The organism is Bradyrhizobium sp. UBA2491 (assembly GCF_002341725.1).
Taxonomy (GTDB): Bacteria; Pseudomonadota; Alphaproteobacteria; order Rhizobiales; family Xanthobacteraceae; genus Bradyrhizobium.
On sequence record NZ_DDOP01000067.1, the window covers coordinates 1 to 46,115 of the forward strand.

Below are 46,115 nucleotides of genomic sequence, written 5' to 3' on the forward strand. Positions count from 1 at the left end.
CCTTCGCTACGGCAATCTTCACTTACCGAACCCTTCCTTGGCAAAAACCCACCTGCGGCCGGGCACGCTCATCGCCGTTCATTTCCGAACGACACGATGCCTCCGGAACCGAATTGCGCACAGCGTTCGGCAAACCTGACGACCTCGGCACGGCTCTTGCGATCGCTGATCTGCATGAACGCCATCAGCAGCGCGATGCACTCGTCCGACTTCTGGTCGTCCCTTGCTTTCTGCAAATCCACCATCACTGCCCCGACATCGCGTCGCCGTTCGGACGCCCGCACGTCGCCAGAACGGCAGTTCCTGTCGTCCTGCCGTTTCGATTTTTTGAATTGCCGCTATCCGCCGAGATATGCCGAGCGGACATGCTCGTCATCGATCAGCTCTTTGCCGCTGCCCGACAGCACGACGGCCCCGGTCTCGAGAAGGTAGGCATAGTCGCACATCTCGAGAGCGGAGTACGCATTCTGCTCGACCATCAGGACGGTCGTGCCCGACTTGCGGATATTGTCGATGATCGTGAACACTTGCTCGACAATGTTGGGCGCCAGTCCGAGCGAAGGTTCGTCGAACATGATCAGCTTGGGCCGGGACATGATGGCGCGCCCGATCGCCAGCATCTGCTGCTCGCCGCCCGATAGCGTGCCGGCGATCTGGCCGCGGCGCTCCGCCAGCCGCGGAAACATGCCGAATATCCGCTCCCGGTCTGCCTCGATCTCGCGCTGGTCGGTGCGGAGATACGCGCCCATGTCGAGATTCTCATCAACGGTCATGTCGAAGAACACCCGCCGCCCCTCCGGACAATGCGCAATACCGAGGCTGAGGATCTGCCGGGCCGAGCACTTCGTGATATCCTTGCCCTCGAGCGTGATGCGGCCCGACGCCGACGGCAATATTCCCGAGATCGCGCGCAGCGTCGTACTCTTGCCCGCGCCGTTCGCGCCGATCAGCGCCACGAGCTGCCCGCGCTCGATCTCGAGCGTGACACCCTTGACCGCTTCGACCTTGCCGTAGCGGCATACGAGATTCTCAATGCGCAGCATGCCGGCTCGCCTTTTCGCCAAGATAGGCCCGTATCACCTCGGGGTTGCCGCGAATCTCCGCAGGCGGTCCCGAGGCGATGATACGGCCGTAGTTCAACACGACAATCCGGTCGGAGACGCCCATCACCATGGGAACATCGTGTTCGACCAGAAGGATGGACATGCCACGCTTGTGAAGCTTGTCGAGCAGCTCCATGAAACGCGCGGTCTCGGTGGCGTTCATGCCCGACACCGGCTCGTCGAGCAGAAGCATCGACGGATCCGATGCCAGCGCCAGTGCGACGCCGAGCAGCCGCTGGTCGCCGTATGACAGCGAACCCGCGAGCTCGTCCGCCCGACGTGCAATGCCGACCATCTCGAGCAATTCCTGCGCGAGATGGCGCAGCTCGGCTTCCGATTGCTTCTCCCGGGGCAGCGCCAGCAACACATCGAGCAGGCTCGATCGCCCGCGCCGATGCAGACCGATCATGACATTGTCGAACACCGTCACGCTCTGGAACACGCTGGTCCGCTGAAAGGTCCGCGCCAGTCCGAGCGACGTCACCTGATGCGGTTTCAGATTGCTGAGCGAGTTGCCGCGGTAGCGGACCTCGCCCTTGGTCGGCCGCAGGAATCCGGTGATGACGTTGAAGGCGGTCGTCTTGCCCGCGCCGTTAGGCCCGATGAGACTGACGACTTCCCCCTTGTTGACGGTGAAGCTCATGTCGGCGATTGCCACCAGCCCACCGAAGTGCACGGCGATGTGCTCAACGGATAGAACGGGCTCCGGCGTCGCGAGATCGATAGCGGTCATGGCGTGTCGCGCACCTTGGCTTGATAGGAATCTGCGCTGCTCGGCTCCTTGCGGGGGGTCAGGAACCATTTCTCGATCGCCGGAACGATTCCGGTGGGCAGCACAAAGACGATGATGATCATCAGCAGACCATAGAGGATCCACTGAATCTCGGGCGCGGCAAACGACCGGACAGCGACCGGCAGGAAGCCGAAGATGAGGCCGCCCACGATCGGGCCGGCCAGCGTGCCCTTGCCGCCCGAGATCACCATGATCACGATCGTGACGGTGTAGATGAACGCGAACACGTCCGGATCGATGATCTTCAGGTAATGCGCGTAGAGGCTCCCCGCCGCGCCGGCGATGCCCGCGGAGAACACCGCGGCCAGCACCAGATAACGCGTGACGTCGATGCCGACCGAGACCGCGAGCGATTCGTTCTCCTTGAGCGCGACCATCGCGCGCCCGACCCGCGAATAGACCAGGCGCCGGATCACCACATAGGCGACGATGGCGACGCCGAGCACCAGATAGTAGTTCGACTGCTTGCTGTAGAAATCCAGCGAACCCAGCCCGGGCAATCCAAGCGTCATTGGTGGGATCGAGGTCAGCGCCAGCGGCCCCTGGGTCAGCTCGACCCAGTTCAACGCGATCAGCCTGACGACCTCGGCGAAGCTGACGGTCACGATGACGAAATAGGCACCTCTCACCTTGAACGACAATTTGCCGACGGCATAGCCGCAGATCGCCGCAACCAGCGTGCCGATCACGAAGCCGGACCAGGGCGGCCAGGGTTCGTGAACCACACGAAAGCCGCCGATCAGTTCGACATCGAAGCCGAGCGAGACCAGTGCGCTGGTGTAGGCGCCGATACCGAAGAAGGCGACATGTCCCAGGCTGAGCTGCCCGGTATAGCCGAGCAGCAGATTGAGGCTCATGGCGGCAATGATGAAGATGCCCGTCGTGATGAATGTATTGAGCAGATAGGGATCTTGCAGCCACAGCGGTACCGACGCGAACGCCAGCAGCGAGAGATAGGGGATCAGCCGCTTCATCCGACGCGCTCCACGCGGGCGAACAGCCCCGTCGGCCTGAACAGAAGCACGGCGATGATGATCAGGAATCCCATGGCGTCGCGGTAGCCGGACGAGATGTAACCGGCGCCGAGTTCCTCGGCCAGCGCGAGCAGGAAGCCGCCGATCGTGGCGCCCTGAATGCTCCCCAGCCCACCGAGAATGACGATCGCAAACGACTTCAGCGACGCCAGATTGCCCATCTGCGGCGAGATCACATAGACCGGCCCCAGCAACGCTCCGGCGGCCGCGGCAAGGCTCGAGCCGATCGCAAACGTCGCCATGTAGATGAACTGGATGTTGACGCCCATCAATGATGCGGCGTCGCGGTCCTGGAACGTCGCTCGCATGGCCTTGCCGAGCTTGGTGCGGTTGATCAAGAAATAAGCCACACCGATCAGCGCAAGCGCAGCGCAGAACACGAACAGGCGCAGCCAGGAGACGGAGAACGACCCGATCACGAGCGGCAGCTCCGGAAACGGCGTCGCGACCGACTTGGCAACGCCGCCCCAGACGAACTGCTCGCCGTTCTGCATCACGATCATGGCGCCGATCATGACCAGCATCGTGGTGTCGATGTCGGCACCGCGCATCGGCCGCAGCAACACGAACTCCAGGAGAGCGCCGAGCAGACAGCCCGCGACGATTGCCGCGATCAGCGCAACGAAGAAGTTCGCGCCGAGCATGATCGCCACGAAGTACAGAATATACGCTCCGAACGAATAGAGCTCGCCATGCGCGAAATTGACCACGCGCATGATGCCGAAGATCAGCGTCAGGCCGATCCCCAGCAAGGCGTAGGTACTTCCGAGGATGAGCGTGTTGATGAGGTGTTGAAGAAGCTCGGTCATGATCAATGGCTTCGGCCGAACGATTGCGCGGGCCGCCGTGTGGTTGGAGGAAAGCAAATGCCACGGGGGTCGCCCGACGGGCGGCACCCCGCGCGCGACGTGCGGGTCTTACGATCCCGACAGGACCACCTTATCGTTCTCGATCTTGATCAGATAGAGATTGGGCATGCTTTGTCCGCTCTCCTTGCCGGCCGGTCCCTGCTTGACGAATTTGATCGGACCGTTGAGGCCGGTGAAGTCGACCTTCCAGAGCGCCTCGGTGATGGCTTCCGGGTCAGCCTTGCCGGCACGCTTGATCGCATTGGCGATGGTGCGGATGCCGTCATAGCCGCGGAAGCTCTCGGTGGCGCCTGCGAAAGCGAAGCCGCGCTTCTTCCACTCGCCGAGGAAGTAGTTGGTCGCGACCGGATCCGGCGTCTTGTCCGGATACCAGGGCGCGAAGGTGGTCAGGTGCATCGAGCCGTTGGCGGCGGCACCCGCCTGCTCGATCAGCTGGTCGGGATTCTGCGAGCCGCCGGTCGTGACGATCTTCTTGGTGATGCCGAGCGCGGCGGCCTGCTTGAGCACCAGCGTCAGCTGCTCGACGGCCGTCGTGACCATGATCGTGTCGGAGTCGGTCGCCTTGATCTTGGAGAGCTGGGCGCTCATGTCCTGCGCGGCCTGATCCATGATCTCGACGAGGCCGATCTGGACGTTCTGCGCCTTCAGCGCCTTGCCGAAATCGTCGGCCGAACCACGACCCCAATCATTGTTGATGACGAGGAAGTCGGCCTTCTTGATGCCGAGCGTCGGCATGATCGGCTTGAACTCGGCCGCTTCGACCGACGACGGCGGCGAGATACGGAAGATATAGGGATTGCCCGACGTCGTGATCTTGCTGGACGACGACGTCTCGACCACCATCGGGATCTTGTATTCCATCAGCTTCGGCATCACCGCGAGCGTGAGGCTGGATCCCCACGCGCCCATCATGACCGGGACCTTGTCGCGCGTGATCAGCTTCTCCGCGACAGCCGCAGCCTCGGTCGGATTGCTCTTGTTGTCCTCGATGACGAGCTCGATCTTGCTACCGAGCAACCCGCCCTTCGCGTTGATCTCGTCAGCGGCGATCTTGGCGCCGTTGACGACATAGGTTCCGGATGCCGCGAAGGGTCCGGTGAGCGGCTCGTTGACGCCAATCTTGATGGTTTGGGCAGCAGCGCCAGCTGCCGTCAGGCTCGACATCATCCCAGCCAACGCGACGCTGAGAAGCAATCCGTGTGTTCGGCTCATCTTTCCTCTCCTGCTCGTTTTGAGCGTTCTTCGAAACCTGAAACAGGGATACAGCGCGCCACCTGTGGTCTTGCCGGCTCTTGTTCGGCGGCCGCTCAAACTGGATGATCCTATCATCCTATATTTAGTATATTAATATCAATCCTCGTTCACGCGTCAAGTCTTCCGGCTGCTGCATTTTGCGCCGCACTGCTGTCATTTCGCACAAAACAAACGGACCGCACCGATCTACGAAGCCATCGCACGGTCCGGCAATGGCATTAGCCGTCGTTGCGACCACTTGCCTCATTGTTGAATTCAGTCGTCAGTCGATCCCACTCGTTGAGACTGTCCTGAATGCGGGTCCAGAAAGACTGCGCACGACGTCGTTCAAAATCAGCGACAGCAACGCCTTGCTGCTCGACCCAGGTATAGTAGCCGAGATTGAAGATCGCGCGCCGCTTCGTCTCGGTCAGCTCGACGACGTGATCGGAGGCGACACCGAGCAAACATGCGCCAAATGTTTCGGCCGCGTTGATCTCATCGAAGCCTCTCGAATAGTGAGACTGCTCGAACTGCGTACGCTCGCTCTGATAGAGCGAGGCACTGTCCGTCGCCACCGTCACGATCACCTGGTCCGGGCCGTACGCCATCTGCTTGGCGAGCTTGATGGCCGCGACGATGTTGGCGAACCCGGAAATGCCGACGTGATCGAAACTGCGCACCAGCGCCGGCTCGAGACCGCGGCGCCGCTCGAGATAATTCCGGCCGGTCTTCGATCCGAACAGCAGGTTCAACCGGTCGGTGACGCGGTCCGAGACGCCGACTACGAAATCCAGATTCATGACGTTCTGGATCAAGGGAATGTGCTTGTCGCCGATCCCCTGGATATTATGCTCGCCATAGCCGTTGTTGAGCATGGTGGGACATTCGAGCGCCTCGACGGCCGCCGTCTTGGAGCCCCAGCGGGTCTTGAGAAAATCACCGGCCGCGATCGTGCCTGACGATCCCGTGGCGGAGACGAAGGCGGCGAGCTCATAATCCTGATCCGCCTTGAAGGCCTTGAAAGCCTCCTCCGCCGCCCGTCCCGTGCACGTATAATGGATGAGATAGTTCGAGAACGACGAGAACTGATTGAGGATGACATTGCTGTCGTCCGCTCTCAGCTCGGCGCATTTGTCGTAGATTTCCTTGACGTTGCTCTCGGTGCCCGGCGTCCTCACGATGTCGCTGGGATCGCTGACCCATTTCTCGAGCCATTCGAACCGTTCGCGGCTCATCCCCTCCGGCAACACGGCAACGCCGCGGCAGCCGAGGATACGGGAGACCGCGACCCCGCCGCGACAGTAGTTGCCGGTCGACGGCCAGACCGCCTTCTGCTCCGCCGGATCGAAGCGGCCGGTCACCAACTGCTCGATCAAGGCGGCATAGGCGGGCAGCACCTTGTGCGCGCCAATCATCGGAAATCGGTTGCCGAGCAGGACGATGATCGGTGCGTCGACGCCGGTGAACTCCTTGCGCAGGACGATGTGCCCCGGCACCCAGTCCCTGCTCCTACGGTTGGTCCCATTATACCAATGCATGCGGTAGAGATTGGCCGCGTTGGGCTCGTCGGGCCCGACCGACTCGATCTCTCCCCACAGGCGGGCGGAAGGCACGTCCGGATGCGCGAGCTGCGAGAAGGTCGGCAGCTTAAGCTTGAGCTTGCGGGCCTGCGACGCCGCCTTGCGCCATATTTGCTGATCAACGATCGAAGGCTCGATAAGGAACGTCATGGTCAGTTTCCGTCAAAGGCTGCGTGAGCCGCCTGCCGCGCATGCGGTGCCGGCGGCTTGCCGTTCGCAGACGGCATCGAATGAGCGTTGGCGACGGGCATCGCCGGCGTCGCCGTAGAGCGTCGTACGCTGCCGCGGGACGCGTCCGGAGGAGACGATAATCGATTCCATCTCCTGGGGTGTCATTTCCTGGCCATGCGCAGCGCCGGCAGAGCGGGAGATGCTCTCGTCCATGAGCGTGCCGCCGAGATCGTTCACGCCGGCCGCGAGGCACTGGCGGACACCCTCGGGTCCCATCTTCACCCACGAGGTCTGGATGTTGGTGATGAAGGGATTGAGCACCAGCCGGGCGACGGCATGCATCAGGATCGCCTCGCGGAAAGTCGGCCCCGGCCGGGCCCTGCCCTTCAGATAGACCGGCGCTTCCATATGGACGAAGGGAAGCGGAACGAATTCAGTGAACCCGCCCGTCTCTGCCTGCAGACGCCGCACGCGCAGCAGATGGCGCGCCCAATGCTCATATCGTTCGATATGACCGAACATGATCGTCGCGGTCGACTTGAACCCGACGAGGTGAGCGGTGCGCATCACGTCGAGCCATTGCTGGGTGCGGATCTTGTCCGCGCACAGCGTCTCCCGCACCTCGTCATCGAGGATCTCGGCGGCCGTCCCCGGCAATGTGCCGAGACCAGCGGCCTTGAGCCGTTGCAGAAACTCGGCAACGGGAATGCCGAGGGTCTGAGCACCCTGGTGGATTTCAAGCGGCGAGAACGCGTGCATGTGCATGTCCGGCACGGCGCCCTTAACGGCCCGGCAGACATCAAGATATTTCTGGCCGGTGTAGGACGGATGGATGCCGCCCTGCATGCAGACTTCGGACGCGCCGCGATCCCAGGCTTCGACGACGCGCTGCGCGACTTCGCTCATCTCGAGGTCGTACGGCTTGCCGCGGAGGTTCTCGCTCATCTTGCCCTTCGAGAAGGCGCAGAACTGGCATTTGAACGAGCAAATGTTGGTGTAGTTGATGTTCCGGCAGACGACATAGGAAACCACGTCGCCATTAACCGCGCGTCTGAGCTCGTCGGCACCGCGGCAGACTGTCCCGAAATCGTCCTCATGCGCGCGGAACAAGCGGACGATCTCGCCCTCGGTCAGTTCGCTGCCGCGCTGGGCGTGCGCGATGATCGCAGGAACGTCGGTCGCGACGGAGCTACGCGCAGGACGCTTGCGCCACTCCAGTTCACGGGCTGGAAGGCTGCCGACATGTCCAGGATGCCAGTCATCGGTGCGCGGCGCCCCATCGCCATCGATCCTGTCGAGAACCGATTTCAGCAATTTGCTGTCGAGCCAGCGCGAGGGATTCCGCGCGAACGCCGGATAGATCGGCAGGCGCTTGGCCAGCCGCTTGCCGGCGGACCGCGTCGCCGCTTCCAGCAGCCGCAGATGCGGCCATGGCGCCTCGGGGTTGACGTGATCTGGGGTGACGGGTGAGACCCCTCCCCAGTCATTGATCCCCGCGGCGACAACCCGCCCGAGCGCCGCCGGGCTTAGGTTGGGCGGAGCCTGGATGTTCATGCCCGGCTCGAAGAGCAGACGCGCTATCGCGATGGTCCAAAGATGGTCCTCGACCGACGGCGCCTCCGCGGTCGCCATCCGGGTGCCCGCCTTGGGCCTGAAGTTCTGGATGATGATTTCCTGGATGTGGCCGTGCGCATCGTTGAGATCGCGCAACGCGAGCAGCGCATCGACGCGCTCGGCACGCGTCTCGCCGATCCCGATCAGGATGCCCGACGTGAACGGGACTGCGAGCTTGCCTGCGGCTTCGATGGTTTCGAGCCGCACCGCCGGCACCTTGTCGGGCGAGCCGAAATGCGGGCCACCCTTCGCACAGAGCCGCTCCGACGCGGATTCGAGCATGATGCCCTGCGAGACCGAGACCTTGCGCAACATCGCAAGATCCTCCGCGGACATGATCCCGGGGTTGATGTGCGGAAGAAGGCCGGTGCGCTCGAAGACCGCCTTTGCGACTTCGGCCACATATGACAGCGTCGAGTCATGCCCGAGCCTCGCGAGCTCCTCGCGTGCGATCCTGTAGCGGAGCTCCGGCTTGTCACCGAGGGTGAAAAGCGCCTCGTGGCAGCCGGCCTCCTTGCCAGCTTGCGCGATCGCGACCGCCTCGTCGATGGACAGATACGGCTTGATGCCGGTGCGCGGGGCGTGCGCGAACGTGCAATAATGGCAAACGTCGCGGCACAGCTGCGTGAGCGGGATAAAGACTTTCGGCGAATAGGTCACGGCATCGCCATGGGCGGCGTCGCGGCGACTTGCAGCGGCCCTCAGCAGTTCGGTCGTGTCGGCGATATCGACGAGTTCGTAGGCCTGATCGCGCGACAGACGTTGATCGAGCCTCAAGTCGGGCAGCAAAGTCATCAGAACAGCCTCACGGGAGCAGGAGCGTCTTCGACACCGAAACGCTCGGCGATGTTGATCTGGTCCACGAAGGATCGGGTCATTCCGCGATCCTGCGACGCCAGCAGATAGGGTCCGAAATCGAGCGGGCAGTCGATGTCCTTGCCGATGCCGTCGGATTTCAGCACGCTGACACCGAGGTCGCGCGCGCGCGCGGTGCTGCGATGCCGGCGAAAGCTGTCCTCGCCGAACTGCGGTTGCAGCAGCCGGGGCGAGCGCATCGCGAGCGCATTGGTGCCGCCATCGTACAAGGCCGGCACCAGCACGATCGGCGTGTGGTTGAGCAATTCGACCACGTTCTCGAAATCCCGCGAGGCGGCGAAAGGAATGTCGGCCGGGACGATCATGACCCGGCGATCATAGATCTCGAACGCATCGAGACCGAACTGCACGGCCTTGTTCACGCCGGCCTCCGCCGGGTCGAAAATCGCCGCGGCACCAAACGACTTGGCGATAGCGAGCGCGTCCAGATCGGAGCTGACCACGGCGATCCCGTCGACGGTCCTTGCGGCGTTGAGGCTTTGCAGGACGTCGCGCAGCATCGCCTGCGCAAGCTCGGCGCGCTCCGGCGCGTAGAGGACGTCGCCCAGCCTGCTCTTCGCGCGACTGAACTTCTTCACGGGAACAAGTGCCCAGGTCTCGGAATGGCCCATCGGATGCTCAGCGATCGAACTGTTCGAGGAATTTGAGGCACGCTTCGGCCAAACGGATCCGTTCGTCCTTGGAGCGCATGATGGTGTCGGTGAGGTGCACCGGGATTTCGATCCGCGCGGCGTCGGACTGATCGACCTGGTCCATCACGAAGCCGTCGAGGAACGGGTAATGCCGGACGATCGAAGCGCAACTGGTCTCGACCCCGAGCTCGCTCATGATCTTGGCGGTCGGTCCCTTGATCGCGCGCCCGCCGACCAGCGGCGAAACGGCAACGATCGGCGCCTTGACTGTCTCCAGTGCCGGAAGCAGGCCTGGAACAGCCAGGATCGGATCGATGCTGAGATACGGATTGGACGGGCATAGGATGATCGCATCGGCGTTCCCGATCGACTGCAACACGGCGTTGGTGGCCGTGCCCCTGCCCGGATTGTCGAACTCTATGCGCTTGACGACCGGCTGCGCCTGCGCGCCGACAAAATAGCGCTGGAACGACATCCTCTCGTCGGCGGTGACGATCATGGTCGCGAACGGATCGTCGCTCATCGGAAGGATTGCCGCGGCGATGTTCAGCCGCTGGGCAAGTTCACGCGTGAAGTCGGTGAGACTGACGCCGGCGCGCAGCGCGCGCGAGCGAACGACGTGCAGCGCGAGATCGCGATCGCCGAGCCTGAACCAGGTTTCGCCACCGAGCCCACCAAGGGCGTCCATGAAGTTCCAGCTCTCGCCTGCCCGGCCCCAGCCGCGCTCTTCGTCGGCGAGTTCGCCAAGCGTGTAGACCACCGTATCCAGGTCAGGTGACACCGACAGGCCGAGATGCTCGAAGTCATCGCCGGTATTGACGACGACGCTGAGCTTGGCGCCGAGCAAGCGGCTGAGACCATAGGCGAGCTTGGCGCCACCAACGCCTCCGCACAGCGCAACGATCTTCTTGTCACCCTGGTTCATCGGAACATGTCCTGGCTCTTGGGTCGCGCGAGCACAGATGCGGACGACGCAGGCCCGGTTAGTTGCAGGCCCCGGACCACAACGACCGGCCGCGCCTCGGCGGCCTGCCCCATCAGCAGCGAAGCCGCGGCGGCTATTTCATCGGCCACGGCAATTTCGGTCATCCGCATCGCACGGCCGAACATGTCGGGGACACCGATCTGGCTCAGCAGTGACGGCACACCCGCCGCACCGATCGCAACGCCGACCACGCCGTTTCGCCACGGGCGGCCGAAACTGTCATTGATGACGACGCCAAGACCAAGGCCGTCGTCCGGGTCGAGCATGGCTTTGAGCTCACGCGCCGAGCCGTCCGGATCCTTCGGCAGGAGCAGAACCCGCTCCTCTCCGTCGTGGTGTTCGATATTGGACTGGTCGATGCCGGCGTTGGCCATGACGAAGCCGAGCCGATGCGCCGCGATCAGAACGTTCGGCCTGTGCTTGACGATCTCGTCGGATTCGCCGAGCACCACCTCGATGAATCGCGGATCCTTGCCGACCGTCTTCGCAAGCTCGAGCGCGGCCGCCGATGGCTCGATATCGGCGAGGCGGACATAGCGCCCTTCGGATTTCGAGACGATCTTCTGCGCGATGACGAGCACATCGCCTCGCTCGAGGCGCAACGCCATCCCGGTCAAAGCGGCTCGCACGATGACCGCGAGATTGTCCCCTGGACTGACATGCGGGATGCCGTCCAGGGCGATATATTCGACGCGGCCGCCGACAGCCATGGGATCAGGCGACCGATTTCGCGGTCAGGCCGGTGATGCGGATTCCCGCGCCGGGGACCTTGTAGCGACGGTTGATACCGATCAGCACCGACGTCAAGGCTTCGGCCGCCGCCGAATTGGCCAGAACGCCACCATCGATGCCCGCGCTTGCGACCTCATTCGCGAGGCTGATGACAATATCTCGCGCGGCCTTGTCGTCGCCGAACACCAGCACGTCGCAATCCGCTCGCCCGCCCTGATGCAGCTTGGTGGCGCCCACATTGTGGAAAGCCGAGACCACCCGCACGCCCGGACCAAGCAGCTGCTGAGCGATTTGCGCAGCCGAGCCCGCGGAAGGAAGCTGGACCACCGAGACCTTGGGCGGCACCAGCGGGACCGCGGCATCGACCACGATCTTGCCCTGCACCACGTCCTTGACCTCGGTCAGCGTCGCATCATGGCTTGCGAAGGGCACCGCGAGCACCACGATGTCGCCCGCCCTGGCGGCGCCGACATTGTCGTCACCGGCCACCTCGCCCGTCATCGCCTCGGCAACGCTCTTCGCTTTCTCGGCTGATCGCGAACCGAGAACGACCTTGTAGCCGGCCGCAAGCCAGCATTTGGCCAGGCCGGAGCCCAGGTCCCCCGTACCTCCGAGGATGGCGATGGTCGGTTTGTCGGTCATAACACAGGTGCCTTTCAGGATTAGTCCAGGATCATGTCGGTCAGAGGCACAAGCTTGACGCCCGCCTTCTCGAGACCTTCGCGGACGGCGCGCGCTGTCGCGACGCCGGTTGGCTCATCGCCATGCACGCAAAGCGTATGAACCTTGCATGTGATCTTCTTGCCGTTGCGCGAGGTAATGGTGTTGTTCAGCACCATATCGAGCACCTGCTGCGTCGCGACGGCAGCGTCCTTGATGACCGAACCTGGAATTTTCCGTGACGTCAGGTTGCCGTCATCATCGTACTGACGATCGCAGAAGCCCTCGATCGCGACCGGCAGATTGAGGCCGCGGCCGGCCTTCTCCATCTCCGAGCCCGCGAGCGCGACATAGATGATGCGCGGATCGACCGCCTTGATGGCGCGGCCGATGGCGAGTGCGTAGTCCTTGTCCTCTGCGGCCATGTTGTTCAGGGCGCCGTGCGGTTTGAGGTGGGTGACGCGCTCGCCTTCATAGGCCGCCATCGCCTGGAGAGCGCCAATCTGATAGGCGATCATGTATTCGAGATCGTCGGGACGCATGTCGATGCGGCGACGGCCGAAACCCCAGATGTCGTTGAAGCCGGGATGGGCTCCGATCGTGACGCCGAGCCGCTTGGCTTCCCGCACCACATTGCGCATCACGCGCGGATCACCGGCATGGAAGCCGCAGGCGATATTGGCTGAACCAATGACGTTCAGGATGCCCGCATCATCGCCGATGTCGTAGGCACCGAAGCCCTCGGCCATGTCGGCATTGAGATTGATCGAAATCGTCATCCGCTTCTCCTGTCCAAGCGTCCGCGAACCCTATCGTACTATTGTTAGTACGACAATCCCTTTTATGAGAGAAGATGCCTTGCGCCGCGACGGGGCGCTGGTTCGGATTCGATATTGAACTATCATCCCAATGATAGTATGTATCGCCGCGCGTGACAAGTTGCGCCGCTCGGACATATACGCCTGAACGGCTGCCCTAACCGCGCATTCCCTCACCGCAAAGGCTGGTCTGAATGTTCCTGTCGAACGCAAGCCCATCTCACAATCACCCCCTTGATCCGGCGGACGTCGCGACATTGGCACGCGAGCAAGCGAATGAAGTTGAGCGCTTTCTCACCTTCCGGGAGAATCACAAGCCGACACCGCTCCAATCGCTGTCGGCCCTGGCGCGGGAACTCGGCGTCGGTACTGTGCACATCAAGGATGAGTCCTACCGTCTGGGACTCGGCAGCTTCAAGGCACTCGGCGGATCCTACGCGGTCGTCAGGCTACTGCTGGAGATGGCCAGCAGCAAGCTCGGCCGCGCAGTCGACATCAGCGAGATCGGCACACCGGCGGTTCGCGACATCGCGCGGGGCCTGACCGTCGGATGCGCAACCGACGGAAATCATGGCCGCTCCGTTGCCGCAGGCGCCCAGATGGTCGGCGCGAAGGCCGTCATCTTTGTTCACAGCGGTGTCACGGACGAACGCGTCGCGGCCATCTCGCGGTTTGGCGCCGAGATCGTACGCGTCACCGGGACATATGACGACTCGGTCGCCGTGGCCGATCAGACGTGCCGCGACAATGGCTGGATCGTCGTCTCCGATACGTCGTGGCCGGGATACGAGCGCATCCCTGGCCTCGTGATGCAGGGCTACACCGCCATGCTGAATGAAATCCTCCGGGACATGCCGGATCGCCCGTCTCATGTGTTCATCCAGGCCGGCGTCGGGGGCCTTGCCGCGGCAGTCGCCGGGTATTTCGAGATCGTGTTCGGCAAGGACCGGCCGACCTTCGTGGTCGTCGAGCCCGAGCGGGCGGCCTGTCTTTACGAGAGCGCGGTGGCCGGGCACCCCACCAAGATCGCACATGGCGAGCCGACCATCATGGCGATGCTCGAATGTTACGAACCGTCGCTGGTGGCCTGGCGAATCCTGTCGCGCAAGGCCGATGGGTTCATGACTGTCGGCGAGGACGACGCGGCCGAAGCGATGCGCAGTCTCGCGCGCCCTCTGGATCGCGATCCGGCCATCGTCGCCGGCGAAAGCGGAGCGGCCGGGCTTGCCGGGCTCCGCGTGGCAACGAGGGACAAGGCCATCCGCGACAAGCTTGGGCTCGGCCCCGCCTCGCGCGTGCTCCTGATCAACACCGAAGGGGCAACCGATCAGGCGCGTTATACGGAGATCGTCGGATCGTCGCCGGCTACGGTTCTGCAATCGGCGGCCTGATCGCGTCTGACCTGCGACATCCAGATCATGGTGCGATCGTCTGGAATCGCATCATGATCTGATCTGCTTGTTCGAGACGATATTTCCGGAAGAGCGACTTCCTCCCTTCCGGTCCGGGCTCTAGGCCTTGGTGCGCTTCTTGCTCTTTTCCATGAGATCGACGCGAAGCGCGAAGCAGCTGCGGTGATAATGGATATTGGCGACATAGACCGCGATGTTATCGCTGTCCACGAGCACGAGCCGACAATCGGCGGTCGGTTCACCCAATCCGATCTTGAGCAGCTCCGCCGTCTCCGGATCCGCCACGCCGATCGTCACGATCTGATGCGCGTGGACGATTTCGATATCATCCATCTCCATGATCTTGGTGAGCGCGGCCGTATGGGTAAAGCGCTTGCGGTCCTTCACGAAGATATTGCGCGCCAGGTAGAGATTGACAACGGAGAACGGTTCGTCGTCGTTGTACTGCACGCTTCGCAGGAAGGCGTAGCCTTCGGCGGGCTTGCCTTCGTGTGCCGCGAGCTGCGGCGCCGCGACGTTCTCCTCGATATGGACGCGCTTGAGAACGTTGCTCTTCACCGAGTCGACCATCGACTCGAAGTCGTTGGCGAGATTCAGCCAATGACGGTTCTTGGGCCTGCCGGAGACGAAGGTCCCGCGTCCCTGCTGGGCGTCGAGGAGACCTTCACTGCGCAGCATCTCGATCGCCTGCCGGATCGTGACCCTCGCCACGCCGAACTCGCCTTCAAGCTCCTCGATGGTCGAGATCTTGTCGCCTTCCTGCCAGTGGCCGGTCTCGACACGTTGGCGCATGACGGATGCCACCTGGACATACAAGGGGACGCGGCTGCGATCGTAATTTGGGACTAGCTTATTCATGTCAGTAAGATAGTCCCTTTTCTCGCTCAAAGCGAGCTTTATCGGCGAATGCGCCTCACTTGCGCCTGAACAACCACCCGAAGGCACGTTTGACATAGTCCAGTGCCATTGTTCGCATCAACGCACCGGCATCGAATTCCTTAACGATGGTGGGCTCGTCACCCGTCCCGCCTTCCGCCCGATGCGAAAGCTTCGCTTCGAGATTCTGCACGAAGACCGCGATGATCCGACCGGCAACATCCTGAATTAATCCCGAACGGCTGAACTGAGCCAGGGCACCGGTCAGGGTGAAGCCGATGGTCAAGTCGACCTTGGTTTGGTCCGGAGCCTCGCCTTGCTTCACGGAGTAGCCGATCAATCCGCGGGTTGACGAGTTGCTTCGCTTGTCCTTGCCGGCACCAACGATCGTGCCGGAGCGCGTGGCATCGTCGCGTGTCACGTCTGCGACGCCCTGGAATTCGGCGGAGATCGGTCCAACCTTGATCTTGATTTGCCCATTCACATGGCCATCGACGGGCTCGCCGGCAAGAGATGCTCCCGGCAAACAGGAGGCAACGGCCCCGATATTGGCGAAGAAGTCCCACACCAGACCGACCGGATGCGCGACCGTGAAGCTCTCGGTGAAGCTGGTTTGCGGCTTCCAGTTCGTGTCCTTCAACGATGCGGCGGCGACAGGCGCTGCCTGAGCATTCCCGACCTGAGGAGCATCTACCAGCTTTGCCGGCGCAACGGCAGTGGCGGCGACGGCGGCGGCGTGACCGGACCCCGAGGGTCCGAGCCGGGTCCGGTTGCCGTTCGGAATGGCCGCGATCCCGCGCGCCCGCCGTTCCCTCACTACCTGCTGGATCGCGCGGACGATGCCAACATATCCGGTGCAGCGACAGAGATTGCCGCTCATCGCGATGCGGATGTCGTGCTCGGTCGGTGCATCCATGCGCAGCACGACGTCCCGCGCCGAGACGATCATGCCCGGCGTGCAGTAACCGCACTGCAGGCCGTGCTCCCTGGTGAAGGCGGCGCGCAGCTCGCGCGTGATCTCGTCTTCATCCAAGCCCTCGATCGTCGTGACCTCGGCCTGCTGGCAAGCGACGGCGAAAGTGATGCAAGAGCGCGTCGGCACGCCATCGACCAGCAACGTGCAGGCGCCGCAAACGCCGTGCTCGCATCCAAGATGGGTGCCGGTCAGGTTGAGCTTCTCGCGCAGGAAATCGGCGAGATGCGTTCGAGGCTGGATGTCCGCGCTGACGGACTTTCCGTTGACGTTGATACTCAGCATGTTCATTGCGGCCGCGCCTGCTCGAGCGCGCGACGAAGCGCTGCGATGTGGGTCTTCCTGTCGAGAGCGTCTTCCATACCGGCCTTTTCGAGTATCTCGCCTACCGCGCAATCGTTGAAGTGCTCGCCGGGACGCTCCGCACGTCCATCGCCAATGACGTTGGCGGCTTCAGTAATGACGATGGGCCGGCTCTCCGTCGCGCCGATCACGGCCCGGCTCACGCCACGATCCGGATCGGTGAGGAAGGATCCGATCGCGTGAGCGAACTCACCGGTCTTGCGGCAGCTCTTGAAATAGCCCCAGCGCGCCGATCTTCCGAGTTTGGGTATCCTTACGTGAACGAGCACCTCTCCCGGCCGTATGTCGGCTTCCAGAGCGCCGAGCATGTAGTCCTCGACGGCAAGCGTGCGTTCGCCGTTCGGACCGCGCAGGACGACTTTTGCGCCCAGCGCTGCCAGAATGGAGTGCCAGTCCGCCGACGGATCCGCATGGGTCAAGCTGCCGCCAATCGTGCCGCGATTGCGAACGGCTCGATAGGCAATTCCGTTCGCGACCGTCGGCAGCGCGCCCCGGGTGAAATCCGGAACGCGCTGGTCCTCGATATCGGCATGGGTGATGCAGGCGCCGATCCTGATCTCGTCGGATTTCTCCTCGACGCGGCGCAACTCCTCCACGCCGGTGAGGTCGACGATGAGATCGGGCTGCACCAGGCGCAGGTTCAGCATCGGACCCAACGACTGGCTGCCCGCCATCATCTTGACGGTCCGGCTATCGTCGGAGACCAGCTTGATGACCGCATCGACCCCATCGGGGCGCGCATAGTCGAAATTGACTGGCTTCACGCCGGCAATCCTTCCGCCAGTTCGGGACGCTTCGCCTTGCGCGATTCGGTTGCGGCCTGGATCGCTTCGAGCACACGGCGCGGCGTCATCGGTGTGTGCAGAAGCTGTGCCCCAAGCGGACGCAAGGCGTCGTTGACGGCGTTGCCGATCGCTCCGGGTGGCGCGATCGCTCCGCCTTCGCCAATGCCCTTGACGCCAAATTCCGTGTACGGCGCCAACGTCTCCATGTGACCGACTTTCGGCGCCGGCACCTCGGTCGGCCCGGGCAGCAGATAGTCGGCGAAGGTCGATGCAAGCGGTTGCCCCGAAGTGTCGAAATTCATCTCCTCGTACATCGCGGTGCCGATCCCCTGCGCAAGGCCACCGTAGATCTGGCCGTCCACCACCATCGGGTTGATGAGCTGGCCGCCATCCTCCACGATCACATAGTCGAGCAGCTCGATGTCGCCGAGCTCGGGATCGACCGCGACGACCGCAATGTGGGTCGCGTAGCTGAAGGTGCCGGAATCCCTCGCCGGCTTGTAGCCGATGGTCACTTCCAGCCCGCGCGGATCGACCGACGCTGGAAGGTCTTGCGGCCGGCGGTACCAGGTGTGGGCGATCGCGTCGATCGTCACGCTGTTCGACGGACCGATGACCGATCCGTTCTCGAGCCTGACATTGGCGACGTCGGTCTGCAGCAAATGAGCGCCGATGCCCTTCACGAGCTTGGCAAGCTCGCGCGAGGCGGTCGCGACGGCGCCACCGGACATCACGGCGCAGCGCGATCCCCAGCTGCCCGTCGAGTACGGCGTGTATTCGGTATCGCCGTGCACCAGCTTGATCCGCGCGATGTCGATGCCGAGGATTTCGTTCGCGACCTGCGGCAGCGTGGTCTCCATGCTCTGACCATGCGAATGCGCGCCGATACGAAGCTCGAGGCCACCGTCCGGCGTCATGCGCGCGGTCGCTTGCTCATGGCCCGGAACCATCGGAATGCCCCAGCCTGCATAGACCGAGGTACCGTGGGCGCCCTGCTCGCAGTAAACCGACAGACCGACGCCGATCAACCGGCCATCGGGCTCGCCCTTCTTCTGCCTAGCGCGAAGGCCGGCAAGGTCGATCTTGTCGAGCGCCTGCCGCAGCGATTCCGGATAGTCGCCGCTGTCGAAATGCTTCTTGGTGATGTTGTCGAACGGCATCTGCTCGGGGCGCACGAGATTCTTCAACCTCACCTCGTAAGGTTCGAGGCCACACTCATGCGCGATCGCATCCATCATCAGTTCGATCGCGTAGCAGACGCCGGTGCGCGCCACGCCACGATACGGCAGGATGGGGCATTTGTTGGTCGAGACCGACCAGGTGCGGCAACGATACGACGGAAAATCGTACGGTCCAGGCAGGATGCTGGCGATCTGCGCCGCTTCGAGGCAGGCCGAGAACGGATACGACGAATAGGCGCCGGAATCGACCGAGGCTTCGCACTCGACGCCGCGCAGCTTGCCGTCGCGATCGGCGTAGACAGTGATGTTGTAATGGTGCTCACGGCAATTTGCACCTGCGGTCAGATGCTCGCGGCGATCCTCGATCCAGCGCACCGGATAGCCGCAGCGCATCGCAAGCCAGCCGAGACAGACATCCTCCGTCAGCACGATCCCCTTGTAGCCGAACCCGCCGCCGACATCCGGCGAAACGATCCGGATCTTCAGCTGTTCGAGATTGAGGCATTCCGACAGACCGTTGCGCACGATATGCGGCTGCTGGTTTCCGGTGTACAGCACCAGCTGGTCCATCCGCTTGTGCCAAACGGCGACCGTTCCCCGGCCTTCCATGGGCGCCATGCTCTGGCGCGCGGTCGAGATTTCGCGCGTGATCTTGATCGGCGCGTCGTAGGCCGCTTCCATGTTGATGTCGACGAACGTCTCGAGAAAAACGTTGTCGCCCCACTCCTCGTGCACCAGGGCGGAATCGGGACGCCGCGCGAGCAGCATGTCGTGGACCGCTGGCAGCTCCTCGAAATCGACTTCGACCGCGGCAGCGATGTCCTCGGCTTCCGCGCGGGTATCGGCAACGCACATCGCGATCAGTTCGCCGACCTGGCGGACCTTTTCATAGGCAAGGATCGGTTGGTCCGACGGCTTGAATCCCGGCAGACCAGAGACGGCGCGGATCGGGCGCGTGTCGGCCGCCAGATCGGACGCAATGAACACGCTGTCGCGAAGATGCGGCGGGATGCGGATGTCCTTGATCCGCGCATGCGCAAGCGGGCTGCGAACGAACGCGACATCGCGCATGCCGGGCAGGCGAATATCGCCGACATACTCGCCTCGCCCGCGGAGAAAGCGATCGTCCTCCTTGCGGGGAATCGAAGCTCCTACGCCTTGCTTCGCCATTCCGTGCACCTCTTTGCCGTATGTGAACTTCTGTTCCTCCTCTCCGAGGAAGCAGAATTCATCTTATTGTTGATATGATAGCATCAATTGACGAAAGCGTCGAGTCTGACAGCGCTCTCCCGGGAGCAGCAAGTCGCACTTTCCAGGCGTTTGCAACATCCCAAAAAAGAAGGAGGCCCAACCAGGGCCTCCTTCGGAATTCTGCTCGCCCTGGCCGCTATTTCGGGGAGTTGCACCAGTCGTAGATGCTCAAGGCCATGACCTTGATCGCCGTGAGATAATCGTCGATCGAGACGTACTCGTCATTGGCATGCATCACGGCCGTCGAGCCGGGCCCGAAAATCACCGTCGGCGTGTCGGCGTATTTGTTGAGGAAGCGGGTGTCGGCGGCGCCTTGACGCCCCGAGATCGTCGGCGGCTTGCCGGTGATCTCGGTGTAGACGTTGCAGACCGTCTGGACGATCGGATGCTTGACCGGGATCTCGGAAGCTTCCGCATCGTAACCGACGAATTTGACCACCGGCGGGTGATCCTTCATCCAGGGATCGCTGGCCGCGAGCTCTGCGATCTTCTTGACTAGGCTCTGCTTGACCGCTTCGTGATCCTCGCTCGGAACGGTGCCGATCGAGCCCTTCAGGACGGCGCTGGCCGGGAATGCGCTCGGATAGTTTCCGGCCTGGAAGCTGCCGATGATGCAGGGAAGCGAGTCAATGGCGCTCGGATAGAGCGCATGCTTGACCGTCGCAACGCGTTCGTCTTCGAGTTCCTGCACCGCCTTGACGATCTTGTTGCCAAGCTCGATGGCGCTGATGCCGAGATAGCGTTGCTGGATGCCGGCCGGCTTGCCCTCGACGTCGATCTGGAACCAGATGCGACCAATGCACGCAGGCTGCACGAACAGGTCGCTGGTCTCACCCGAGATGCCGGCGTCGGCCTTGTAGCCGCGGATCACCGTGTCGAGCGTGCCGTGACCGCTGACCTCCTCGTCGATGACGATGTTGATCATGACATCGCCCTTGGGCGTGAGCCCGAGCTCCTTGAGATACTGCACCGCGAGGACATGGCTCGCGACGCCGCTCTTCATGTCGCAGGACCCGCGACCATAGATGCGCCCGTTCTTGATCGATGCGGACCAGGGATTGTCGCTCCAGCCTTCGCCATTGCCGACCGGAATCACGTCGGTGTGCCCGTTGAGCAACAGCGAGCGGCCGCCGCCCGTACCCTTCAGCGTGGCCACGATGTTGGGACGATTCTCGTAGCCGCGATCGACTGGGCGGTAGCCCGGATGCTTCTTGAGCTGCTCCCAGTCGGTCTCCCACATGTCGACCTCGAGGCCGATGTTGGTGAGATAGCCGTGCATGTGCTTCTGGATCGCGGCCTCATCGCCGGTCACGCTGGGGATCGCCACCATATCCTGAAGGAACTTGATGGCGTGATCCTTCGACGCATCGACCTTGTCGAGGATCTTCTTTCGTACGGGATCGGTCATCTCTTTTGCCTTTTCTTGCTTGTCGCCGGGACCGTTACTTGGCGCGCAGCCGCGGAATGATCTCGCGTGCGATCGTCTCGACCTGATCGGCCTGATACTTGTAGGGAACGAAGATGATCTTCTGCACGCCCATCGCGATGTGCTCACGCAGCTGCGCGACGCATTCGTCGACCGAACCCATGATGGCGCTCTCGCGGCTGCAATCGCTATGCGCCGGGAAGTCCCATTCCTTGTTGAGCCAATCCATCATGTCGGCCTCGACCGCCTGCCGCGACTTGCCGATCATGATCGGCAGCTGGGACGCGTTCAGGAGCTTGGACGGGTCCTTGCCGCCCTCCTTGGCGAAGTTGACGATCTTGTCCCAGGACTTCTTGAAGTCGGCCGGACGATAGAAATAGGTCAACCAGCCGTCACCGTTGACGGCGGCGCGCTTGAGCACCGGATCGGCATAGCCGCCGATCAGCAGCGGGATCTGCGGCTGCGCCGGCTTCGGATACATCACTGCCTTCGAGATGTTGTGGCGCATGTATTCGCCGCTGACCGACGCCTCCGTCCAGAGCCGCCGCATGATCTCGAGGTTCTCGTCCATGATCTTGCCGCGCTTCTCGAAGGGAATGCCGAGCGCGTCGAACTCCCGCTTGTACCAGCCCGACGCCATTCCCATGATCAGGCGACCGTCGGACAGTTGGTCCATGCTAGACAGTTGCTTGGCGAGCGCGACCGCGTTGCGCAGCGGCAGCACGAGGATGCCGGTGCCCATCTTGATCCGCTTGGTGCGCGCCGCAATGCCGGTGAGCGCCGTCAGCGAATCGATGATCGGAAAGTTCGGCTCGACGCCGAGCAGCATGTGGTCCCACACCCAGACCGAATCGTAGCCCAATTCCTCGACCCGCACGCCGTACTCGACGAGGGCACGCGCGTTCGGCATTTCGGGATAGGCGGTGAAGTTGCGGGCGGCGATACCAAACGTGTTGGCAAGGGTCATCGATATATCTCCGGAACTTGGGCTTAGGCCGTGAAAAGACGTTCGGGGTCGAGAATGCGCAGCGTCTCGAGTTCGTGATCGGTCGGGGGCGACGTGACGTGGAGCTTCTCGTCGAAGTCCAGCCTGAAGCCCGTATTGTCCTGAACCTCTTCGCGGCTGACGCCGGGGTTCAGCGCCAGAACCTTGATGCGACGCGTGCGGTCATCGAAGCCGAAGATCGCAAGCTCGGTGATGACGCGCCACATCCCGCCGCTCGGCAGGCCGGAGTCTCGCCGGCTGGTGCCGCCGCGGATGAAACCGGGGCTGGTGATGAAGTCGACATGTTCGACGAAACGACGCTTCTCGTGCTTCATCGCGACGATCATGTTGGTCAGGCTCGAGATGTCGTTGCCGCCGCCGGTGCCGGGCAGACGGGTCTTCGGGTTGGCCGGATCGCCGATGAAGGACGAATTCAGGTTGCCGAACTGGTCGATCTGCGCGCCGCCCATGAAGCCGACGTCGACATAGCCGCGCTGCAGCAGCAGCAGCACGTCGGCGCTGCCGAGCACCATGTTGGCGCGCTTGGTACAACGCTGGTCGTTGGTGGACGGTGGCAGCTTGCCGGGCTCGACGAACGCGCCGATGACGCCGCCTTCGAACAGGATGGTCAGCGCGGGACAGCGCGTGCGCTGCGCCAGGGTTGCCGCCAGCAGCGGCACGCCGATGCCGGCGAAGACAACCTGGCCGTCCGTCAGCTGGCGCGCGCTGAGGATCGCGAGAATCTCGCTCGCCGTGTAGCGTTGGGCTTCAGTCATTGTAGATGCTCCTGCCCTTCTGCGTCGCCTCGAGCAGTTCATCCATGCCGATCAGGGCGAGATATTCGTTCCAGGATTTCGGGCTGTAGAAATAACGGTCGAGATATTCCTGCATGCCTTTCACGGGATCTCCGTTGACCTGCGCCACGTAGGCTTCCATGTGGCGCATCATCGGCTCATAGACGCCGTAGCATTCGTGCGGCGCGGACCCGTAAGGGACCTCGACGACCGCATCGACGCAGAAGAACGGGATCTTGGTCTGGTCGGGAGCGCGACGAATCTGATCGTTCGAGACGATGCGCTCGGTGGTCAGGATCACGCTGTTCGCAGCGAGCGCGAGATCGATGTCCATGAACTGCAGACCGTCGATCTGGGCATTGCCGTAGGCGTCGCAACGCTGGACATGAATCAGCGCGACATCGGGATTGAGCGCCGGGACCAGCAAGACCTTCTCGCCGGTGAACGGACAGTCCATCTGCTTGGCTTCTGGACGCTGGTCCATGATGTTGGATCCGAGCATGGCGCGGGTCGGCAGGAACGGCACGCCCATGCCGCCGGCGCGAAACCGCATGCCGATCGCCATATGGCTCCATTCCTCGTAGGCTTTGTCGCCCTTCTCCACGTGATGGCGCATCACCTTGGAAAGACCCCAAAGGATGCCCTGGGCGAACCAGCTGGTGACGACGCGGTTGGCAATCCCCGATCCGAAAACGAGATCGCCGTCGGTCGACACGATGCATCGCGAGATCGAGAGGTCCTTGCGATGCTGCCGGATCAGTTCCCAAAGCAGCGCCATCGGCGTACGCGACATGGTCGAGCCGCCGACGCCGACTTTCATGCCGTCCTGGACGAATCGAGCGGCCTCTTCGAGGGAGACAACCTTTTCGCGCAAACTCCGGTCGCGCCGCGACATGTTCTCTCGGAGCCGGTCATACGGCTCCACCAGGGTATCCGGCAAAACAACCTCCTTGTCGGGGAAACCGGTAGCGGTCGAGGGCTCGGTCGCGAGCCTCACTAATTGAGCCTATCGTACTAATGTTAGGCTCATACGACAAGTGGAAATTTTGGTTTCCCGCCAACTGGAGCTGCCGCCCTAAAATCAAGGCCTGCGAGGAACGCGAGCCAAGTGGGGCCTTGAGCGCCCTGGCCCGAATGCCGATGCCTGCTCTGCAAAACTGGATGGGAGTCCTGCCTCGGGACACGACCCGGCCCGAGCCAGCGCAACGCGCTTGCATCGATCGGTATCGGCGCAGCACTCGTCATGGAAAAGCTGCTGCCATTATTTTTGGCTTCTCTGCTCAACCGATGACCGGCGCGCGCCGCATCAGGGGCGATTGCGAACGTCCTGCTGCGCGGAGTTTTGCTGATCGCTGATCAGTTCGCGGAGCGCGATCGGTACAGGCAAACCTTTGGCATGGATCATGCCTGCAAAGACCCATGCAGTTTGCATTTGAGCCTGCGCTTCCCCCTCAGGACGCCCTGCGGCACGTGGCCCGCGTTGCCGTGCGGCGGAGGCCATGCCGTGCACTCTGCCCAACCGAACAATCAAGTGACTAGGCGGCACATAATGGACCACTATCTGTCATCGACACCGCAGAACCTGCATTGGGGTTCACGGGACCGACCGCAGGATCCTGTGATCAGCATCGCTTCCGGCGACCGCGTCACGATCGAAACGCTACCTGCCGAACCGGACGAGATGCCTGGCGTACCCGCTGACGTCACCGCCGTCGCGACGCAAGGCAGTTCGCCCGCGGCTCCGCGATTGCTGACCGGTCCCGTCCATATTCGGGATGCCGAGCCTGGTGATGTGCTGGAAGTGCGGATTCTCGATATTCGGCTACGGGCGGATTGGGGCTGGAACATGCGGATTCCCGCCGCCAATTCATTGGATTTCTGCCGACAATATGTGGCGCTCGACCGGGCCCGCAACGTCGCGCGATTGCCATGGGGACGCGAACTCACGCTCTCGCCCTGCTTCGGCAATTTCAGCGTCGCTCCGCCAAGCGACTGGGATCGACGCCCGTTCAGCGGTCATCTCGACGACGAAGACCTCGGCATCGGCAGCGCTGCGTTCTTTCCCGTCTTCGTCAGAGGCGCCCTGTTCTCTGCGGGCCACGGCCACGCGCTGCTGGAAGACGGCGATGTCCATCTGAGCGCGATCGAAACGGCGCTCGCCGGCACCTTCGAGTTCCACGTCCATCGAAACTTACACCTGTCGGCGCCACGCTTCGAGGCAAGCCGAACCGTCGGAGGTTGCGGCTGCTCGACCCTCGCGCTGCGACATTAGAGATCGACGAAGACCGCCGCGTCTAGTTCTGCCGCAACACCCAATCGACGATGCCGGCAGCCTCGACAGGAACCTTCGTCTTCCATAGCGCGATGGGGGCTTCCGCGCCCTTCTTGAGCGCGGCGATCACCGCGGCCGGCGCAGGATCCGCGATCGTGACACCGTTTTCGCGCATCCGTGCATAGTTCTCCGTCGTCCGGGTCGCGAGCAGCTCGAATTGGCTGGCCTCGGTTTCCGCTGCGGCCTGTAGCACCTCATCCTGGACTTGCTTCGGCAGCGCCTCGAACGCCTCCGCGCTGACGAAGGCGATCGAAATCGGAATCGCGTAGTTGATCGGCGTAAAGTACGCGAGATCGTCCCATAGCTTCCTTCCTGCCCCGCCGTCGCCAGACGTCAGGATGGCATTGAGCTGATGGCTCTTCACTTTCGCAACGGCCTCATTGAACGACAGGTACTCCGCTGCGGCGCCGGCCGAGCGCAGCACCTGCGCCGAATTGTTGTCGTAGGTTCGCACCGCGAGTGTGCGCAGATCATCCGCACTTGCGATCGGACGGCTGCTCCAAAGCCCCGTGGAAGGCCAAATCGTGATGTAGAGCAGCCGCATGCCGCGCCGGGCAAGCGCCCGTTCGTAGAGCGGACGGGCGCGGGCATTTGCAGCCTTTGCCGCATCGACGGATTGCACGGCGAACGGAAGTGAGGCCAGGCCAAAAAGAGCGTCGGACGCCTCGAGCGGACCGGCGAATGCGTCGCCGCCGGTGATCCGATGGTCCTCGACCGCCTGGAACATCCTCGCCGATCCGATCTTGAGCTGATCGTCAAACGTGTTGGCAATCGTGACGCTTGCGTTTGTTCGGAGCGAAACCAACCGCGCAAAGGTCGTCAAACCCACGCCTGAGATATTGCGCTCGGGGTATTCGGTCGCAAATCGCCAGGCGACCTGCGCGGACGACGGGGCGGGGGCGAGCCATGTCGCAGTGAAGGCGACAAGGGCCAAAGTGAGGAACTTCCAGGTTAGCCAAGGCATGTACCGCCTTGCCCGTCCTGAACTCGCGGCATGCCGCGACGTCGCCGCGCCAAGCTGGTCTTTCATCTGCGAGACACCCCATGCGAAAATTGGACGGCAAGTCATTGCAGCGCTCCGGCCAACAATGTCGTTCGACACGGCAGGCCGAACCAGCAACAGAGTTTCATGCCCCGATTGCGACCGATAGATCAAGCCATGCTTGACTGCGCGTTGACGGCCATCATGTCCTTGTGCGGCGAAGGACGCGCTTCGCCCGGAGTGGCCAACGACCATCTCTCGCGCTTCCAGCAAGACAATTACAACGCGAACTGCCACAAAACTGCAATGGTATCGATGCTATCGTTCATACGCAGCTCACGCGACAGAAACTGCAATGAATGTCCGCAGTGCGTCATCTCCCATGTATCAGTCTTGCTTTCGACATCTTGTCGTGACGGCGGCGGCAATCCTCTGCTCCGCCGCGAATGCAGCTGAATTTACCATCGTCAACGCTTCCAACACGCCATTGCAGCACCTCTACGTGTCACCATGCGGAGCCGCGCATTGGGGACCGGACCAGTTCACCGAGGCGCTGCCGCCGTCACGGTTCTATACCGTCTCCAGCATCGCACCCGGCTGCTATGACATTCAATTCGTGGTTGCACCCTGGAACAATTGTGTGATTGCAGGGGCGTCCCTTCGCCGCCGCGAGGTCTGGAAGGTAACGCAGTGGACAGTGTTCGGGTCGCAGAGCGGAGACTGCTCGCATGTCGCGGGCTACGTTCCGGCACACCGGCATCCCTGGACCTGGCAACCATCATCAGCATCGTCGGACATGAAGAGAGATTGACGTGGCAAAGGTGCTGGTGACCGGCGGCGCCGGATTTCTTGGCTCACATTTGTGCGAGCGGCTCGTCGAACAGGGTCACGACGTGCTTTGCGTGGACAACTATTTCACCGGCAGCAGGGGCAACATCGCGCACCTGATCGGCAATCCCCGATTTGAGGTGATGCGTCACGACGTGACTTTCCCGCTCTATGTCGAAGTGGACCAGATCTACAATCTGGCCTGTCCTGCCTCCCCGATCCACTACCAGTTCGACCCGGTCCAGACCACCAAGACCAGCGTCCATGGCGCCATCAACATGCTTGGGCTCGCCAAGCGCGTGAAGGCAAAGATCCTCCAGGCCTCGACCTCCGAAGTCTACGGCGATCCCGAGATCCATCCGCAGGTCGAGTCCTACTGGGGTCACGTCAACCCGATCGGGCTGCGTTCCTGCTACGACGAAGGCAAGCGTTGCGCCGAGACCTTGTTCTTCGACTATTGGCGCCAGCACGGGCTGCGGATCAAGGTTGTGCGGATCTTCAACACTTACGGCCCGCGGATGCATCCCAATGACGGCCGTGTCGTGTCGAATTTCATTGTTCAGGCGCTAGCGGGCAATGACATCACGATCTACGGCGATGGCAGCCAGACCCGCAGCTTTTGCTATGTCGATGACCTCATCGAAGCCATGATCCGGACCATGAACACGCCGAACGACTTCACGGGGCCGATCAACATCGGCAATCCGCGCGAGTTCACCATCCGCCAACTGGCCGAACAGGTGATCGCGATGACCGGATCGCGCAGCAAGCTGGTGTTCGCCCCGCTACCGTCGGACGATCCGCGTCAAAGGCAGCCGAATATTTCATTGGCCCGCTCGGTTCTCGGTTGGGAACCGACCATTCATCTCAACCATGGCCTCGAGAAGACCATCGACTACTTCCGTGGTCAGCTGAGAGCGGCAGCGGAATAGCGTCGACGCGGGACTGGACCGCTCACGCCGTCTTGCGACGCCAGAAGGCGTGCACCGTCAAACTGACTTTCAATACCGCATCGCCGGCCGTGCGCTCGGCGGATCCGCCGGGCTGGACCAGCAGGGCGTCGACAAAGACATAAGGGACGCCGCTTTCAAGCCGATAGAGCAGCGACTGCAAGGCAGGAAGCGTCGCATTGAAAGAAATTTGGAGCCTGATCGCATCGGTCTTGTCGTCGCGATCGGCGGGAACTCCGGACGCGACCAGCACCGCGCGCTGGCTTGCGACCAGGTCGGACAAATAGGCCTGGAACTGCGCCGTGGCGAGCCCGCTGGTCGGCGCATCGAGGAACGCCGCCACGGGAGCGGCCCGGTTCTGCGCCTGCACGCGGCGGCTTGGTGCCGACTTCGATCGCGCCTCGAGGGCTGCGAGCTGGTCACGCTGCTCGGTCAGGTGCTGCAATGCGTCGGCGCGCGACCCGAGCGCTCCCACCACGGTGACCACGCAGACCATCAGCAGCGCGCAGAAGCCGCCGACCGCGAAGAGTTGATCCCGGTTGAAACTACTGACAACGCCGAGATTGAACTTCAGCTTCAGCACGTTCATTCCCCATCGATCCTAACGTGCGGCTCGACGCGCGCCTCGATATGGAACACGAAGCGTGCGCCATCGGCGTTGCGTGTCGTCGGCGCAAAGAAATGCACATCCTTGAAGTGCCCCGACTGCTCAAGCGGCGCGATCAGCGACGGTGCGTCGCCGGCCAGGCCGACGATGCGCAGCGTCGAGCCATCCATGTTTAATTCGGTGAGATAAGACGTCTCCGGCAGCGCGCGCGACAGCGCCTCGACGACCACCACCGCGACTGGCGACGTCTCCTTCAGGGCATGCGCCCGTTCGGGCGGTGCGAGCGCGGCGATCGACTCCCGTGACGAACTGCCTCTGATCTGACGCTGCAACGCCGCAAGGCGCGATCCGACCTCATCGCTTTCGCTGTCGGCAGATGCCGCAGTCATGAAAGCCCAGACATTCACGACCACGGTCAGGCAGACTGCCACCGCCATCAGGCCGCCGACGGCGCTCCGCACCCTGGAAAGGCTGGCGTCGGTCGTGTCGGCAAGCCGTGACCACAATGTGATCTCGGGAGCGGCGTCGGTCCCGCCATTTCCCGCGACGACACGATCGACACGTAACCCCAGCGCGCCGAGCTGTTTGCAGGCGTCGTCGAGCGCCGCGCGCGAGGTGAGGAGAACCCGCACGTTGAGAGTGCTCGCATCGCTGCTCACGACGTTGAAGCCATGGACCGCCTGGTTCGCGCGCCATGGGAATAGCCGCTCGATCTGATTGCGGACGATGCCCGGCAGCAGATCACGTGCCTGGGCTGGTACACTCAGCGAGCGAGAGACGATTTCGGAACCTGGAAGCTCGAGAATGACGAACGATCCTTGCGCGGCCCGCACGACGTCGTCCGGCAGCGTTGCGCCGCCGGGTCCGGTCGCAGACTTCGTCCTTTGCGCTCGCCTGGCGTCTTCGAGGACCCATTCGCCGCTTTCCCGCGTGACTCTGATGGAGTGTCGAGCGCGGCGCCGCTCCTGCCCGCCCAGCCATAGCCGGGCAAGAATGTCGATCCAGCGCCTCATGATCGCGTCGATGCTCATGGACGAGGCTCCAGCGATGCGACGAATCCGGTCCTGGCGAATGGCGACACCGGGGTCCAGGCAAGAACCCGGTAAGGTTGCTTGTCGTCGCGGAGCAGCACGATGTAGGCTTTCGCCGCGGCGGTGTACCCGTCAGTCGTGCTCGCGATCAGGTCCGCCGCGACGACGTTGTTCTGCTGCACCTTCAGGTATTTCTGCGCCGGGCCGAGAACGAATGCGAGACGATCCGGATCGACGAACGGCGTGTTGCGCATGTCGAGAATGGCTTCAAGCCGCGACGCATCGAAGGACGGCAGCGCCCGCAGCACCGCAACCGGCGCGGTGAGCGGGTTGATGGTTTCGCTGCCGAACACCGTGATCAGCGGCGTCATCGCCGCGATCCATTCCGGCTGCATGCCGGGAATATCGGCAAGCTGCCTGATGTCGGTGAATGGCATTGTGCCGGCGGCCGCCGGCGGCTGCTCGGCCTTGCCGGCCGGCGCCGGCGATTTCGCCGTATCGTCCGGCCGTGGCTGCGTCACCGTTTCGCGACGCGCGACGATCCGTTGCGCGACGATCCGCGCATCCTCGTCCTCGGCGCCGACATATCGCAGCAGCGATGTCAGCAGCTCGACCGGAGCCTTTCCGATATCGATGCGGCCGCCCTCGTCCGTCACCGTCACCCGCACCGATCCGGTCGGAAATGCCAGCGTGACGCTGCGCTCGGTGAGCAGGCCGCCTCGCAGCGCCGCGACGATACCGGCAGCCCCTTCGAGCCCCGCCGTCAGCAGCGCACCGCCCTGCACCCGATCCCGATCAATCCGGACAATCCCAGCCAGGCTGCGAAAGGTCGTGGATGTCGCCATGACGAGCGCGGAACATAGCGCTATCGCCCATAGCACGACGAGCAATACCATGCCGCGTTGCGAGCGCCGACTGCTCATCCACGCCCTCCCGCCGGCGCATCCTTCGCCGGCTCGGTTTGCTTGGGCGCCGCCGGCTTGCCGGACACACATTCAGCGCCGGCCTCGCCCTGGGCGCAGCCGATCGGCGCGTCGGCGCGCAGCACGAACTGAACGCCGCGTAGCAGATCTGCTCCACTCGCGCGGTCACGGATGGTGAGCCGCACCAATCGCGGCAGGATTGGTCGCCCGCTCCAGGTCTCGTTCCAGGACAGCGTTCCATCCGAATCAAGGCTTCCGAACGTAAAACTCATGTCGACCTGTCCTTCGATCAACTGGACGGGATCGCCGAGCGTGACGCTCGCGAATGCGGTACGTTCTCCCAGCGATCGCGCGCGGCGCCGGACCAGATGGCTGACCCCGTCGGTCTCCTCGACCTGCAAGCTGACCACTTCTTCGCCCTGGTTTCCGCTGCCGGTGATGAACCTCACCTGGGCAGCGTCGCCATTGAAGGCGACAATCGTATCGGCGCCGCTGCCGGACTGAAGCACCTGACGGGCCGAACCAAGGTCTGCCGCAATGCGGTCGACAGCGAGCAGCAGTTGATCGGCTTTCCCCACCAACCCGGTTCTGCGGTCGAAATTGAGTGCAACGTTGTTGATCAGCATCGCGGTCGCGGCAATCACAGCCGACCCGATAGCCAGCGCGGCGAGCACTTCGATCAGGGTAAAGCCGCGTGTCGTGCGGACGCCGGACTGAATGGCCACCATCATTCGTCAGCTCCCAAACCGAGCCGCAGGCTGTCGGCGCTTACCATTTGCCCGGGAGCCCACGACACGGTCGCAACGAGATGGAATGCGATCCAATTTGGACGCTTGGTGGCAGGCTGCCTGTTCTTGTCTGCCGGGACGGGTGTGGCTTCCTCGCGCTGCGGGACCATGGCATCGACAAACATCGGCTCGGCTGCGATCGACCACCGCAGCCCACCCGTCTCGCCCTCGCGCGGTCCGTTGGCGAGACCCGAACGATCGAACGGCGCATCGAGGATCGTGCGCAACAACATCTGCGCGGCGATCCGGTCATCGATCTTGTCGGCAATGCGGCGCGCGTAAAACAGATGCGGCCCGACCACAGACACGAAGGCCAGCAGCAGCGCCAACGCCACCAGCGCCTCGATCAGCGTAAACCCGGCCCGCGTCTTGCGCGAGTCAGGGCAGATCGACCGCAACACGGCCGTTGTACCAGTTGACGTCGACCTCATAGCGCACATTCTCCCAGGAGAACTTCAGGATCGCGCCAGTCGATGCGCCATCGGGCTCGAACCGGACCACCGCCCGTCGTCCCGACCAGAGCTCGTCGACGCCGACCACATCGACCACGACATCGCGCGGAATCGCGACAGCCCCGCTCGGCCCCACGATCGTTCGCGTATTCCCATCGAGCGACACCCGGCGGCTTTGTCCGGTGAGAACGGCGGCAAGCCGCTCGCGGCGCAGCAAGGCCGCCGTTTGCAGCGTCAATGCCTTCAACTTGCCACGCCCGGTGCCGGGGACCATGGCCACCACCAGCGAAGCCAACATCGCAATGATCAGCATCACCGCCATCATCTCGATCAGGGTGAAGCCGGCACATGAACCCGCGGTTCGCGTTGGCGCCATCAGCTGTTCCTACATCGCGAGTTCGGTGATGCTGAGCAGCGCGCTCATGATCGACACCACCAGCGTCCCGATGCCGATACTGACCGCGATGATGGTGATGGGTCCGATCGCGCCCATCAACCGGTCAAGCCCGATCGCAAGCCGTTGCTCGTAGAGCTCCGCGGCGTGCTGCGCGATCGCCGACAGGTCACCGGTTTCGTCACCGACCCGGAGCATGCGCACCGCGAGCGGCGGCACCAGGTCGCTCTCGGCGAGTGCCTCGATGAAGCGGCGGCCGTTGCGCACCTGCTCATGCACCCGCTCGACCGCGGCCGCGTAACGGGGCTCGGTGATGATATCGCGCAGGATCTTGAGCGCGGTCGGGAGCGCGACGCCGTTCTCGACCAGAAGCCCCAGCGTACCGATGAAGCGCGCGGTGCGACGGTCGTGCATCGGCCCGGACACGCCGGGAATCGTCACCAGCACCTCCATCACCCGAGCCCGTGCCGCCGGCTGGCGCAAGATGAACCAGCCGAGCAGCAGCGCCGCGGTGCAGGAGCCAAGAAAAGTATTGAGGTTGGCGCGCAGCCAGGTTGACATCGTGAGCGCAAAGGCGGCCCCCGAATTGAGCCGGCCGCGCAATTCCGAGAACACCGACTCGAACTGTGGAACCACGTAGAGCAGGAAGAAGAACAGGATCACCAGCGCCGATCCGACGAGGAACAACGGATAGCGGATCGCTCCCGATATCCGTTGCGACAGCTGCTCGCGCCGCGTCCGGTCCTGGACGATCGCCCGCAACACCACTTCGAGCTTGCCGGAGGCTTCGCCGGCACGCACCATCGCGATATAGATCGGCTCAATGACCTGGTTATAGCGCTCCAGCGCCTCGGCAAAGCCGTCGCCGCCCGAGACTGCCGAGCGCAACCCGCCGGCAAAGCGAGCCACCGCCTTGTTGGTGTCTTCCTCCAGGGTCTGCAACGCGGCCTCAAGCGTCAATCCCGAGCGGAGCAGCAAAGCGAGCAGTCGAAGAAAGGTGGTCAGCTCGCGCTGCTTGGGCAAGCTTCCACTGGAAATGCCGGCGCGAAGCACGTTGCGGCCCGCGACCTCCGCCTCGACCGGCAGATGGCCGAGATATTCGATCCGCCGCAACACCTCCTCGCGGGAGGGCGCCTCGACGTCGCCGAGAATGATCTCGCCGGCCTTGGTCAACGCCCGGTAGCGGTAGTGCGGCATGATCCACCTACAGACTCGTGGTCAGGCGGAAGATTTCATCGAGCGTGGTCTGGCCGGCGCGCAGCTTTTCGATGCCGTCCTCGGTCATCGACGTCATCCCCGCAGCCCGCGCCACGGCCTCGAGCTCGGAGGCATCGGTCTTCGGCCCGATTGCCCGTCGCACGGGCGGACCAATCTCCATGATCTCGAACACGCCCTTGCGCCCGCGGAACCCGGTCGAGCCGCACCAGTCGCAGCCCTTGGGACGACAGACCACCTCGCCCGCCGCAATCCCGAGCGCGGCATAGCGCTCGTCGGCAGCCACGTCCGCGGCTGACAATCGGTAGCTCTCTTTGCAATGGTCGCACAGGATCCGCACCAACCGCTGCGCCACGATGACCCGCGCGCACGACGCCAGCAGGAAGCTCTCGATGCCCATGTCGATCAGCCGCGTGATCGCGCCCGCCGCGGTGTTGGTGTGTAACGTCGTCAGGACGAGATGCCCGGTCAGCGCGGCATGGACGCCGATATGAGCGGTCTCGGAATCGCGCATTTCACCGACCATGATGACGTCGGGATCGAGCCGCATGAACGAGCGCAACGCCGACGCAAAGGTCAATCCGATCCCGGGATGCACCTGGGTCTGGGTGATGCCGGGAATCTGGTACTCGACCGGATCCTCCACGGTCAGGATCTTGCGGGTCGCCTCATTGATGACCGCCAGCGACGCCGCGAGCGTCGTGGTCTTGCCCGATCCGGTCGGTCCGGTGACGATGACCATGCCATAGGGCGCCTGCAACGCCTTGCGCAGAATCGATTCGTTGCGCGCGCTGAGGCCGATCTGGTCGATCGAGACCAACCCTGCTCCCTTGCGCAACAACCGAATGACGGCGCATTCGCCGTGCATCGTGGGCATGGTCGCGACGCGCAAATCGATCTCGTTGCCGCTGACCACGATATGGGCACGCCCGTCCTGCGCCAGCCGACGTTCGGTGATGTTAAGGCCGGCCATGATCTTGAGGCGCGACAAGATTCCCTTCGCCATGCTGATCGGCGGCGCCGCCACATGCTTCAGCATGCCGTCAACGCGCAATCGCACCTGCAACGCATTCCCCGCCGGCTCGATGTGGAGATCCGTCGCCCGCTGCTCGACAGCGAGGCGCAACAAGTCATCCAGCGCCCGTACCACCGGCGCACCGCGCGCAAGGTCGCGCAGATTGTCGAGGTTGTCCTCGCCCGCGCTCGCGCCGGCTTCCTGAGCATCGCTGGGCTGCTCCGCCTCGAGCCGCAATGCAAGCGCCGCCTCCAGGTCTTCGGCGGTTGCCACCGCGAGCGCGACCGGTCGGCGCAACACCAACTCGACCGCCCGCACGGTCTCGTCATCGATCGGAACGACCACTGCAAGGCGCAACTTTCCGGCTGCGCTTTCATAGGGAAACAGCCGCTCCTCCTTGAGGAAGCGGGTCGACATCTCGCCGCCGGCGAAGCGCCCATCCACCAGATCGTCGCGACGGGCACGATCACATCGATAGAAGCTTGCGAGTTCGTCCGCCAGCGCCGAGGGGGTCAGTTTCGTGACGGCGCTCCAATCGACATTGCCTGCCGATCCGTCGGCGTTGCGGGTCCGACCGGCGATGTCTTCCTTCTGCCCGTCGCGCAACGCGCCCTTGCCGGCAAGATAAGTCATGAAGTCGATCGGCGGCGTCGCAGCCGTATTGCTTTCAAGCACTGCCATGGCTGCCCCTCGATCGACCAGGCTCGTTCCGCTGGTCGAGGCATGATGTCCGACGCTGTGAGCCTGCTGATCCATCGCATGTCACCTGCCGTCGCCCAACGGCAACCGCTGTGCCAGCACCGTAGTTTCATCGCCCAGCGGGGCCCGCGGCGCGTGATCCCGCTGGCCGAACGGACCTCGACGCCGAAACGCAACTCCAGACATCCGCGCGTTGCGATCGAGACAGATCGCGCAATGCGCCAACGCCTGCTTGAGCTCAACCTGCACCGTCCGAACGCTGACGCCAAAGCGCTCCGCGACGAGCCTCAGCGGCGCATCTTCAACGCATATCGCCATGAATATCTCGCGACGCCGGGCCGGTAACTCCTCGATGGAGCGCTTGAGCGCGTTGATCTCCGAACGCGCCTCGATGATCCGGTCCGGACCCGGCGTTTCGTCCGGAAGATCGAACAGCGGGTCCGCTTCGCGCACCACGCGGCGCCGCCGCTCCGCCACCCGACGATTGCTGATGGCGCTCATCGCCACGCGGAACAGATATGCATGGAGGTCGCGAACGGGTCCGATTCCATCCGCATTGCTCAAGCGCAGAAACGTGTCCTGCAAGGCTTCGTTGGCAAGATCGGCCGATCCGGCCCGACGCGTCAAACGTTGTTTGAGGTCGTCGTAACTTGCGACGAGGAGTGTGAGCAACGCCGCTCGAGTGGTGTCGCTCATTCCAGGGACCCCATCCCCAACCGCGGCATTTGAGACGCTTCCATCCGGTCGCGCCGTTTCTAGCCGCAGTAAATGACACGGCAATGAAACCACAACGAGCAGTTATTTTGCGACACACCTCGCTACAGACGATGACATGCATTTGTTTTCTTCGACACGAAGCGAGCGTTGATTTTGCTACACTCGAAGCGGCGTCGATCGCAAATCCCGTTCGCCAGGTTCCATCGACGACGCAACGTTGCGCGCCAGCAAGATGGCTGTCGCTCGCAACGACACCCACGTCACGAAATTCCGCTCGCGATCACCGTCCGCTGTGACGCCTGCACACGTTCCATTCCCTGCAAGGCCACGACGCTTTGCGTATCGAACGCCAGCGCTGTACGGAAACTGGCTTCCGCTTCATCATGCTGTTGACGTGCGAGCGAGAGATCGCCCAGAGCACAATGAGCGGTCACACGGCTGGGATCGAGTGCAATCGCATGTTTCAGGCTGATTTCGGCGCCATGCAGGTTGCCTCGCGTGACGCAGGCACGGCCCAGGGCTTCGTAGAACTCGGACGATTGCTGCTGATTGATCTTCGTTGCTGCGAGGAAGTGCGTCATCGCAGTGTCGAAATCGCCAAACCCGCATAGCGCCAACGCATATTTGGCATGCACCGTATCGTTGACGGGCGCGAGTTCCAACGCCTTGCGATAATGCTGACCGATGAGACGCCTTGTCATGTCGGCGTGCATGCCGCTTGCGTGCCCGTTGTCGCCGAGTTTGCACAGCGCATTGGCGTACGCTACATGAACATCGGCGCTCGCAGGCGCCAGTTCGATCGCCCTGCGATACTGCGCGAGCGCCTGCTCGGCTTTCTCAGCGGCCATCAACGCATCGGCCAACGCCATGCGTGCCGGTGCGAGATCAGGAGCCTGGGTGACCGCAGTGTGCAGCAAAGTGTGCGCACGCCTCGCGTTACCCAAAACAAGTTCCAACGCGCCGAGATTGCACAATGTGTTGACATGACCGGGGTCAAGAGAAAGAACCTTCTCGAACAGCGCCTTCGATCGATCGAGATGTCCTGTGCGGTTCTGGCGACAGGCCTCGACGAACAATGCATCGCAGAGGACCGGACTGGCTTCGCGTGGGCTCGCCGTCATCCGCAACGCCGAGGCGATCACCGGATCTGCGTTCCCGCCCATCGAAGACGAAGCACTGGAGCCGGCGAAGGACCACAGTGCGGCGCGCAGCCGAGCAACCACGCCGGCCCAGTCGCCCGCGTCCTTCTGCCGGAACAGCAGCGCCTGCGGGTACCAGGGCGTATCCGCGCGATCCTTGAGCCAACGCCAATCACTGGAGCTGGCAAGCAGGATCCAAACCGGCTTGCCCATAGCGCCGGCGAGATGCGCAATCGCACTGTCGACCGTGATGACGAGATCGAGATTGGCGATGATCGCCGCCACGTCGGCAAACGACGTCGGATCGATCAGCGGAGCGGCATCGAGGATACGGCCGGCGAACTCCTGCACCTGTTGTTCGCCGGGACCGATCTGCAGGCTGACGAACCGCGCACCCGGACAGTCGAGCAAGGGTCGCAACTGGCCGAGCCGGATCGAGCGGTGCCAGTCGTTGGGATGCGCCGGATTGCCTTGCCAGACCAAGCCGACGGAGATACCGGCGTAGTTCGCCAGACGCTCGCGCCACTGCGCGACCCGCCCCGGATCCGGTGTGATATAGGGGACCGGCGCCGGAACCGTGTCGCTTTGTGTTCCGAAGATGAGCGGCAGCGACATCAACGGCACGTGCAGGTCGAACGCCGGCGCCGTCTCCTCGTTGCTGAAGAGATCGTCTATACCGGGCACGGATCGCATCAGTGACAGCAGCTGCTGAGGTGCACGGAGGATTACGCGGCCGCCCCGTGCCTTGACCATCGGCGCATAACGCACGAACTGGATGATGTCGCCGAATCCCTGCTCGCATTGCAGCAGGATCGTCTTGCCGGCGAGATCCTCACCCTCCCAGCGCAGCCGCTGGGTCGGCAACAGGTGCTTAAGCACCTCCGGCTCCTTCAATCGCCATTCGTTGTGCGGCCACGCGGCGCACCAGTCGCCGTGAACGAACAGACAGATGAAGAGAACCGTGTGCAGATGCGCATGATCGGGGTGCCGCGCCAGCATGTCGCGTACGACTTCAATGGCCTCGTCGGTACGGCCCATGTCGTTGAGCAGCGTCGCGAAATCGACCACCGGCTCGACATAGTCGGGCGCGTGAGCCCGGATGTCGCGGTACGCGTTGTGGGCGAAGTCGGTTAGATCGAGCTTCGTCAGCGCCTGCGCCAGGCCGAACAGGGCCGGCACGTTGTCCGGCCGCAGCGTCAACGCCGCTGCAAACGCGGCGAGTGCCTGCGGATGTTGATGGTCCTTGAGCAGGAGCGCACCGAGATTGGCGTGCGCTTCGTTATCGGCGGGATCGAGCCGGATCGCCTCCTCGAGCAGTTCGAGCGCTTGCTCGTCCTCGCCGCGATACAGCGCGATCACGCCACGCATGTGCAACGCACGCTGGCGTACGCCGGCTTCGTGCTCAATGGTCTCAAGTAGCACATCGGCACTGTTGAGCTGACCATCGCGAAATAGAGCAATCGCGCGATCCACGACACTCCGGACAAATTCCTCGCGCCGCTCCGATGACCCTCCCTTCAGCAACGCAAGCCCTGCTTGTATCGCATGTGCCTCGTTGGTCCCTGCCTTTGACATCGGAATGGTCCCTTGTTCGCCAGCCGGCGCCTTCACGGCACTGGCGTTTTGCTTCGTCGCAGCCGGGCCGGGCATCACCGGGACAGGTCCGGCGACGGCGAAATCAATGTGCGCTACGCTGCATCCCGGGCATTCTTCGCCTCGCACCATTCGGTCCACAGCCGCATCAGTTCGCGGGACAGGTTGTTCGCGAAGCGCGGGGGATCGCAGAGCGGAGAGGCCGCGACGCGGTCGCGCAGGCCGCGGCGCAGCTCCGCGAGCTCATCGCGGCGGCAGCTCCAGTCGACCGCCATGGCGACGTAGTCGTCGATGCTGTGAGCACAGAAGCTGGCGAGCCCTGCCCCCGTCAGATGGGCCGCTGAGTGCCGGCCCGCAAAGGTGTCGCCGACGAAGGTGACGGTCGGAACGCCCATCCACATTGCCTCGAGCGTGGTGACGCCGGCGGAGTACGGGAACGGATCGAGCGCGAGATCGACCTGACCGTAGGCCTGCAACAGCTTGATCTGCTCGCTCTCGCCGACCAGCTCCACACGCTCCATCGGCACGCCACCGCGGCCGAGCACGCCATGGATGGCGTCACGCGTGCTCGCCTCGCCAAGGCCGCCATAGACCATCAGGATGCGCGAGTCCGGCACCAATTCGAGAATGCGTGCCCAGGCCTTGCCGACCTCTTCGTTGAGCTTGGCCGGGCGATTGAAGCAGCCAAAGGTGAAGCGGCCCTCGTTCAAGCACGGCAGCGATGGCACTTCCGGCGCATTGGTGGGCGGATGATAACAGACATAGCAGTCCGGCAGCCGGATCGGACGCTCGACATAGGCTGCGTCATGCTCCGGCGGAATTTCCACCGCATCCGCGATGAGGCCATCATAGGTGTCGAGGCCGACCGTCCCGACGTAGCCCGCCCAGCCGAGCTGGATCGGCGCAGCACGCGTCGCAAACAGCGACAGACGGTTACCGGCAGTGTGGCCGGAGAGGTCGAACAGGACATCGACGTGATCGTCCGCAATCTGCTGCGCCAGCGCCACGTCATTGAGCCCGGACACGTCACGCCAATTCAGGGCAATCGCCTTGTAGCGCTCGCTGAAATCGTCGTCCTGGCGCTTGCTGTCAGTCTTGTAGCAAACGATCTCGTAGCCGAGCTCCGCGAGCGCCTCGAAGGCGCGCAGGGTGAGGAACGCCACCGCATGCCGATGCATATCCGCCGATACGAGGCCAAGCCGCGGCTTGCGCGCCGGTTCCGGCGGGTTCGGGAACGCAAGGCGATCCTGCGGCGCGCTCGGCCGATACAGCGCTGCCCATCGCTTGTGCTCGCGGAACAGCTCGTCGCGGGTGACGCCCGGCTTGTGCTGGAGCGCAAACAGCAGGGTGCCGGCGACCATGGCGCTGCCGGGATCGAGTTCGCCCGCACGCCGATAGGCCCCGACCGCATCCTCGATGCGGCCCTGTCCGAGGAAGCCGAAACCACGGGCCACGTGATGTTCGGCCTGCAGCGGATCGAGCGCGAGCGCACGGTCGATAAAGCCCAGCCCGCGCTCAAACTGCCGCTGGTTGATCAGGAAGTGGCCGTACATGTATTGCGGCAAGGCGACCGTTGGCGCACTTTCGGCGGCGAGTTCGAACAACCGCGCCGCCTGCAGGTCGCGGGCGGCAGCGCCGAAATTCATCCCGAGCTCGATGATCGCCTTGTAGTTCTGGCTGTCGATCGTGGAGGCGGCCCGCAGATCCTCTACGGCCCTGTCGAATTGACCATCCATCACGTAAGCGAGGCCGCGCGTGCGGTAGGCATCCGCGTAGGCGCCATCAAGGTCGATCGCTCGGTCGAGCGCTTGGATGGCCTCGTCACGTCTGTTCTCGGTCAACAGCGCCAGGCCGAGGCTGTATTGCGCGAGCTGCATGTTGGGCATCAGCCGCAGTCCCTCTTGAAGATAGGGAATGCCGTCGCGCGTGCGCCCGGTGCGCGCAAGGCAGGTGCCGATCTCGGCCAGCGCCGGCGCATGCGTCGGCATCACGCGAAGTTCCGCCATGAATGCCTCGCGGGCATCGTCGAAGCGGTCGAATCGGCACAGCGCGACGCCCTTGCAGTAGTTGAAAGCCGGCTGCTCCGGTGCGAGCCGCGCCGCCTCGTTGAACGCCCGCAGCGCCTGGCGCCAGCGATCCTGCCTGGCATGCGTGACGCCCTGTTGATGCAGATCCTGCGCGCGCCTCAGGCTGGACGACGGAAGCTCGCCGCGCACGTTTGCGAACGGCTGCTGCACCGGCCGCACCAAAATCGCATGGCCGCCATGCTCCACGCGAATCGCAAGTGGCCCGCTCGGATTGTCTTCCATGTAGGAGGCTCCGCTCGAGATGAGATCACGCGAAGGTTGTACTACCGGACATTGCATCGTCTGGCAGCACAGCGTCAGACCAAGAAGCCATAGATCATCTCGCGACCCGTTGCCAAGATTTTTTTCAGATCAATATCGAAAATAATCTCTGCGCGAAGCCGCATTCAAAGTTGTCTATTAGACGTGAAGCTCATCATCGGCGACGGAGACATGACGTCGACGTACGGGACCTTTGTTTCTTCTTAGATTCATCTCATGAATCTGGAATAGGCAGCAAAACAACTTCATCTAATCTGAAGATTACTTTGCAGTCTCGTGACGACGGGATGACGACGCGCGTCCGGTGACCAACCCCACAGGATGAGTGAAATGAAACTGCAATCCACCAAACTGCTCGGCACCGCTTCGGTGCTCGCGCTGCTCGCCTCGTCGGCAGCCACGCCGGCGAATGCGGCGGCCAGCAACGGCCTCTACTTCGGCGGCAGCACGCTCGCCTCCGAAGCCTTCCGCCAGATCTTCGACTGCTACACCGGCGCGACCGTCGGTGCGTCGGGCTGGACCGACGGCTTTACGTTCTCGTCCAGCTTCAACGCCAATACGCCGACCCCCGGCCTGCTGCCGACCACCTGCACGATCGTGACGTCGGTGCAGGGCATGTACGCCGGTGTCGGCAGCGGCAACGGCCTGCGTGGCTACATCTCCAACAAGCCGAGCCAGTGGTACGGCGGCACGGTCACTCCTCCGGCCACGTTCAGCCTGACCTCCACGTCGCAGCAGCCGCTGTTCCCCTCCGCACAGCCGCCGTATGTCGACACCCTCAACACGACCTTCGGCTCCTATCCCTATCCGCGCGTGGACGTCGGCCTCGGCGATTCGCCGCTGCCCGCGACCCTCGCGGCCATGACGACCTCGTCGATCACCTTTACTCCGACCACCAACTGGAATTCGCTGCCGGCCACGGTGACCGCGAGCGGCTCCACCAACGTCAGCTACAATACGTCGAGCTGGGGTCAGCCGCTGCAGTTGCCGGCCTTCGAGGTTCCGGTGGCCATCCCAGTCAATCTGAGCTTCACGCCCAATTCACAGGTCAAGTCTGGCGGCAATATCGTGGCCGGCGGCGCCATCCAGCTCTCGGGCGCACAACTCTGCGCGATCTTCTCGGGCTTGGTGACCGACTGGAGCAGCTCGACCAGCATTCCAACTCTTGACAGCACCGGCACCTTGGTGTCGCAGCCGTTCTACTACACCAATGTCGGCAACGGCATCGGAACCGCCGCGCAGTACACGACCACGTCTGCGCCGATCAAGGTCGTGTACCGCTCGGATGGCAGCGGCACGAGCTTCATTCTGACCAACTATCTGAAGGCGGTCTGCCCGCTGATCGACAAGAATGGCACCGCCAAATACGCGACGATCTTCGGCGCCACCAACCTGCCGAGCACCAGCTTCAGCAACCTGATCGCCAACATCAACAACACGACGATCACAAACAACTGGGTTGGTGCAACCGGAAGCGGCGGAGTTCAGTCCGGGGTCGCCAACACCTCGAACAGCATCGGCTATGTCAGCGGCGACTTCGTGAAGCCCTTCGCCATCGCCAGCAATGCGCCGAATTCTGCCTCGGTGCAGAACGAGTACCAGCGCATCCACGGCACCTACATCCCGGCGACCACCACGACGACGAGCCCGACGTTCATCGCGCCGACACCGGCTGCCGTGAACACTGCCTGGGGCGACGCGGCCCTGACGCCTCCATCGACGACATCGACCTGGGCCGCCTACAACGTGTATGGCATCAACTACCCTGCGACCGAGCCGTCCACCAATCACGGCGGTCTGTCGGTCGGAGGCCTCTCGGTCCTCCCGCTGACCAACGGCAATGGCGCCTATCCGCTGTCGGGCACCACCTTCCTCTATCTCTATAGCTGCTATGGCAACAACACCAACGGGCAGAACCTGATCAACTTCCTGAACTGGTTCTACCAGAATCCGACGGCCAATCAGGCCCCGGCCATCCTGCGGAACAACAGCTTCTCATCGCTGGTTACCGGATGGCAGACCCGCATCAAGAACGGCGTGCTGACGGCCGGCTCGGGCGTCGCCATCGCGCTCGCTTCCGGCGGCAGCAAGGACGGTTGCACCGGCGTCACCGGCGGTGCCAATCCGTAACGCGTGACGGCACTGGACCAGGTCGCAGCCGCGCCTGATCCGGCAGCCTCGACAACAACGGCCGGGCGCCTCGACCGAGGCGCCCGGTTTTTTCGTGCCGAGATTTGTGCGATCGCACCACGCAAGGTCGCTTCTCTGTCGTCACGCGCATAAGCCTGATCACGAGCAAGAGTTGACGCGCAGGCTTGCGACCTCATCATGGATGTGGCGCCACCCTTCATGGCATTGTCATTCGACGCAGCCGCAACAAAAATCAACGCAAACGGCTGCGCAACACCATCTCTCAGATTGTCTTAGAGATGCGAGCCACATCGGCGCCGATGCCGACAACGGCGCGCAAGGTCGTTCACCTTGCGCGGCGGATACGTTTGATTTGTCTTGAGACGTTCCTGCAAGGTCTTCTTCATCGCCATACACTGATCATCACCGAACAAGATCGGGTATCTCGAGATTCATCGGGCGGTCGCGCGGCGCCTGCGTGACATGATTGAAAACAGGGAGCATCACGATGAAAACGCAATCCTTCGCCGGGCGCCTGCTGGGCACGACCTCGCTGGTCGTGCTCTCGGCTGCCGCCATGATCGGGACCCAGCAGCCGGCTGCGGCCCAGAGCACGATCTCGACCGGCATCTATGGCGGCGGCAGCATGCTGCCATCGCTGGCGCTGCGGCAGATCTTCGACTGCTATGCGGGCACCACCGTCGCCAATGACGGACAGACCTTCTCGCCGAGCTTCACCACCGCGGCACCGAGCCCCGGCCTGCTGCCCGCGAGTTGCACGATGTTCTCCACCGCGGTCGAAGGCCTGTTCGCCGCGGTCGGCTCCGGCAACGGCCAGCGCGCCTACATCGCCAACGACACGCACCAGCTGTTCCGCGGCAATCCGAAATCGGCGCCGGCGCTGGTGAAGCGGCCGTCGATCAATCCGCCGTTCCGCGACACCGCAAACGCCAACTTTTCGAAATTTCCATATCCGCAGCTCGATTTCGTCACCAGCGACGCACCGCTCGCCAGCAGCCTGAGCAGCCTGACCACGGTCTCGTTCGGCAGCTTCGTGCCGACCACCAACTGGCAGAACACGGTGCTGATCGCCGCGAAGACCAGCGCGGTCGCGACCTACAACTCCGCCGCCGTCGGTGCGCCGATCCAGGTCCCGGTTCTCGAAGTGCCGGTCGCGATCGCCGTCAACACCAGCAATCCGGTCACCGGCGTGGTCTGGTCCAACCAGTCCGCGCTGACGCCGAACACCCAGGCCGGCGGCGCGATCCAGCTTTCGGCGGCGCAGCTGTGCGCGATCTTCTCGGCGACGGTGACCGACTGGAGCGACTCCTCGACGTTGATCCCCTATCTCGACAAGAACGGCACGCAGCAGCTGCAGCACTTCTACGACGACAACACCAACGGCGCGCTCACGCCGGTCGCCTATGCCAGCGGCCGCCTGCCCATCAAGGTGGTGTATCGTTCGGACGAATCCGGCTCGAGCTTCATCCTCACCAACTATCTCGCCAACTTCTGCCCGCTGCTCGACCCCACGGGCACCTATAATTACAAGGCGATCTTCACTGGCGTCGGCGTCACCAACAACGGAACGGTGTCGACAACCGCGAACCTGCCGTCGGCCAAGTTCATCAACCTGCTCGAGAACATCCGCGCGGTCAAAGGCGACACCAATCACGATCACCGCGATTCACTCGCGGTCGAGGACGATTCGGACCGCCCCGATCCGCGCTGGATCAGCGCCGAGGGCAGCAACCACGAAGCGCTGAAGATCGGGACGGGCTCGCTCCGCGCCGGCCGGATCGGCTATCTCAGCGCCGATTTCACCCAGCCCTATGCCAAGACGGTGAGCGAGGAGATCCTGGGCAATACTTTGTCGGCGCCGGCACCGCTGTCCGCCAGCATCCAGAGCCAGGATCAGCGCATCTCGGGCGTCTACCATCCCGGCCAGGCCGTGGGCGGCAGCGCGCAGAACTTCGTGCCGCCGACTCCGCTCGGCGCCCAGATCGCGTTCGGCAACCTCAACTTCCCGGCGGCTCCGGCCACCTACAACGACTGGAATATCTATGCCCAGGTGTACGGGCCGAGCGCGATTTTCGGCGGCGTGTCGTATGCCGGCCGATCGGTCATCGCGACCCCGCAAGGCGCGGGCGCCTATCCGATCACAGGCGCATCGTTCCTCGATGTCTACAGCTGCTACGCCGATCCGTCGGGGACGCGCGTGCCGGCACTGACGAACTGGCTCGCCTGGTTCTTCGGCGGATCGCAGAGCGACCTGTCGCCCTACGATCCGACAAGCTCCAACGCGACCAACCCGGGGTACGATCCGAACGTCGCGGCGATCATCCAGAACAATGGCCTGCACGAGCTCGATCCGGCCTGGGCGGCATCGCTGCAGGCCCAGTACCTGCTGCCCGGTATCGACGGCGGTCGCCCGACCGCCATTGCCGCCTATCGCACGTCCGGCGGTCAGGTCGACGGCTGCACTGGCGTCACCGGCGGCGCGAAGTAAGTCAGCACCGGGCACGCGGAACGCTATCGACAAGCAACCGGCCGGGCGTCTCGATCGAGACGCCCGGCCTTCTTTCTGTGCTTGCTGCATGGCGCGATGAGGTTGAACCGGATCGGCAGCGGGCCTTCAGGGCAATCGCAAATGAATGGAAATCTGGCGCGCACCATTGTCGCGGCCATCCTTCGAGACGCCGCTACGCGGCTCCTCAGCGGTGGCGGAATAGATTCACTCAGCTTGCTCAGCGTCATCACCCGCGCAGGCGGGTGATCCAGTATTCCAGAGACGGCAGTGGGTGAGCCGATAGGCCGCGGCGT

General features: G+C 63.3%; 38 protein-coding genes. 5 read left to right on the forward strand and 33 right to left on the reverse strand.

Annotation, left to right across the window (positions count from 1 at the left end):
• Positions 1-68: 68 nt before the first annotated feature.
• The 13 genes from B2W55_RS23050 to B2W55_RS23110 all read right to left on the reverse strand — a co-directional run bounded on the left by B2W55_RS23050 (position 69) and on the right by B2W55_RS23110 (position 13,064).
• Entirely contained in the window at positions 69-236 is a 168-nt protein-coding gene (locus B2W55_RS23050; RefSeq protein ID WP_160306620.1) for a hypothetical protein, read from the reverse strand.
• Positions 237-338: 102 nt separating this feature from the next.
• Positions 339-1,043 carry an ABC transporter ATP-binding protein gene (locus B2W55_RS23055; RefSeq protein WP_024585163.1) on the reverse strand — a complete coding sequence of 235 codons (705 nt, stop codon included), beginning with the start codon at positions 1,041-1,043 and terminating at the stop codon, positions 339-341.
• On the reverse strand, positions 1,030-1,836 hold the full coding sequence (locus B2W55_RS23060) for an ABC transporter ATP-binding protein (protein WP_024585164.1): 807 nt from the start codon (positions 1,834-1,836) through the stop codon (positions 1,030-1,032). The genes B2W55_RS23055 and B2W55_RS23060 overlap by 14 nt, the downstream gene beginning before the upstream one ends.
• Complete coding sequence (locus B2W55_RS23065) at positions 1,833-2,870, reverse strand: branched-chain amino acid ABC transporter permease (RefSeq protein ID WP_024585165.1); 1,038 nt, start codon at positions 2,868-2,870, stop codon at positions 1,833-1,835. Before B2W55_RS23065 ends, B2W55_RS23060 begins: the two co-directional genes overlap by 4 nt.
• The gene (locus B2W55_RS23070) at positions 2,867-3,739 is read right to left on the reverse strand and encodes a branched-chain amino acid ABC transporter permease (RefSeq protein WP_024585166.1); all 873 of its coding nucleotides are present in this window, start codon (positions 3,737-3,739) and stop codon (positions 2,867-2,869) included. The genes B2W55_RS23065 and B2W55_RS23070 overlap by 4 nt, the downstream gene beginning before the upstream one ends.
• Before the next feature lie 108 nt (positions 3,740-3,847).
• Positions 3,848-5,011 (reverse strand): ABC transporter substrate-binding protein, encoded by a 1,164-nt coding sequence (locus tag B2W55_RS23075; protein ID WP_024585167.1) that lies wholly within the window; start codon positions 5,009-5,011, stop codon positions 3,848-3,850.
• A 260-nt stretch (positions 5,012-5,271) separates the two neighbouring features.
• Entirely contained in the window at positions 5,272-6,765 is a 1,494-nt protein-coding gene (locus B2W55_RS23080; RefSeq protein ID WP_024585168.1) for a pyridoxal-phosphate dependent enzyme, read from the reverse strand.
• A gap of 12 nt (positions 6,766-6,777) precedes the next feature.
• Positions 6,778-9,195, reverse strand: a complete 2,418-nt coding sequence (gene cofH / locus B2W55_RS23085; protein ID WP_024585169.1) for a 5-amino-6-(D-ribitylamino)uracil--L-tyrosine 4-hydroxyphenyl transferase CofH — start codon at positions 9,193-9,195, stop codon at positions 6,778-6,780.
• Complete coding sequence (gene cofC / locus B2W55_RS23090; protein ID WP_043855603.1) at positions 9,195-9,887, reverse strand: 2-phospho-L-lactate guanylyltransferase; 693 nt, start codon at positions 9,885-9,887, stop codon at positions 9,195-9,197. The genes cofH and cofC overlap by 1 nt, the downstream gene beginning before the upstream one ends.
• 7 nt (positions 9,888-9,894) lie before the next feature.
• Positions 9,895-10,833, reverse strand: a complete 939-nt coding sequence (gene cofD, locus B2W55_RS23095; protein ID WP_024585170.1) for a 2-phospho-L-lactate transferase — start codon at positions 10,831-10,833, stop codon at positions 9,895-9,897.
• Complete coding sequence (gene cofE / locus B2W55_RS23100) at positions 10,830-11,603, reverse strand: coenzyme F420-0:L-glutamate ligase (protein ID WP_024585171.1); 774 nt, start codon at positions 11,601-11,603, stop codon at positions 10,830-10,832. The genes cofD and cofE overlap by 4 nt, the downstream gene beginning before the upstream one ends.
• Positions 11,604-11,607: 4 nt before the next feature.
• Positions 11,608-12,267 (reverse strand): NADPH-dependent F420 reductase, encoded by a 660-nt coding sequence (npdG, locus tag B2W55_RS23105; protein WP_024585172.1) that lies wholly within the window; start codon positions 12,265-12,267, stop codon positions 11,608-11,610.
• A gap of 20 nt (positions 12,268-12,287) precedes the next feature.
• Positions 12,288-13,064 carry a LamB/YcsF family protein gene (locus B2W55_RS23110; RefSeq protein WP_024585173.1) on the reverse strand — a complete coding sequence of 259 codons (777 nt, stop codon included), beginning with the start codon at positions 13,062-13,064 and terminating at the stop codon, positions 12,288-12,290.
• Between the two features lie 233 nt (positions 13,065-13,297).
• Between B2W55_RS23110 and B2W55_RS23115 the strand changes: the two genes are divergently transcribed.
• Positions 13,298-14,494, forward strand: coding sequence for a diaminopropionate ammonia-lyase (locus tag B2W55_RS23115; RefSeq protein ID WP_024585174.1), 1,197 nt, complete (start codon positions 13,298-13,300; stop codon positions 14,492-14,494).
• Positions 14,495-14,614: 120 nt separating this feature from the next.
• On the opposite strand, the gene B2W55_RS23120 is transcribed toward B2W55_RS23115, so the two are convergent.
• The 8 genes from B2W55_RS23120 to B2W55_RS23155 all read right to left on the reverse strand — a co-directional run bounded on the left by B2W55_RS23120 (position 14,615) and on the right by B2W55_RS23155 (position 24,044).
• On the reverse strand, positions 14,615-15,373 hold the full coding sequence (locus B2W55_RS23120) for a GntR family transcriptional regulator (RefSeq protein WP_024585175.1): 759 nt from the start codon (positions 15,371-15,373) through the stop codon (positions 14,615-14,617).
• A gap of 55 nt (positions 15,374-15,428) precedes the next feature.
• Entirely contained in the window at positions 15,429-16,655 is a 1,227-nt protein-coding gene (locus tag B2W55_RS23125; RefSeq protein WP_024585176.1) for a xanthine dehydrogenase family Fe-S subunit, read from the reverse strand.
• Positions 16,652-17,491 (reverse strand): FAD binding domain-containing protein, encoded by an 840-nt coding sequence (locus B2W55_RS23130; RefSeq protein WP_024585177.1) that lies wholly within the window; start codon positions 17,489-17,491, stop codon positions 16,652-16,654. The genes B2W55_RS23125 and B2W55_RS23130 overlap by 4 nt, the downstream gene beginning before the upstream one ends.
• Positions 17,488-19,863: a xanthine dehydrogenase family protein molybdopterin-binding subunit gene (locus B2W55_RS23135; protein ID WP_024585178.1), complete on the reverse strand. Its 2,376-nt coding sequence runs from the start codon at positions 19,861-19,863 to the stop codon at positions 17,488-17,490. Before B2W55_RS23135 ends, B2W55_RS23130 begins: the two co-directional genes overlap by 4 nt.
• A gap of 217 nt (positions 19,864-20,080) precedes the next feature.
• Positions 20,081-21,352, reverse strand: coding sequence for an ArgE/DapE family deacylase (locus tag B2W55_RS23140; RefSeq protein WP_024585179.1), 1,272 nt, complete (start codon positions 21,350-21,352; stop codon positions 20,081-20,083).
• Positions 21,353-21,386: 34 nt separating this feature from the next.
• Positions 21,387-22,337: an LLM class flavin-dependent oxidoreductase gene (locus B2W55_RS23145; protein WP_024585180.1), complete on the reverse strand. Its 951-nt coding sequence runs from the start codon at positions 22,335-22,337 to the stop codon at positions 21,387-21,389.
• A 23-nt stretch (positions 22,338-22,360) separates the two neighbouring features.
• Positions 22,361-23,131 carry a 3-oxoadipate--succinyl-CoA transferase gene (locus B2W55_RS23150; protein ID WP_024585181.1) on the reverse strand — a complete coding sequence of 257 codons (771 nt, stop codon included), beginning with the start codon at positions 23,129-23,131 and terminating at the stop codon, positions 22,361-22,363.
• The gene (locus B2W55_RS23155) at positions 23,124-24,044 is read right to left on the reverse strand and encodes a CoA transferase subunit A (protein ID WP_043855601.1); all 921 of its coding nucleotides are present in this window, start codon (positions 24,042-24,044) and stop codon (positions 23,124-23,126) included. Before B2W55_RS23155 ends, B2W55_RS23150 begins: the two co-directional genes overlap by 8 nt.
• Before the next feature lie 654 nt (positions 24,045-24,698).
• On the opposite strand from B2W55_RS23155, the gene B2W55_RS23160 reads away from it, so the two are divergent.
• Positions 24,699-25,421 (forward strand): acetamidase/formamidase family protein, encoded by a 723-nt coding sequence (locus B2W55_RS23160; protein WP_024585183.1) that lies wholly within the window; start codon positions 24,699-24,701, stop codon positions 25,419-25,421.
• A gap of 22 nt (positions 25,422-25,443) precedes the next feature.
• Here the strand turns inward: B2W55_RS23160 and B2W55_RS23165 are convergent, their stop codons facing one another.
• Positions 25,444-26,511, reverse strand: a complete 1,068-nt coding sequence (locus B2W55_RS23165) for a TRAP transporter substrate-binding protein (RefSeq protein ID WP_291532284.1) — start codon at positions 26,509-26,511, stop codon at positions 25,444-25,446.
• 758 nt (positions 26,512-27,269) lie between these two features.
• Here B2W55_RS23165 and B2W55_RS23170 point away from each other — a divergent pair.
• Positions 27,270-28,223 carry a UDP-glucuronic acid decarboxylase family protein gene (locus B2W55_RS23170; RefSeq protein WP_100555065.1) on the forward strand — a complete coding sequence of 318 codons (954 nt, stop codon included), beginning with the start codon at positions 27,270-27,272 and terminating at the stop codon, positions 28,221-28,223.
• A 22-nt stretch (positions 28,224-28,245) separates the two neighbouring features.
• On the opposite strand, the gene gspM is transcribed toward B2W55_RS23170, so the two are convergent.
• From gspM to B2W55_RS23225, 11 genes are all read right to left on the reverse strand, one after another.
• Positions 28,246-28,830: a type II secretion system protein GspM gene (gene gspM, locus B2W55_RS23175; RefSeq protein ID WP_024585186.1), complete on the reverse strand. Its 585-nt coding sequence runs from the start codon at positions 28,828-28,830 to the stop codon at positions 28,246-28,248.
• The gene (locus B2W55_RS23180) at positions 28,827-29,879 is read right to left on the reverse strand and encodes a PilN domain-containing protein (protein ID WP_024585187.1); all 1,053 of its coding nucleotides are present in this window, start codon (positions 29,877-29,879) and stop codon (positions 28,827-28,829) included. Before B2W55_RS23180 ends, gspM begins: the two co-directional genes overlap by 4 nt.
• Positions 29,876-30,802, reverse strand: coding sequence for a general secretion pathway protein GspK (locus B2W55_RS23185; protein WP_168200215.1), 927 nt, complete (start codon positions 30,800-30,802; stop codon positions 29,876-29,878). Before B2W55_RS23185 ends, B2W55_RS23180 begins: the two co-directional genes overlap by 4 nt.
• On the reverse strand, positions 30,799-31,533 hold the full coding sequence (locus tag B2W55_RS23190; protein ID WP_043855599.1) for a PulJ/GspJ family protein: 735 nt from the start codon (positions 31,531-31,533) through the stop codon (positions 30,799-30,801). The genes B2W55_RS23185 and B2W55_RS23190 overlap by 4 nt, the downstream gene beginning before the upstream one ends.
• A complete protein-coding gene (locus B2W55_RS23195) occupies positions 31,530-31,991 on the reverse strand; it encodes a prepilin-type N-terminal cleavage/methylation domain-containing protein (protein WP_024585190.1) in 462 nt (153 codons plus the stop codon). Before B2W55_RS23195 ends, B2W55_RS23190 begins: the two co-directional genes overlap by 4 nt.
• Positions 31,969-32,418, reverse strand: a complete 450-nt coding sequence (locus B2W55_RS23200) for a prepilin-type N-terminal cleavage/methylation domain-containing protein (protein WP_024585191.1) — start codon at positions 32,416-32,418, stop codon at positions 31,969-31,971. The genes B2W55_RS23195 and B2W55_RS23200 overlap by 23 nt, the downstream gene beginning before the upstream one ends.
• Before the next feature lie 9 nt (positions 32,419-32,427).
• Positions 32,428-33,633, reverse strand: a complete 1,206-nt coding sequence (locus B2W55_RS23205; protein ID WP_024585192.1) for a type II secretion system F family protein — start codon at positions 33,631-33,633, stop codon at positions 32,428-32,430.
• Positions 33,634-33,640: 7 nt separating this feature from the next.
• The gene (locus B2W55_RS23210; RefSeq protein ID WP_024585193.1) at positions 33,641-35,347 is read right to left on the reverse strand and encodes a GspE/PulE family protein; all 1,707 of its coding nucleotides are present in this window, start codon (positions 35,345-35,347) and stop codon (positions 33,641-33,643) included.
• An 81-nt stretch (positions 35,348-35,428) separates the two neighbouring features.
• Positions 35,429-36,061 carry an RNA polymerase sigma factor gene (locus B2W55_RS23215; protein WP_024585194.1) on the reverse strand — a complete coding sequence of 211 codons (633 nt, stop codon included), beginning with the start codon at positions 36,059-36,061 and terminating at the stop codon, positions 35,429-35,431.
• Positions 36,062-36,342: 281 nt separating this feature from the next.
• Positions 36,343-38,796 (reverse strand): tetratricopeptide repeat protein, encoded by a 2,454-nt coding sequence (locus B2W55_RS23220; RefSeq protein ID WP_160306727.1) that lies wholly within the window; start codon positions 38,794-38,796, stop codon positions 36,343-36,345.
• 113 nt (positions 38,797-38,909) lie between these two features.
• On the reverse strand, positions 38,910-41,123 hold the full coding sequence (locus B2W55_RS23225) for a tetratricopeptide repeat protein (protein WP_024585196.1): 2,214 nt from the start codon (positions 41,121-41,123) through the stop codon (positions 38,910-38,912).
• 369 nt (positions 41,124-41,492) lie between these two features.
• Between B2W55_RS23225 and B2W55_RS23230 the strand changes: the two genes are divergently transcribed.
• Both B2W55_RS23230 and B2W55_RS23235 read left to right on the forward strand, forming a co-directional pair.
• Complete coding sequence (locus B2W55_RS23230; RefSeq protein WP_024585197.1) at positions 41,493-43,292, forward strand: substrate-binding domain-containing protein; 1,800 nt, start codon at positions 41,493-41,495, stop codon at positions 43,290-43,292.
• Between the two features lie 508 nt (positions 43,293-43,800).
• The gene (locus tag B2W55_RS23235; RefSeq protein WP_024579795.1) at positions 43,801-45,801 is read left to right on the forward strand and encodes a substrate-binding domain-containing protein; all 2,001 of its coding nucleotides are present in this window, start codon (positions 43,801-43,803) and stop codon (positions 45,799-45,801) included.
• Positions 45,802-46,115 lie beyond the last annotated feature (314 nt).

Excerpts from the sequence above, each read along its gene's own strand:
- B2W55_RS23055 (WP_024585163.1), bottom strand. The coding sequence starts at position 1,043 with ATGCTGCGCATTGAGAATCTCGTATGCCGCTACGGCAAGGTCGAAGCG.
- B2W55_RS23060 (WP_024585164.1), bottom strand. The coding sequence starts at position 1,836 with ATGACCGCTATCGATCTCGCGACGCCGGAGCCCGTTCTATCCGTTGAG.
- B2W55_RS23065 (WP_024585165.1), bottom strand. The coding sequence starts at position 2,870 with ATGAAGCGGCTGATCCCCTATCTCTCGCTGCTGGCGTTCGCGTCGGTA.
- B2W55_RS23070 (WP_024585166.1), bottom strand. The coding sequence starts at position 3,739 with ATGACCGAGCTTCTTCAACACCTCATCAACACGCTCATCCTCGGAAGT.
- B2W55_RS23075 (WP_024585167.1), bottom strand. The coding sequence starts at position 5,011 with ATGAGCCGAACACACGGATTGCTTCTCAGCGTCGCGTTGGCTGGGATG.
- B2W55_RS23080 (WP_024585168.1), bottom strand. The coding sequence starts at position 6,765 with ATGACGTTCCTTATCGAGCCTTCGATCGTTGATCAGCAAATATGGCGC.
- cofH (WP_024585169.1), bottom strand. The coding sequence starts at position 9,195 with ATGACTTTGCTGCCCGACTTGAGGCTCGATCAACGTCTGTCGCGCGAT.
- cofC (WP_043855603.1), bottom strand. The coding sequence starts at position 9,887 with ATGGGCCATTCCGAGACCTGGGCACTTGTTCCCGTGAAGAAGTTCAGT.
- cofD (WP_024585170.1), bottom strand. The coding sequence starts at position 10,833 with ATGAACCAGGGTGACAAGAAGATCGTTGCGCTGTGCGGAGGCGTTGGT.
- cofE (WP_024585171.1), bottom strand. The coding sequence starts at position 11,603 with ATGGCTGTCGGCGGCCGCGTCGAATATATCGCCCTGGACGGCATCCCG.
- npdG (WP_024585172.1), bottom strand. The coding sequence starts at position 12,267 with ATGACCGACAAACCGACCATCGCCATCCTCGGAGGTACGGGGGACCTG.
- B2W55_RS23110 (WP_024585173.1), bottom strand. The coding sequence starts at position 13,064 with ATGACGATTTCGATCAATCTCAATGCCGACATGGCCGAGGGCTTCGGT.
- B2W55_RS23115 (WP_024585174.1), top strand. The coding sequence starts at position 13,298 with ATGTTCCTGTCGAACGCAAGCCCATCTCACAATCACCCCCTTGATCCG.
- B2W55_RS23120 (WP_024585175.1), bottom strand. The coding sequence starts at position 15,373 with ATGAATAAGCTAGTCCCAAATTACGATCGCAGCCGCGTCCCCTTGTAT.
- B2W55_RS23125 (WP_024585176.1), bottom strand. The coding sequence starts at position 16,655 with ATGAACATGCTGAGTATCAACGTCAACGGAAAGTCCGTCAGCGCGGAC.
- B2W55_RS23135 (WP_024585178.1), bottom strand. The coding sequence starts at position 19,863 with ATGGCGAAGCAAGGCGTAGGAGCTTCGATTCCCCGCAAGGAGGACGAT.
- B2W55_RS23140 (WP_024585179.1), bottom strand. The coding sequence starts at position 21,352 with ATGACCGATCCCGTACGAAAGAAGATCCTCGACAAGGTCGATGCGTCG.
- B2W55_RS23145 (WP_024585180.1), bottom strand. The coding sequence starts at position 22,337 with ATGACCCTTGCCAACACGTTTGGTATCGCCGCCCGCAACTTCACCGCC.
- B2W55_RS23150 (WP_024585181.1), bottom strand. The coding sequence starts at position 23,131 with ATGACTGAAGCCCAACGCTACACGGCGAGCGAGATTCTCGCGATCCTC.
- B2W55_RS23155 (WP_043855601.1), bottom strand. The coding sequence starts at position 24,044 with ATGTCGCGGCGCGACCGGAGTTTGCGCGAAAAGGTTGTCTCCCTCGAA.
- B2W55_RS23160 (WP_024585183.1), top strand. The coding sequence starts at position 24,699 with ATGGACCACTATCTGTCATCGACACCGCAGAACCTGCATTGGGGTTCA.
- B2W55_RS23165 (WP_291532284.1), bottom strand. The coding sequence starts at position 26,511 with ATGAAAGACCAGCTTGGCGCGGCGACGTCGCGGCATGCCGCGAGTTCA.
- gspM (WP_024585186.1), bottom strand. The coding sequence starts at position 28,830 with ATGAACGTGCTGAAGCTGAAGTTCAATCTCGGCGTTGTCAGTAGTTTC.
- B2W55_RS23180 (WP_024585187.1), bottom strand. The coding sequence starts at position 29,879 with ATGAGCATCGACGCGATCATGAGGCGCTGGATCGACATTCTTGCCCGG.
- B2W55_RS23185 (WP_168200215.1), bottom strand. The coding sequence starts at position 30,802 with ATGAGCAGTCGGCGCTCGCAACGCGGCATGGTATTGCTCGTCGTGCTA.
- B2W55_RS23190 (WP_043855599.1), bottom strand. The coding sequence starts at position 31,533 with ATGATGGTGGCCATTCAGTCCGGCGTCCGCACGACACGCGGCTTTACC.
- B2W55_RS23200 (WP_024585191.1), bottom strand. The coding sequence starts at position 32,418 with ATGGCGCCAACGCGAACCGCGGGTTCATGTGCCGGCTTCACCCTGATC.
- B2W55_RS23205 (WP_024585192.1), bottom strand. The coding sequence starts at position 33,633 with ATGCCGCACTACCGCTACCGGGCGTTGACCAAGGCCGGCGAGATCATT.
- B2W55_RS23210 (WP_024585193.1), bottom strand. The coding sequence starts at position 35,347 with ATGGCAGTGCTTGAAAGCAATACGGCTGCGACGCCGCCGATCGACTTC.
- B2W55_RS23215 (WP_024585194.1), bottom strand. The coding sequence starts at position 36,061 with ATGAGCGACACCACTCGAGCGGCGTTGCTCACACTCCTCGTCGCAAGT.
- B2W55_RS23220 (WP_160306727.1), bottom strand. The coding sequence starts at position 38,796 with ATGTCAAAGGCAGGGACCAACGAGGCACATGCGATACAAGCAGGGCTT.
- B2W55_RS23225 (WP_024585196.1), bottom strand. The coding sequence starts at position 41,123 with ATGGAAGACAATCCGAGCGGGCCACTTGCGATTCGCGTGGAGCATGGC.
- B2W55_RS23230 (WP_024585197.1), top strand. The coding sequence starts at position 41,493 with ATGAAACTGCAATCCACCAAACTGCTCGGCACCGCTTCGGTGCTCGCG.
- B2W55_RS23235 (WP_024579795.1), top strand. The coding sequence starts at position 43,801 with ATGAAAACGCAATCCTTCGCCGGGCGCCTGCTGGGCACGACCTCGCTG.